A 57,671-nucleotide genomic window follows, 5' to 3' on the forward strand; every position below is an offset into this window, starting at 1 on the left:
TTTTACTAGATAGACGACATGTTTTATATTTAAATAAACTAAAAAAGGACTGATGAATCAAAATTTGATTCATCAGTCCTTTAAATTATAGAGCCGTTAAATCTAAAGGTTTAACCCTTTTTTTGTAATTTTTCACTAATTTTCATGAAAATGATAATAAAACGCTTGCAATAAAGCTTGTTATCTGATAATCTGAATTTATTAATAACAGAAGACAATTCTAAAAGAAATTAAAGGAGATAGAATCATGGAAAAACAAACAATCACGATTTACGATGTTGCGCGTGAAGCTGCTGTATCAATGGCTACAGTTTCTCGTGTAGTAAATGGTAATCCAAATGTAAAACCAGCAACTAGAAAAAAAGTATTAGAGGTAATTGATCGCTTAGATTACCGTCCAAATGCTGTGGCACGTGGTCTTGCAAGTAAAAAAACAACAACTGTTGGTGTTATTATCCCTGATGTAAGTAATTCTTACTTTGCTTCTTTAGCTCGTGGAATTGATGATGTAGCAACAATGTACAAATACAATATTATTCTTGCTAACTCAGATGGCGATGATAAAAAAGAAATTAGCGTGTTAAATACACTTTTAGCTAAACAAGTAGATGGTGTGATTTTCATGGGACATCATTTAACTGAAGAGATTCGTGGAGAGTTTTCTCGCTCAAAAACACCTGTTGTTTTAGCTGGTTCAATTGATCCAGACCAACAAGTAGGTTCTGTTAACATTGATTACAAAGAAGCAATGAAAGACGCTACTAATAAATTAATTAAATCAGGAAATGAAAAAGTTGCCTTTATTTCAGGGTCTTTATTAGATCCAATCAATGGAGTGCTTCGTTTATCCGGTTACAAAGAGGCATTAAAAGAAAACGGAATTTCATTTAATGAAGGACTTGTTTTTGAATCAGAATATAGCTACAAAGCTGGTTTAGGTCTTTATGAACGTATGACTCACAGTGGTGCAACTGCTGCTGTTGTAGCTGATGATGAGTTAGCTGTTGGTTTATTAAATAGCTTAACTGATAATGGTGTAAGTGTGCCGTCTGATTTTGAGATTATTACAAGTAATAACTCATTATTTACAGACATGGCTAGACCAAGCGTGACTAGTATCTCTCAACCATTATATGATATCGGAGCAGTAGCGATGAGATTATTAACTAAATTAATGAATAAAGAAGATATTGAAGAAAAATCAGTTATCTTACCTTACGGACTAATTGAAAAAGGCTCGACAAAATAAAAAATAAGCTAGTCCACAATCAAGTGGCTAGCCTATTTTTTTATCTTCGTTTTTTTGTTTCTTTTTTCGTATTTTTAGATGTGTCAGTCTTAGGTTTAATGTAAGAATTCCACTCACTACGATAATTTTCTTCAGTACCACCAATCCCGAATTTGAATTTAGAATCTGGAGCAGCACTTCCTTCAGAGTAAAGACTTGTTTTAGTTTTCTCATGAGTTAAGTTCATATCGTATCCATTTGTTTTAAAACTAGCTGGTTTTTCTCCAGTGAAATCGACAACTTCTTGTCTTTGAACAGTCGGATCAAGAGTGAATTTCTCATTCACACCAAAAATATCTGGATTTTGTTGATAAACATAGTTAGTTATGTAAGCCCAGTAAATCATATTTTGCTCATTCCAACTTGTAGCCATCTGGGTTTGATCATCGTAACCAATCCAACTACTCATTGTAATAGATGGCGTTGAAGCGGTGAACCAGAAATCTTTAAAGTCATTAGTTGTCCCAGTTTTTCCTACCCAGTCAGCATTTCCTAAAGTAGCACTTTGACTGTATAAAGTATCTTTTGCCAATTTACCAGTACCTTTTGTTAAAACATCTCGCATCATATCATTCATAATAGAGGCTGTAGAGGGTTTGAAAACTTGTACTGGAGCTGGCTTATGTTCATATACAACATTTCCACTGTTATCAGTAATTTTTTCGATTGAGTAACCTTCATTGTAGATACCTTTATTAGCAAGAGTTGCGAATGCCCCGGTTTCTTCAAAAACTGTAATCCCATGACGTGTGCCACCTAAAGGAATGGATTCAAAGTGATATTCATCGGCTTCCATACTAGTAATATTCATTTTGTCGAAATAATTTTTTGTATCAGTTGAGGCAATCAATTCATCATACATATTAACTACAGGAATATTAAGTGACCAAGTTAAAGCTTCACGAACAGTTTTGAAAGTATTGCTTCCTTTATCAGAATAGTTATTAATTTCAGTTCCGTCATGAAATTTTTTGGGATAATCAGAAAGACGAGATTCTGACCCAATTAATCCCACATCAATAGCTGGGGCATAAGCTAAAATCGGCTTGATAGTAGATCCAGGTGAACGTTTAGATGTAAATGCATGATTGAACTGAGATTGGTTGTAATCACGGCCCCCAATAAAACCATAAATTCTACCTGTTTGATTATCCATAAGGACACTACCAGTTTGCAAGAGGTTATTACTACCATCATCTAATACATATCCATAGTTAGCAACCGCTTCTTGCATGGAGTTATGAATATTTTTATCAATACTTGTTTCAACTGTGTATCCATTTTGACGTAATTCACGTGTGGTGATTTCATCATATTTTTTCTGAAGGTCTTCTGATGCCTCATATTCTTCCTTAGTAACACCATCTTTTTCATAATAAATTGGTATTAAAATACGAACAGCTTCTTCATATAAATAGTTATACAAGAATCCACTTTGATTGTTAACAGGGGCTTCAGGTTGTCTAAAGTCCTTTGCCAAATCATAAGCTTTTGCTTCTTCATATTCTTTCTGATTAATTTTCTTTTCGCGGTACATATTGAAAAGAACATCATCTTTTCTCTTTAACCCTAAATCAAAGTTTTCTTTGAATTCTCCTGTATTAGTATAAGGAGTGTATTCAATTGGACTTTGAGGTAAGCCGGCTAAAAAGGCAGCTTGTGGAAGAGTAACATCTTTAGCATGAACGTTAAAAACGCCCATTGCAGCTTCTTCGATACCAGCAATATTTTCTCCGCGGTTATTTCTACCAAAAGGAGAAACATTTAAATAGGCATTTAGTAACTCTTCTTTTGAAAAGAATTTTTCAGCTCTCATTGCGAGTAAAATCTCAGCTGACTTTCTTTTATAAGAAGTTTCACTTGTTAAAACTTGTTGTTTAATAATTTGCTGAGTAATGGTTGAACCACCTGAGCTACCACCAAATCCAGTTAAATCTGAAATGGTTGCTCTAATTAAAGCTTTTGGTACAATACCTGGATGATCATAAAAATACTCATCTTCAGTTGATACTAAAGCTTGTTTGATGAGTGGTGAAATATTATCAGCATCAACTGATGTACGAATTAAATCGGATTTAATAACAGAAACTAGCTCTCCATTAGAATAGACGATTTTGGATTGTTGCTCCACATCATTGATTTTTTGTGTCAATTCTTCTTTGCTTAGAACTTTAACGTCAGATACCAGTGAAGCAAAGTAGCCAACCCCAACACCTAAGCCAAGAAAACCTAAGGCTGAAATAACTAGGACACTAATTAAGAAGAAGGTTCTAAGCACTTTATAAGTTACATGAAAAGTAAAGAAAGCTTTCTTTTTGATTGTGTCTTTAGAATCCAAAGATTCTTGATTGTTACTATCAACATTAGTGGGAGGTACTTTATCAGGAAGTGTTTCTTCTGGTAAAGGCTCCTTGTTAAAATCATTAGGTTGTGTCAATGTATCACCTCAAAACTTATAATGATAAAATTATATCATTTAAAGAAAATTATTCCTAGCAAACTTGAAAAAAGGAGCAAATTGTTAGTATTTTTTAAGCTTTTTTGTTATTAAATTTCAAAAAAATAGTTAGGCACTAAACTTGTTTGTCAAAATTATAAACAGTACAATGAAATAGATAAAGTTAGAAGGAGAGATTTTTTATGTTATTAGGTTCTCACGTAAGTATGAACGGAAAAAAAATGTTACTTGGTTCAGCTGAGTTAGCAAAAGAATACAAAGCAAATACATTTATGATTTATACAGGTGCACCACAAAATACAAGAAGAAAACCCATTGAAGAATTAAATATTGAAGAAGGGTTAAAATTCATGGCTGCAAACGATATGGATATTAAAGATATTGTTGTCCACGCACCTTATATTATTAACTTAGGTAACACAATTAAGCCTCAAAATTTTGGATTTGCAATTGATTTTTTAAGAGAAGAGATTGAACGTGTTGAAGCAATTGGAGCCACTCAAATTACGATGCACCCTGGAGCTCACGTAGGTGAGGGTGTAGATAAAGGTATCAATCAAATCATTAAAGGTCTAAATGAAGTTTTAAGAGCGGATCAAACTCCTCAAATTGCTTTAGAAACAATGGCAGGAAAAGGAACTGAAATTGGTCGTACTTTTGAGGAGATTGCGCGTATTATTGATGGCGTGACACATAACGAGAAACTATCAGTTACTCTAGATACTTGTCATATTAATGATGCTGGATACAATGTTCGTGAAGACTTTGATGGAGTTCTAGAAGAATTTGATAAAATTATTGGTTTAGATCGTCTGAAAGTAATTCATGTTAATGATTCCAAAAACCCGCAAGGTTCTCATAAAGACCGTCATGCTAATATTGGCTTTGGAACTATCGGTTTTGATGCTTTAAGTTATGTGGCTCATCATCCACAATTAGAAGCTTTACCAAAAATTTTAGAGACGCCATTTGTTGGAGAAGATAAGAAAAATCAAAAAGCACCTTATTTATATGAAATTGCTATGTTAAAAGAGAAAAAATTTAATCCAGACTTGTTAGAATTAATCATGAATAATTAAAAAAAGGTAGTAAAAGACCTTTCTTTTTAGGGAATAATCTAGTAAAATGTCTTAATGTGAGATTAATTAACTGGAGTAAGGAGTGTCAAGATTATGAATACAGGATTAGTTATTTTATTTATTGCGATTGCATTAGTAGTAGGAGCAGTAGGTGGATTCTTTTTAGCTAAAAAAACATTTGAAAACCAACTAGAAAAAAATCCTCCCGTTAATGAGGATATGTTACGTATGATGATGTCTCAAATGGGTCAAAAACCATCAGAGAAGAAAATTCGTCAAATGATGCAAAATATGAAAGCTCAAAACACTAACAAGAAAAAATAGTTTTTTGATGCCTATATGTTTTACTAAAATACTGTAATAAAGCGGGTGCATTTTTGCACCTGTTTTTTTGTTTTAAAAAAGGAGTGAAGGATTTGGATATTTTTAAGAAACTCTCTTGGTTCTTTAAAGAAGAGAAGAAAAATTATTTTATCGGGGTAACAACTTTAGTGTTAGTTGCAGTGATTCAGTTAATTCCACCACGTATTATCGGGATCGTAGTGGATAATATCACGAATAAAACGCTAACAGCAGAAAAATTAACTATTTGGTTAGTTATTTTAGTAGCCTCAGCTATTTCTGTTTATGGTTTACGATATTTATGGCGTAAACACATTTGGGGCGGGGCAGCTCGGTTAGAGAAATTAATGCGAAAAAGGTTGTTTCATCATTTTACAAAAATGGATCAAGTTTTTTATCAGAAGTATCGAACAGGAGATTTAATGGCTCATGCAACAAATGACTTAAATGCTATTCAAAACGTTGCTGGTGCCGGTATTTTAACTTTTGCTGATGCCTTTATTACAGGAGTCTTAACAGTCGTTGCAATGATGATGTTTGTTGATTATCGTCTAACTTTAATTGCTTTAATTCCTTTCCCTTTACTAGCACTATTATCTAGTAAATTAGGAAATAAAATGCATGAGGCTTTTAAAGATTCTCAAGGTGCTTTTTCTAAGTTAAATGATAAAACGCAAGAGAGTATTACAGGAATTAAAGTGATTAAAACTTTTGGTCAAGAAGAAGAAGATATTGAAGATTTTCAAGAAAAGATAAATTATTCTATAAAAATGAATAATAAAGTTAATAACCTAGATGCCTTGTTTGATCCACTTATTACATTAATCATTGGCTTGTCATATATTATTTCGATTATTTTAGGTGGCTATTTAGTTAGTAATGGTGAGATTTCTATTGGACAGCTAATATCATTCTTTAACTATATTGGGATGCTTGTTTGGCCAATGTTTGCGATTGGTAGATTTTTTAATGTTATTCAAAGAGGAAATGCAAGTTACGACCGTGTTTCTGAATTAATGAATGAGAAATCAAGTATCGTTGAAATGACAACTGGTATCAAAACACCTGCAAAAGGAGATATTTCTTTTGAAATTGATGAGTTTACTTATCATGGAGATAAAGAAGCAACTTTAAAAGATATTCATTTTAATTTAAAAGAAGGTCAAACTTTAGGAATTGTTGGTAAAACAGGAGCCGGTAAGACAACGATATTAAAACTTTTAATGAGAGAATATGATAATTATCAAGGGTCAATCGCTATTAATAATAATCAGCTTCAAGCTTACACATTGGATGCCTTACTACATTCGATTGGTTACGTCCCACAAGATCATTTTTTATTCTCTATGACGGTACGAGATAATATTCGCTTCGGTGCACCTAAAGCAAGCCAAAAAGAAGTAGAAAAAATTGCTCATGAAGCTTCTGTGCATGAAGATATTTTAGGCTTTTCCGAAGGGTACGACACAATGGTTGGAGAGCGCGGGGTATCTTTATCTGGTGGTCAGAAACAACGTATTTCTATAGCAAGAGCTTTATTAGTTCAACCAGAGTTACTAATTTTAGATGATGCTTTGTCAGCAGTTGATGCCAAGACAGAAGGAAGAATTTTATCTAATTTAAAAGAGTCTCGAAATAATAAAACAACTATTATCAGTACCCATCGTTTAAGTAGTGTTAAGCACGCCAATGAAATCATTGTCGTTGATGAAGGACGTATTATTGAGCGTGGGACTCATGATGAGCTAATTGAATTAAATGGTTGGTATAAGCGTATGTTTGATTATCAGCAATTAGAAAACAAAATTGAAGGAGGTGTTAGATAATGGAAGAATCAAAATCAGCGTGGTCAAAATCATTTACCATGAAAGAGCAAAAGACAATTATCAAACGATTACTGACTTTTGCTAAACCTTTTAAAAAGGAATTTGCCATCTCTCTAATATTTGCTGTTTCTCTTGCTGTTATCAACATCATCCTACCTAAGATTTTACAAATTTTTATGGATGATCATTTAACAGCTGAAAATACAACTATGAATATTATTCTCTATTTTGCTGGCCTTTATGCCATTGGGATTTTATTTAAAGCTATTGTTTGGTTTGGTCAGTGGGTTCTCTATTTTAAAGGCTCACTAAAAACCTATCAAAGTATTCGTTTAGAGTTATTTAAAAAATTACAAACTCTAGGTATGAGATATTTTGACCAGACACCAGCAGGTTCTATAGTATCAAGAGTAACAAACGATACAGAAACCTTATTTGAATTTTGGTTAGTTTTTATTATGGTTTTATCAGCTCTTTTTGGTGTCATTGCCTCATTTGTGGCGATGTCATTAATTAACTTACAACTAACCTTAATCTGCTTAATTTTCTTTCCGATTTTAGGGATTATTATTTGGTATTATCAAAAATTCAGTTCTAAAATTTATCGTGGTATGCGAGAGAAGTTAAGTAACTTAAACACTAAACTAAATGAATCAATCTCAGGTATGTCAATTATTCAATATTTTAGACAGGAAGAACGTCTAGAAGAAGAATTTGAAGCAAGTAATGATGATTACTTGCAATCAAAATATGCCATGATTAAAACAAACTCATTACTACTAGCTCCGATTATTAACTTGCTATTTGCTTTAGCAACAGCCTTAGTCATTGGTTTCTTTGGTTATGATGCGCTAAGTTCACCAGTGGACGTTGGTTTGATTTATGCCTTTATTTCATATGTGCAACAATTTTTTAACCCAATGACCAATATGATGGATTTCTTAAGTATTTTCCAAGACGGAGTAGTTGCTGGAAGTCGAATCATTCATATTTTAGACCATGAAGAATTAACACCGCAACAAAATCCAGGAGCTAATGCAGAAATTAAAGAAGCTAAAATTGAATTTAGAAATGTTAGTTTCTCATATGATGGGAAACATAATGTGTTAAATAATATCAGTTTTGTAGCAAATCCTGGTGAAACAGTAGCTTTAGTTGGTCACACAGGAAGTGGAAAAAGTTCTATTATTAACGTGTTAATGCGTTTCTATGAATTTTATGATGGTCAAATATTAATTGATGATGTTGACATTAAAGATTATCCAATGAAAGAATTAAGAGAAAAAATGGGCTTAGTTCTTCAAGATGCTTTTATGTTTTATGGAGACATTGCTAGTAATATTCGCTTACTTAATAAAGATATTACAGACGAACAAATTATTGAAGCAGCTAAATTTGTGCAAGCAGATAAGTATATTAATACATTACCGAATAAATATCATGCAAAAGTAATTGAAGGTGGTACAAGTTTCTCAAGTGGACAACGTCAGTTAATTTCTTTTGCCAGAACAATTGTAACGGATCCTAAGATTTTAGTTTTAGATGAGGCAACAGCAAACATTGATACAGAAACTGAAAATCTGATTCAAGAAGGTTTAGAGAAAATGAGAAGTGGTCGAACAACAATTGCCATAGCTCACAGGCTCTCAACGATTAAAGATGCTAATTTAATTTTAGTTCTTGAAAAAGGAAATATTGTTGAACGTGGTAACCATGACCAGTTAATTGAGCATGAGGGATTATATTACGATATGTATCGATTACAAAATAGTCAAATATAAAACAAAAGATTGTAAGATAAGTCAGAAACTTGTTTTACAATCTTTTTTTACGTTTCGAAAAACTGGAGTTTAGGTTATGTTAAAATAAATATAGGAGGAGATTGTATGAAAAAAATAAATATTAAATCAGTTCTTTTTATTCTCTTCTTTATGATAGTTGGAGGCTTTTTAGGGATTTTTATTGGAATGATGACTGATGGTGGAAATATAACGCCGATTGATTTATTACTAGTAGCTCCATATTTTATATTAAGCATTGTTCTCCATATTATTATTCACGAAGCAGGTCATCTGGTTATGGGCCTTTTAACAGGTTATACATTTTTAAGTTTTAGAATTTTTTCGTGGGTATTAGTGAAACAACATAATAAGATTAAATTAACCAAACAAAAAGTTCCAGGAACATTAGGCCAGTGTTTACTGATACCACCAGAAAGAGAAGAGTTTATTTATAAGTTGTACCTCTTAGGTGGTGTGTTGTTTAACTTTTTAGCTAGCCTTTTGATGATTAGTTTAATATCTGTTTTTCCTGTCTTTACAATTGTTTTTTCAGGAATAGGTTGTGTTCTTGGATTAATGAACTTAATTCCCACAGGATTTAATGATGGAAATACATTAAAATTAGCTAATTCTTCTATCGAAAATCAAGAATTACTCTTTTTACAACTAGATGTGAATGCTCAAATGATGGTAGGTAAAAAATTTACAGAGTTACCTAATGATTATTTTAGTTTAATTGCAGAAAATCCTAAGCATAGTTATTTCAATGATTTTCAGGAATTCTTGATACTTGGAAAATGCATAGAAAAAAGAAATTGGGTTGAGGTTGCTACAAGTTTAGAAAAATTATGGGAAAACTTAGACAGCTTAATTTTACCTTATCAATTAGAATTAAAAAAAGAGATGTTTTACTACTTATTAATTAGAAAACAAGAAGATGAAAAATTAACTGAATTACTAAAAGACAAGCATTTACATAAGTATTTAAACATGAAAACTATTAGTAATAAACGAGTATTAGCTACAAAAGCCTATTTTTATGATCAAGACTTAGAAAAATCATTTGAATTAATTAATGAAGGTTTATTACTTAAAGAAAAGACTTCAAATCTAGGAGAATTTTTAGTGGAATCGGATAATCTAGTGTGGCTAAAAGAACAAATAGCAGATATGGAAGCTAACAAACTAGAAAAGATTAACTAGCTAATTATTTTAGATAATATATAATGACAATAGTTAGTTTGAGTTTGGAGGGAAAATCAATGACAACTTTATCTGATGTTGCTAAAAAAGCCAATGTCTCTAAAATGACAGTTTCAAGAGTTATTAATCACCCTGAAAAAGTAACAGATGAGTTAAAAGAACTTGTGTTTAAAGCAATGAAAGATTTAGACTATAAACCTAATGTGGCTGCAAAAGCATTAGCCAATAATCGCACACAAGTTGTAAAATTTTTTATTTTAGAAGAAATTGATACAACTGAACCTTATTATATGAATTTACTAATGGGAATTTCGAAAGAATTAGATAAACATCAATATTCTCTACAGTTAGTTACAGAAAATAGTTTTGACTTAGGTCAGAGTGATGGATATATCATTACTGGTATGCGTGAAGAGCATAATGACTGGGTGGAGCGTTTAGAAAAACCGTTTGTTTTATTTGGTGAAAATCGATATGGCTATGATTTTGTTGATACTGACAACACATTAGGCACAGAGATGGCGACAGAACACGCCATTAAGCAAGGTTATGAAAAAATTGTTTATGTGGGAATTGATGTAAAAGAACCTTTTGAATTTTCAAGAGAAGCTGGATATATTAATACAATGCAGCGCTATAAAAAAGTTCCTGAAATTGTTCGCTTTGAGAATCGTTCAAGGTACTCTAATCAATTTATTGACGAACAATTTGCACGATACCCTAAAAATACAGCTTTTGTCTGTAGTAGTGACCGCTTAGCGATAGGTGTGGAGCGCGGACTTCAAAAACATGAAGCTAATATTCCAAAAGATTACGGAGTCATTGGTTTTGATGGTGTCTTTTTGGATCAAATTGCTTATCCACGATTAACAACTATTAAACAATCTGTTGTGGAAATGGGAGCTTCTTGTGCGACTATGTTATTAAATAAAATTAATCAAAAAGGTGCCCCTCAAGGAAATCAATTATTCGAACCTAAATTAATTGTTAGAGGCAGTACAAAACTTAAGGAAGAGTGACTTACTTTTGTCACACTTCCTTCTTTTTTTGATGTGATAATTTTTTTGTTATCGCTAACATCGTTTTTTTAGTTGAGTTATTAATTAACTTTTCATAGACTATGAGTGAACAAACTTAAAAAGGAGGAAAAACATATGACACAAGCGTGGTGGGAAAAAACAATTGTTTACCAAGTCTATCCTAAAAGCTTTAAGGACTCTAACAATGATGGCATTGGTGATTTACAAGGCCTGATTAGTTCCTTAGATTATATTAAAGATTTAGGCGCAGAAACAATTTGGTTAAATCCTATTTTTATTTCTCCACAAATTGATAACGGTTACGATATTTCAAACTATTATGCAATAGATGATATCTTTGGAGACTTATCAGATTTAGAAGAATTAATTGAAGAAGCACACAAAAGAGAATTAAAAATTATGTTGGACTTGGTTTTAAACCACACATCAAGTAGACATCCTTGGTTTCAAGAAGCGCTTAAGGGGCCAAATAATCTGTACCGTGATTACTACTTATGGGAGGACCCTCAAGCTGATGGAAGTTTACCAAATAATTGGGAATCCTTTTTTGGTGGTTCTGTTTGGGAAAAAGATCCAAGAGGTAGTCAATATTATTTTCATTTATTCGATAAAGAAATGCCTGATTTAAACTGGAAAAATAAAGAAGTCATGCGAGCAATGGTAGATATTGCTAAGTTTTGGTTAGATAAAGGAGTAGACGGATTTAGATTAGATGCCTTTATTCATATGGTTAAAGATGATTTTTCTAAAAATGTTCCTAATATTCCAACAGGTGAGATAGCTATTGCCGAAGAGTATTATGCTAATTTACCTGAAGTAAAACTATACTTATCAGAATTCATTTCTGAAATAAAAGCGATTAAACCAGATTGTTTTATCCTCGGAGAAGCGGCTTCAGCGACGCCTGAACTTGCAGATGGTTATATTAGAGAAGATTTATGTGAAACAGTTATCTCATTTGATCATTTTAAAGAAAAAGTGATTGAGCAGGATGAAAGAATTCCTAAAGGTTTAGAGAAAAAAACAATTGACGCTAAAGAAATGAAACTAAAATTACAAAGTTGGCAAGAGAATTTAACACAAGGTAAATACCCAAGTTTATATTGGAATAACCATGATATGCCACGTATGGTATCTAGATTTGGAAATGTAGATAGTTACCGAGAAAAAAGTGCCAAAGCTTTAGCGACAGCTATGTATTTATTAAGAGGAATTCCAGTGATTCTTTACGGAGAAGAAATTGGAATGAAAAACTTAGAAGTAGATAATATCAATAAGTTTCAAAGTCCTAAAGCTAAAGACCAACACATTCAGCTTCTTGAAAACGGTTTTAACAAACAAGAGTCTCTAAGTATTATTGCTGCAGCAAATAAAGAAGCAAGCAGAGGAGTTATGCAGTGGAATAATTCAGAGTATGCAGGATTTTCAGCTGTTCCAAGTTGGATAGGAGAAAATAAAGAAGCTATTTACAATGTAGAAGAAGAATCCGTTGAACCAGATAGTATCTTGAATTTTTACCGCGAATTATTAGCCTTGAAAAAAACAGATTTATTCTCTTATGGCTCAGTTACGTTTCTTAACACAGAGGATGCTGTAATTGCTTATAAACGAAGACATAAGAATGAAGAAGCTTTAGTTTTGGTCAATTTAACCGATAAAGCAGTTAAAAGCCCTCAATTTTTAGCAGATTATAAAAAGTGGAATGTTCTAATTGATTCAGAAGATGAAACAACTGAAACATTAGCACCTTATACTTATAAAATAATGAAAAAGGATGATTAATTAATGGAAAGAGCAGCATTATTACATAGACCAGACAGCGAATACGCTTATCTTTTTGAAAAAGATGTTATGCACGTCAGATTAAGAACTAAAAAAGATGATATTAAAGAAGTGAGTGTCATTAAAGGAGATCCTTATTTAATTCATGAAGATGAGTGGTATAAATTTTCTGAGCCAATGAAAAAAATAGCTTCAACAGAAGACTATGATTATTGGCAAATAGCATTTGGAGCAGAATTTAAACGCATCCAATATGCCTTTCATGTAATTGGAAATGATGGAGAAGAAGTCTTTTACGGAGACCGTGGGATTTTTGAGATGAGTGAAGCAGTTGCTGAAAAAGCAGAAAATTATTTTAGAATGCCGTTTTTTCAAGAAATCGACCGTTTTAAAGCACCAGAATGGGTAAAAGAAACAGTTTGGTATCAAATTTTCCCTGAACGTTTTGCTAATGGAGATAAAACCAATGATCCTGAGGGAACTCTGCCTTGGGGAAGTCAGTTACCAGGAAGAGAAGATTTCTTTGGTGGAGACTTACAAGGTGTGATTGATAACTTAGATTATTTAGTTGATTTAGGGATTAATGGTTTATACTTCTGTCCAATTTTTAAAGCCTCATCAAATCATAAATATGACACAATTGATTACTTTGATATTGATCCAGACTTTGGCGATAAAAAATTATTTAAGCAGTTAGTTGATGAAGCTCATAAACGTGGTATTAAGATTATGCTTGATGCGGTCTTTAATCACATGGGTTACTACTCACCACAATTCCAAGATGTTGTTAAAAATGGAGAAAAATCAGCATACAAAGACTGGTTCCATATTCATAGCTTCCCAGTTGAAATTGGTAAAAACGGAAATGTAGAAGGAGCCAAAACACTGTCATTTGATACGTTTGCCTTCACACCAATGATGCCAAAATTAAATACGGCTAATAAAGAAGTACAAGATTATTTATTAGAAATTGCGACTTACTGGGTAAGAGAATTTAATATTGATGCTTGGAGGCTAGATGTAGCCAATGAAGTAGATCATCATTTCTGGAAAAAATTCTATGAAGCAACAACAGCAATTGATAAAGACTTCTATATCTTAGGTGAAATTTGGCATTCTTCTCAAAGTTGGTTAAATGGGGACGAGTTCCACGCTGTAATGAACTACGCCTTTACAGAAACAGTTACTAACTTTTTTGTTAAAGATGCTATTTCATCAACTAAAATGGCAAGTGGCTTATATGAGCAATTAATGCTTTACCGTGATCAAACAAATCAAGTGATGTTTAACTGTTTAGATTCTCATGATACACCAAGATTACTTCATCAAGCAGATGAAAACAAAGATGTTGCGAAGATGGCTTTAGCCTTTACGTTTATGCAACATGGTTCTCCTTGTATTTATTACGGTACAGAAGTAGGGATGACTGGTGCAGGTGATCCAGATTGCCGTCGTTGTATGGTTTGGGATGAAAAAGAGCAAGACAGAGAATTTTATTCATTTGTAAAACAACTGGTTGCACTAAGAAAAGAATATCAACCTATTTTGTCATATGGAGATTTAGTTTTCCAAGAATTAAATAATGAAGAAAAATTTGTTGTATTTAGTCGTCAAACAGAAACTGGTAAAGTTGATGGATTCTTTAATAAAGGTAAAGAAAACCAAATCATATCAGGTGATAGAACTATTTTGTTAAGTCAAAATGTTGAAATGACGGATAAAGGTTATATTGTAAAAGAAAATGGTTTCATTATTACTAAATAGATAAAAGGTGTTATCGGTAACATCATAAAAACGGTTGCAATGAAAGCATTAACATATTAATCTAAGAGAGTAAAGAAAATACATAGGAGGCTTTTTCAATGAAAAAAGGATGGAAACGCATTGGTCTAGGATTATTAGCTGCAACAGCAGTTTTATCATTAGCTGCTTGTGGAGGAAGTAAAGATAAGAAGGATGCAGGTAAAGAAGATTCAAAAACATTAGAAGTATCTGTTGATAAAGGTTATGTGGAGTATATCAATGATATTAAAGGTGATTTTGAAAAAGAAAACGGAGTCACAATTAAAGTAATCGAAAAAGATATGTTTGATCAATTAGATGCTCTTTCATTAGATGGACCTGCTGGTAAAGCACCAGACGTTATGATGTCAGCTTATGACCGCTTAGGACCTTTAGGACAACAAGGACATTTAGCTGAAGTAACACTAAATGATGGTTCTAACTATAATGATACAGATAAAAAACAAGTAACAGTAGATGGTAAATTCTACGGTGCTCCATCTGTAATTGAAACTTTAGTAATGTATTATAACAAAGATTTAATTAATGCAGCTCCAGCAACTTTTGCAGAAGTTGAAGAACTTGCAAAAGATAAAAAATATGACTTTGCTGGTGAAGCAGGAAAAAATACAGCCTTTTTAGCAAAATGGACTGATTTTTACTTTACTTACGGTTTAATTTCTGGTTACGGTGGTTATGTATTTGGTAATGATGGAACAGACCCTAAAGATGTTGGTTTAAACAACAAGGGTGCTGTTGAAGGTATTGAATATGCAACTGGTTGGTTCAAAGATGTTTGGCCAAAAGGTATGATGGATATTAAAGCAGCTGGTGATTTTGTAACGAATCAATTTGTTGATGGAAAAACAGCAGCAATCATTGATGGACCTTGGGCAGCAGCTAACTACAAAGATGCAGGTGTTAACTTTGGGGTAGCTAAAATTCCAGCACTAAAAAATGGTGAAGAATACCAAGCATTTGGTGGTGGTAAAGCATGGGTAATTAGTAACTATTCAACAAACAAAGAAGTGGCTCAAAAATTTGTTGATTATGTAACAAATGATGCTAACCAGGAGAAATATTACCAAATGACTCAAGAAGTTCCAGCAAACAACAATGCTCGTAAAAAAGCAACTGAAGAAAATAATGAATTAACAAACGCAGTTATTGCTGGTTACGAAAATGCTAAGCCAATGCCAAACATTCCAGAAATGGCTGAAGTTTGGACTGGTGGAGAAAACTTAATGTTTGACGCAGCTTCTGGTAAACAAACAGCTCAAGAAGCAGCTGATGCAGCAGTTAAAGTTATTAAAGAAAATATCGATCAAAAATACGGTGAATAAGAGTCACATCGGCAGAGCTATTTAAAGACTCTGCCGATGTCTTATTTTAGATAAGGAGACATACCATGGCTACCACTAGCAAACAAAAAGATGTTAAAAAAGCAACATTACTGTCACTTATTCCTGGTTTAGGACAATTTTATAATGAACAAAAATTTAAAGGGATTATTTTCTTAGGTGTCTTTATTGCCTTTGTAATTGAACTCTTTACATTTGGTGTTTCAGCAATAGATGGATTTATTACATTAGGTACAGTACCAATGGAAGACCACTCATTATTCTTACTTATTGAGGGAACTCTTCAAATTATTATTACTTTTGTTTTTGTTGTCTTCTATGTTTTTAATATAAAGGATGCTAAATCAGTTGCTAAAAAATGGAATAGCGGTCAAAAAGTTAATACAACAACAAAAGAAATTATCAATAATATGTTAGATGAGGGATTTCCCTACTTACTAACATTACCAGCATATATTGTTATGACAATTGCTATTATTTTTCCGGTATTAGTAACATTATTTATGGCATTTACAAATTATGATTTCAAACACATCCCACCAGCTGGCTTGATTGACTGGGTTGGCGTTAAAAACTTCTTTAGTATTTTCTTCTTAAGTTCATATCGCGCAACTTTCGGAGCTGTTTTTAGCTGGACCGTTATTTGGACAATTTGTGCCTCTACTTTACAAATTGTTTTAGGTGTTCTAACAGCAGTTGTTGCTAATCAACAGTTTATTAAAGGTAAGAGATGGTTTGGTGTTATTTTCTTATTACCTTGGGCAGTACCAGCCTTTATTACTATTATGAGTTTCTCAAATATTTTTAATGATAGTATTGGTGCGATTAACACTCAAGTTATTCCAATGTTAAATCACTTACCATTTGTTGATATTGGTGCAGTTGCTTGGAAAACTGATCCGTTTTGGACAAAAGTTGCTATTATTATGATTCAAGGATGGTTAGGCTTCCCTTATATCTATGTTATGACAACAGGTATTTTACAATCGATTCCAGAAGAATTATATGAAGCAGCTAAAATTGATGGAGCCAATGCTATCCAACGATTTAAATCTATTACGATGCCAATGATTTTATTTGTTGCAGCTCCAATTTTTGTCACTCAATATACAGGTAACTTTAATAACTTCTCAATGATTTACCTGTTTAACAATGGGGGACCAGGAAGTGTTGGTGGTGGAGCAGGGTCTACAGATATCCTGATTTCTTGGATCTATAAATTAACAACAGGAAATGCACCACAGTACTCAGTAGCTGCTGCAGTTACATTAATCATTTCATTTATTGTTATTAGTATTTCACTGATTGTCTTTAAGAAAACAAACGCATTTGATATGGAGGGAAAATAAAATGAAATCACATAACTCCGTCAAAAGAACTAAATTTTTAACTCATTTTTTCACCTATTTATTTATGATTGTGTTATCAATCATTGTTTTGTATCCAATTTTAATTACTGTAAGTACAGCTTTTAAAGCAGGTAACGTAAGTGCTTTTAGTTTAAATTTTAATAGTGAATGGACGCTGAATAACTTTAGCCGTTTGTTTAAAGAAACATTATATGGTAACTGGTACTTTAACACACTTATCATTGCCACATTTACAATGATTTGTCAGGTAACAATCATTACCTTAGCAGGTTATACATACAGTAGATACCGTTTTATTGGAAGAAATAGTAGCTTGAAACTATTTCTAATTGTTCAAATGGTACCAACTATGGCTGCCTTAACTGCCTTTTATGTTATGGCTTTATTACTAAATGCTTTAGACCAACCTTGGTTCTTAACACTAATCTATATTGGTGGAGGTATTCCAATGAACACTTGGTTAATGAAGGGTTACTTTGATACAGTGCCAATCGATTTAGATGAATCAGCGAAGTTAGACGGTGCCGGTCACTTTAGAATATTCGGTCAAATTGTGTTACCATTAGTAAAACCAATGATTGCTGTTCAAGCATTGTGGGCATTTATGGGACCGTTTGGTGATTTTATGTTAGCTAAATTCTTACTAAGATCACCTGAAAAAATTACAGTAGCAGTCGGACTACAAACCTTTATTAGTAATTCAAAAGACCAACAAGTTTCACTTTTTGCTGCAGGGGCAATATTAATTGCTCTACCAATTTCGGTGTTATTCTTCTTCTTACAAAAGAACTTTGTATCAGGATTAATTGCAGGTGGAACAAAAGGATAGGAGTTTTAACCAATGAAAGTATATCAATTTCCAGTTTCTTATTTTGCAAGTTCATTATCCGTTAAGAAAATGTTTTTAAATCGAAAAAACTTAAACGTTTGGCAAATGATGATTGTGATTATTTTTCTGATTTTTATGTTACTCAATCCAGTAGCACTAAATGCTAATAAGACTCAAGAATTTAAATTAGATGGCATTATGCCTAATTTAATGAATCAAGTTGATAAAATGGCAGTTGAAGATTTAAATACAATTGAAATAGTTCAAGGAGAATTAAAGTCAACAAACCAAAAACTTGAAAGTTCAGGGATGTATCTAAATGAGTCAGATAATAATTTTTCAGAAATAGAAACTGGTTTGAATTTTACTAAAGACCAATTAATCATGAAGGATAAAAATGGTTTGAAGTTTAATTTAAGATATACAACTGATTGGAATTCTAGTGAATGGGATTCAGTTGAATCTTTTAAAACTTGGTTAACCAAAGAATGGAACTATCAAAATACACCATATCGTATTATGAGTATGACTTTACTAGTTAGTATACTTGTATTTAGTAGTACACTATTTTTAGTGTTTGGTGCAGCATTTTTCATTTGGTTAACAAAGAAAAATCACTTATCTTCTATAAGAAGCTTTAAGGAATCAGTTAATTTAGTATTAAATGCTATGTTCTTAAGTCATTTAATCGCCATGGTTGCAGGGTTAATTTATTATGATATTACATTAATATTAACGATTCAATCATTTGGATTAGCGATTCAACTTTTAATTATTTTTGCTAAAACCAAATTTAATGACGGCTTAGCAAAAGAGGGTAAGATTGTTATTGATAAATAACTATTTCTAACATAAAAAAGCTATCAAATAAGTGGCGTTAAAACCATTTATTTGATAGCTTTTCTTGTGTCAATTTAATCATATACATTCATTTCCAAAATTAGCCCTAATGCAATGAGTGTGGCAATTAGAGAAGTTCCTCCTTGACTTAGAAAAGGTAGTGGAATACCAGTTAATGGAAGTAATCCGATTGAAGCACCGATGTTTTCAAAAGTTTGGAAAACGAGCATAAAAACAACACCTACACAAATGTAGATATTAAATTTTGAGTTGCTTTTCATACCTGTATAAAAAATTTGGAAAAATAGATAGAAGTATAAAATAATTACTAATGAAGCTCCTACAAATCCGTATGCTTCCCCAATGAAGGTAAAAATCATATCTGACTCTCTAACTGGCACATAAACATCTATTCCAGCAGAACCTTTTCCAAACATACCTCCAGAACCCATAGCTACAAAACCTTGTACTTGCTGATAAGCAATGCTGTCAGCAAAGGCATAAGGATCTCGCCAAGCGAGAACTCGGTCTAATTGATACTGCTTAAAATGAAGAAGTTTTAAAATATTATTGCCATTTTCTGTGAAAACTAGAAAGATCAGAAAACCACCTAATGCAACTAATAATGCCCCAATGGTTGTTAGTATTCGCCAATCAATTCCAGAGGCAATTAATAGTGCTCCTAAAACGCAAATGAAAACAAGTGACGTTCCAAAGTCTTTTTGCATAAACATTAAAGCAAATAAAGGAGTACTAAATAACAGCAAACGCCATAAAAGATTCATATCAGTAGAAATGTTTTTAACTTTTGTTTTGATATCATATTGAATTAATTCTTTGGAAATAAACAAAATATAAGCAATTTTTGCTAATTCCGAGGGTTGAAATTTAAATCCGAAAATATCAAGCCATCGTTTAGTTCCTGTAATATTATACATTGTCACGTCGTAGAAAAAATAAAGTGTTGACATGAGTAGTAGAGAGAAAACATAAATCCAGGGGACGAGTTTCCAAATTATTTTTTTATCAATAAATTTAATGATTAGCATGCCAGCTAATCCTAAAACAATAAATATTAATTGTTTTACTGCTTGCTTAATAGGGGAAACATCTTCGTAAGTAGCTACCCAGTATTGGAGCCAGACACTAAGGATTAACATTAAAAAAATAGGTAATAATAACCCATAGTTAATACTTGGTGTTAATTTTCGGTTATTTATTCTTGACAAGTTTATCACCTTCTTATAAAAATTCCGTCGTTTATAAAACTATCATTAAATAATATAAAAGATAACCGTAAATGACGTTTATTAATCAAATTTTAAAGAATAAAAAAACAACTTGAAATATTCAAGTTGTTAAAGTAAGTCTATTTTTTTTCGCCAAACTCCTGATTTCCAACGCTTTATCAGTAGAAGAGCCCGTAAAGCTTCGTCAATTGTATAAGCTAGCCACACACCTAGTAAACTTAAATTAAGGGGAATAGCAAGAAGATAAGAAAATGGTAGACTAATCAACCAAAGAACAATCAAACTAATCACAAGAGGGAATTTTACGTCTCCTGAGGCATTTAATGAGCCAACCATAGTCATATTAATAGCTCTAAAAATTTCTAAGAAAATATCAACTAGGAAAACAACTTTAGCAATCGCAATGACTTCTGGATTATAAGTAAAAATGTGCATGATAGGTTCAATAAAAATAAACGTTCCAAGTGAAATGATAAAGGTTACACCAACTCCTAAATAAATAGTATGTTTTCCTCTAAGATAAGCTTTATCAAAATTTCTCGCGCCAATATTTCGTCCGATAATAATTTGATTTCCTTGAGCAAGTGAAGCGGCAATAAGATAAATAAATTGAGTAATCGCTGTGACATAAGATTTAGCAATTAAAATATTTGGGCCAAGAGAAGCGACAATCATGGTAACTACTACTTGAGAAGCCATATAAGAAAGGTTCTCACCTGAAGAAGGGAGACCAAGTTTCAATATTTTTCTTAATTTTTCAGTTGAAAAGTATTTAAAAGAAAGAGATAAAATATTAAAATTAACTTCTTTCTTTAAAATAGTAAAACCATAAATTAAAGCAATTGTATTACCTAAGGCAGCGGAAATACCTAAACCAGCAACACCTAGATTTGGTAGTCCAAATGGCGAATAAAGAGCTAAATAGTTACCAATGACAGTTAATAAAAGAGCTAACATTGGAATTTTTAAAGCAGCTTTTGTTTTTCCATGACTTCTTAAAATAGCAATGATGGCAGCTGAGATAGAAGAAACAAATAAACTCGCTCCATAAATTTGTAAATATTTTATCCCAATAGTTACAATGTCACTAGGTAAATTCATTGTATATAATAATTGCTCTGGAAACATCATGAATACGGCACTAATTAAAAGTCCCATAAAAAATGAACCTAATATTCCTGTTGTTATAACATAAGGAATATCTTCTTGTTTTCTTGCACCTATTAATTGCGCGATAATAATTTGAACACCAACAGTAATGAATCCATAAATAAAAACAGATAGATTGAGTAGTTGATTGGCCGAAGCAACAGCAGCAACAGCTAATTCAGAATGTTGAGATATCATCCAAACATTGATATTACCAATAAAAACTTTTAAAAAAAGTTCAACAAAAATAGGCCAACTTAAAAATAATAATTCACTATTAGAAGCACGGTTATCTATAAAAAATGCTTTTATTTTGGAATGGATCAAGTGGCATAAACTCCTTTTTAATAAATTGATAATAAGTATTCTATCGATTATCCGAGGAAAGTCAATGGTTTTAAAGGCTCTTTTTTTGAGCATAAGGATAGACAAAAATCTATGAAAGGGTTAAAGTTAAATAGCAAAAACACGTATGGAGGTATGTATAAATGTATGATGTAATAATCATTGGAGCAGGACCTGGTGGGATGACAGCTGCTTTATATGCGTCAAGAGCTGATTTAAAGGTATTAGTAATTGAAAGAGGCGCTCCAGGCGGCCAATTAATGAACACAGCTGATGTTGAAAACTACCCAGGATTCTCTATGATTACTGGTCCAGATTTAGCAATGAAAATGTATGAGAATTCAACAAACTTTGGAGCAACTCATACATATGGAAATGTGACTAAAGTTGAAAATGAAGGTTTAGTAAAAAAAGTATATTGTGAAGATGAAGTCTATGAAGCTAAAACTGTGATTATTGCTTCTGGTAGTGATCATCGTAAAATTGGAGTCCCTGGTGAGGAAGAGTATGCAGGACGCGGTGTTTCTTACTGTGCTGTATGTGATGGAGCATTCTTTAGAGACCGTCATTTATATGTGATTGGTGGAGGCGATTCTGCAGTTGAAGAAGGTTTATACTTAACTCAATTTGCAAGTAAAGTAACGATTGTTCACAGAAGAGATACATTAAGAGCTCAAAAAGTAATTCAAGATCGTGCTTTTAAAAATGAAAAAGTAGATTTTTTATGGGACACAGTACCTGTTGAATTTAAAGGTGATGACAAACAAATCACTTCAATTGATTTTAAAAATGTTAAAACAGGCGAAGTGACCAATGCAGAAGCAGAAGGTGTTTTTGTCTATATCGGTTTAGATCCATTAACAGAACCTTTCAAAGATCTTGGAATTACAAATGAAGAAGGTTGGATTGTAACAAACGAACATATGGAGACAAATATTCCTGGTATTTATGCTATTGGTGATGTTCGTGATACTGTCCTTCGTCAAATTGCAACTGCTGTTGGTGATGGTAGTATTGCAGGACAAGAAGTTTATAAATACATCACAGAATTAGATGATTAGTTTTTCTCTTAATTTGAATGCCGTTTCAATTTAAAAATGACTAAAGTGTATTATAAGTATATTTGTTTATAAAGTTGTTTTGTTATTTATTTTTAAATGATTAACAATAAAAATATATAATAATTGTGAAAAGGAGCTGTTTTTTAGTCAGCTCCTTTTTTTTCTTCCCTTAATCTATCATCAAATGGTATAATGAAAAAGAATTTATGAGAAAGGGTGACCAAATTGACTTGGGAAAATACATATAAACAATGGATTAACTTTAATAATATTGATGAATTAGTAAAAAATGATTTAGAAAAAAATAAAGAGGATAAAGAGGCTTTAATGGATGCCTTTTACGCTCCATTAGAATTTGGTACAGCGGGAATGCGTGGCATCATTGGTGCTGGAATTAATCGTATGAACATTTATACAGTTAGACAAGCGACTGAAGGGTTAGCGTTATTTATTGATTCTTTAGATGATTCTATGAAAAAAGCAGGAGTTGCCATTGCTTTTGATTCAAGACATCAATCGCCAGAATTTGCTATGGGAGCAGCTGAAACATTAGCAGCACACGGAATTACTGCCTATGTTTTCGATAGCTTACGTTCAACACCAGAGTTATCTTTCACAGTAAGACATTTTAATTGTGTTGCAGGAATTATGATTACAGCAAGTCATAACCCAGCAGCTTATAACGGATTTAAAGTTTATGGCTCTGATGGGGCACAAATGCCTCCTCATGATGCTGATTTAGTAACTAAATACGTTCGTTCAATCAGTAATCCACTAGAAATTAAATTTACACCTCAATCAGAAGCTGGTGATTTAATTAAAATCGTGGGCGAAGATGTTGACAAGGTTTATTTAGAGAATTTAAAAACAGTTACTGTAAATAAAGATGTGATAAACGAAACAAAAGATAGTTTGAAAATTGTCTTCACACCTTTACATGGAACAGGCCAAATGATTGGTGAAAAAGCTTTAGCTCAAGCTGGCTTTAAAGATGTTTTAACAGTTCCAGAACAAAGAGAACCAGATTCTAATTTTTCAACTGTAGCTTCTCCAAACCCAGAAGAAGCTTCAGCTTTTGAATATGCCATTAAATTAGGTGAAAAAGAAAATGCAGATGTCTTGTTAGCCACAGATCCAGACGCTGACCGTTTAGGTGCGGTAGCTAAAAACCAAGCAGGCGAATATGAAATCCTTTCTGGAAACCAACTAGGAAGTATTATGGTTCATTATTTGCTACAAGCTAAAAAAGCCAATAACACGTTACCTGAAAATGCAGTAGTCATTAAATCAATCGTATCAAGTGAATTGCCAACAGCAATTTGTAAAAAATACGATGTTAAGATGATTGATGTTTTAACAGGATTTAAGTTTATTGCAGAACAAATTAAAAGCTTTGAAAAAGACTTATCTAAAACATTTGTATTTGGATTTGAAGAAAGCTATGGTTATTTAGTCCAACCATTTGTTAGAGATAAAGATGCGATTCAAAGTTTAGTGTTACTATCTGAAATCACAGCCTTTTATAAAGCTAAAAATAAAACTTTATTTGATGCTATGGAAGAAATTTATCAAGAGTTTGGTTACTTTGATGAAAAAACTATTTCATTTACAATGCCAGGAATCACAGGAGTTGAAAAAATCCAACAACTAATGGCAAGTGTTAGAAATGATATTCCAAATGAATTTGGTGGCGTTAAAGTAAATTATTACGAAGATTACGCCACACAAAAAAGACATTATTTGACGGGTGAAGAAGAAGATATTTTATTACCGACGTCAAATGTGTTAAAATTCTTTTTAGAAGATGGTAGCTGGATTGCTATTAGACCTTCTGGAACTGAGCCAAAAGTTAAATTCTATCTAGGTGTGAAAGGTAATAGTCACGCAGAAACAAAAGAGAAAATTGAAACATTTGAGCAAGATGTTCAAGGATTTATCAAATAAGAGTAGGTGGAGATGTCGCGATGGCACTCAATAATGTAACAGAAGAAAATATTTTAAAAGTAAGTAAATTTTTTAAAAGTATTAGTGACCCAACTAGATTAAGAATTTTACTGGCTTTATCTGAAAAAGAGATGAATGTTTCATCAATCACGGAATTGTTAGAGATGGAACAATCAGCAGTTTCTCATCAGTTAAAAGCTTTAAGAGAAAATCGTTTAGTTAAATCTAGAAAAGAAGGTAAGTCTGTTGTTTATTCCTTAGATGATCAGCATGTAGTGGATATTTTAACAGAAACTTTTGTTCATATGAGTCACGTAGAATGTTAGCTATTTTCATTAATTTGAAAATAGCTTTTTTTTTTACCTCAACTTAGGTATACTTGTAATTAAATTAAAAAATAATGAGTAATATTTAATGGAAGGTGAGTTACATGGTAAAAGTATTGAACGTTGGATTATTAGGTTTAGGAACTGTAGGTTCTGGAGTTCCTCTACTAATTAAAGAAAATCAAAAAAAGATTGAAGATATAACAGGAACAAGAATCAATATTAAAACAGCATTTGTTAGAAATATTGAAAGTAAACAAACAATCGCAGATAAGTTCAACTTAAATTTAACCACCTCATTCACTGATATTTTAGAAGATGAAGAAATTCAAGTCATTGTAGAAGTTATGGGTGGAACTACTTTGGCAAAAGAGTACATCATCTCTGCTTTAAAAAATAAAAAACATGTTGTGACTGCCAATAAGGATTTAATAGCAATTCATGGGCTAGAGTTAGTAGAAATTGCAAAAGAAAATAATTGTTTCCTTTATTATGAGGCAAGTGTAGCTGGTGGTATTCCTATTTTAAGAACTATTTCTAATAGTATGTCAGCTGATGAAATCACAAGTATTTCAGGTATCGTTAATGGGACAACTAACTTCATCCTAACTCAAATGTCTCAAAAAGGATTATCATATGATGAAGCTTTACAAGAGGCAACTCGTTTAGGATATGCAGAAAGTGACCCTACAAATGATGTCGAAGGAATTGATGCTGCATATAAAATGGTCATCTTAACTAGATTTTCATTTGGAATGGATATTGATCCTTTAAAAATTGAGAGAAAAGGTATTACAACAGTTTCAGCTGACGATATTAAAACAGCCGATTCATTAGGTTATAGTATTAAATTATTAGGTTTTTCAGAGAAAATTAAAGAAGGTATTCATGTGGAAGTGTCACCAGTTCTTGTACCTAAAACACATCCTCTTTCAACAGTAGAAAATGAAATGAATGCTATATTTATTAATAGTTTTGGTGTAGGAGAATCAATGTATTACGGACCTGGTGCAGGAGCTAAACCGACTGCAACAAGTGTTGTGAGTGATTTAATTACAATTGCTAAAAATGTTTCTTTAGGAATAAGTGGTTTAAGTTTTAATACGTTTAATAATAAAACAACATTTGCTAAAGAAGAGAATGTTATTTCAAAACATTATTTTTCATTACGAGTAACAGATGAACCAGGTGTTTTTAAAAGATTAGCAGAAATTATGTTAGCAGAAAATGTAAGTTTAGAGCAAATCAAACAAGAAACAGAAAAAATAGCTACAGCAAGAATTATGATTATCACTCATGAAGCTAGTTTAGATAAAATTAAACGAATTGAAACTAAGTTGGGGAATGAAACTGGATTTGAAGTATTATCCCGATTTAAAGTATTAAACTAAGAGGAGAGTAGGACATGATAATAAAAGTACCAGCAACAACTGCCAATCTTGGTCCTGGTTTTGACTCTTTTGGTTTAGCATTATCCCTGTATTTAGAAATTGAAATTCTGGAAAAAACAACTACTTGGAAAATTAGTCATGATTTAGAAAATATCCCCCATGATGAAAAAAATTTAATCATTCAAGTAGCTAAAAAAGTGTTTCCTGATATTTCAGCACATCATATAAAAATGACAACTACAATTCCAACAGCTAGAGGATTAGGAAGTAGCTCTTCAGCAATTGTTGCTGGGATTGAGCTAGCTAATCAACTGGGGGATTTAGATTTAACCAACCAAGAAAAAGTAAAAATTGCTACAGAAATAGAAGGACATCCAGACAATGTAGCTCCAGCTATTCTAGGGAAGTTTGTTGTTTCAACAATGGTAGAAGACGCAGTTTTTTATAATCAACATGATTTTCCAGCTTGTGGTTTAATAACTGTTATTCCAAAGTATGAACTTCTTACAAGTGAGAGTAGAGGAGTGCTTCCAGAAGAACTATCTTATTCAGAAGGTGTTATGGCAAGTAGTATTGCTAATATGGCTTTAAGTTTTTTAGTAGCAAATAAACTGGAACAGGCAACTGAATTGATGACAAAAGATTTATGGCATGAACCATATCGGAAAAAATTAATTAAAGAATTTGAATTAGTATCAAGTTTAAAATCTCAATTAGGTTTTTACGGAGCATTAATAAGTGGGGCTGGACCAACCATTTTGGTTTTATCTCCAACAGAAAAAACAGTCACAATTCATAAAGAATTAAAACAAAGATTTAAAGAGTGTGATGTAAAAATATTAAAGACAGATTTGACTGGTGTTCAAGTCATAAAATAAAAAACTCCTACATGATTCGCTCATGTAGGAGTTTTTGTTATTTACGTTGTTGTTTACCTGCATTACGCCCTTGAGCGTTTTTAGGTTTGCTATTTGGTGTAGACGTCGCTTTTTTAGGAGTAACATCTTTAACAGTAGGTTTCACAGCTTTAATTGGGTTTTTAGCAAAGTGTTCAGCAAGCTCTGCTTTAACTTTTGGTTTATGATATAAAGTTGTAATAAGAGATTGAATACAACTAAAAATACCACCAACAACCCAGTAAAGTGTCACACCAGCAGGAGAACTAAATGAAATCATAACAATCATTAATGGTGACATGTAGCTCATCATTTTCATTTGTTTCTTTTGTTCCTCAGCCATACCAATCATGCTAATATAACTTTGAGCAAAGTAACTAATACCTGCTAAAGCAACTAGTAAAAGACTTGGTTTTCCTAAGTCAATGCCTAAGAAAGTTGATTCACTAATACCTTGAGTGAATTTTGCAGCATAGAAAAGAGCTGTAAAAATCGGCATTTGAATCAATAATGGTAGACACCCAAGTCCACCCATTAAATTAATATCATTTTCTTTATAAAGATTTTGTAACTCAGATTGAACTTGCATTTTCTCTTCATTAGAAGTAGCAGCTTTCAATCGTTTGTTGATATCGTCTGTATAAGGCTTAACAGCTTGCATTTTCTCTTGTTGAATCATTGATTTTTTCATTTGACTTAAGCCAAGAGGCATAATTGCTAGTCGAACAATAATTGTTAGGATGATAATGGCAAGACCAAAACCTAATCCCCAGTCATCAGCTAAAAATTTAATTGCATTTCCCATAGGAGCAACTAAGAATTTATAAACAAAGCCTTCTCCTGTTGGGTTTCCGGCTTTATCATGTTGTACACAACCAGATAAAACAAAAAGTAAACCTAGTAAACCAGATGATACGATCCATCGTTTTAATTGTTTCATTTAATCCGTTCCTTTACTTTAATATACACAAGATTTACTATATCTAATTCTGGCTATTTTTTCAATCAAAATCGTTAAAAATTAATTAGTAACTGAAAACTTTGTATATTCTTTAGAAGTGTTTGCCTCATGAAAAGTAACTTGATCAACACGACCAAATGGAGCAGGAGATTTTTTGACTGCTTCAATAAAATCATTCACCTTTTTTTCTTCACCTTGTGCCTCGATATAAACATCTCCATTGTCCTCATTTCGAACAATGCCTAAAACACCAAGCTGATCAGCAACCATTTTAGTTGTATATCTAAATCCTACACCTTGAACTTTACCAGATACTGTCATTGCAACTTTCATCATAAGCACCTCTTTCTTTTTTATTATTATATCTTATCCAAATAAATATGTATTGATATTAGTATGATTTTTTAAGAATTTTGATATAATATACAAGACTGAGAGGGATACAAAATGAAAATAATAGAATCAAATAAAAATGATTGGATTAAACAAATAAAAAAATTAGAGAAGAAAAAATACCGTGACCTTGAGAATCGATACTTAATCGAAGGAGAGCATTTAGTGGAAGAGGCTTTAATAAATAATGCTCCCCTTGAATTTTTGCTAATAACAGAAAGTAGTCAAAATGATTACCAGGAATTGGTAAAACTGGTTTCAGATGAGCAATTGGTTCAAGTAACAGAAGATATTATTAAGCACTTATCTAGCCTACCAAGTCCACAGCCAATTATGGCAATAATCAAAAAAGAAACTGAAACTAAAAAAGAAACACCTACTAATCATTTACTATTGTTAGATAATGTCCAAGATCCAGGGAACGTTGGAACAATGATTAGAACAGCAGATGCTGCTGGTTTTAATGGTGTTATCTTAGGTGAAGGAACTGCTGATATTTATAGTACAAAAGTGCTTCGCTCTATGCAGGGAAGTAATTTTCATATTAATTTAAGAGAAGAAAATCTAGTTGAAACAATAAAAATACTTAAAGAACAAGGTTATAAAATTTACGCGACTGAGTTAAATGAAGAGGCTATTTCTTTTAAAGACATAGAAAAATCAGAAAGAATAGCTATTATTATGGGAAATGAAGGGCAAGGAGTTAGTAAAGAATTAATAGAGCTTGCTGATAATCCTGTTTTTATTCCGATGTTAGGCAATTCAGAGTCACTTAATGTAGCAGTAGCAGCTGGTATTGTCATGTTTTCTATTTAAATATTACAAATTTATTAAGTAGGTTTAATAAACTAGCTATTAATTCAACTTCATGCTAAACTACATTACAATGTATTAGATTGATAGAGAATACTAAACAATTTATTGAAAGAAAGTGAAGAAATTTTATGACGGTAAGATGGCAAGAGGACGCAGAGTATTTAGAGTTAGTTGCAGACTTAATTTATACAGACGAAGTACAAAATTTAGTTGAATTTAAACAACATCACTATTCAAATCGTTTAGAGCATTCAATCAATGTGTCATATCGTAGTTTCTTATTAGCTAAGAAATGGAACGGAGACTTGAGAGCAACTGCAAGAGCAGGTCTTTTACATGATTTATTTCACTATGATTGGCGAACAAATAAAAGTGATGAAGGTAGTCATGCTTATGTCCATCCAAGAGTTGCATTAGAAAATGCAAGAAAATTAACTGAAATTTCAAAATTAGAAGAAGATATTATTGTAAAACATATGTTTGGCGCAACAATTGCACCACCTAAATACAAAGAAAGCTATATTGTTACCTTAGTTGACAAATATTGTGCTTGTGAGGAAGTATTTGTACCTCTTTACCAACAAGTAAAAATCAAAGCTTACCAGTATTTTGGCTTAGCAAATGTAAATGTCTAGAATCTAAGCCGACTTGCTAGAATTAGTCGGCTTTTTGCTTTATACTTAAATGTAATACTTCTAAAGAAGAGGTGAATATAATGGAAACTTGTGAAAACCAACAATTTATACTATGTCCTAAATTCGAAAAAACTTTTGAGATTTTAGGGAAAAAATGGAATGGATTAATTATTGATGTCTTAATCGCAGAAGGCCCACAACGCTTTGTAGAGATTGCCAATAAAATTCCTGATGTAAGTGATCGTGTTTTGGTTGAGCGTTTAAAAGAATTAGAGGAAAAAGAAATTTTAGAGAGAAAAGTCAAGTGTGAGGAAAAAAATCGCATTGAATACGGACTGACAGATAAAGGTTTAGCCTTAAAACCTGTTATGGAAGAGATTCAAACTTGGGGTGAAAAATGGGTAGAGGTCAAAAATTAACCTTGACCTTTGTTCATTTCTCTTGTAGTATGTAAGGCAAATACAATATAACAATAACATTTAAGGGAAAAGAGTAGTTTAATGATTTATCCAAAGGGAGACTTGCCACCGACTGAAAGCAAGTTGTTAAAGAATTAAGTGAAGTTCACTTCCTGAGTTGTTTATCATTCAGTAATAAACCGGTGTGAATCATCGTTAACAAATAAAAGTGTGTACGTTTACGTACAAATTAGGATGGTACCGCGAGACATCGTTCCTTTATATAAGGAATGATGTCTTTTTTTGTTGCTAAAATAGAAAGGAATGTCGAAAAAGATGTCATTAAAAGAAACATTAGAACAGTTGAAAAAAGATGCATTAGCAAAAATTGAATCAACAACAAACTTAGAAAATTTAAATGAAATCAGAGTTCAAGTTTTAGGGAAAAAAGGCTCGATGACTGAAGTATTAAGAGGGATGAAAGATTTAAGTCCTGAAATGCGTCCAGTTGTTGGAGGGTTAGCCAATGAAATTCGTGACCTTTTAACTGGTGAGTTGGAAGAGAAAAAAGAAGTTTTAGAACAAGCTGCATTAAATGCAGCTTTAGAAAAAGAAACAATCGATGTGACGTTACCAGGAGATGAATTAAACATTGGTGTACCGCACATTTTAACGCAAGTTATGGAAGAAATTGAAGATGTATTCTTAGGTTTAGGTTATGAAATTATTGAAGGGTACGAAGTGGAGCAAGATCATTATAACTTTGAGCGTATGAATATACCAAAAGATCATCCGGCTCGTGATATGCAAGATTCTTTCTATATTAATGATGAAGTGCTACTAAGAACTCATACATCTCCAATTCAAGCACGTACTATGGAAAAACATGATTTTTCTAAAGGCTCATTAAGAATGATTTCTCCAGGTAAAGTATTCCGTCGTGATAGTGATGATGCAACCCATAGTCATCAGTTCCATCAAATTGAAGGACTTGTTGTAGCAGAAGATATTACAATGGGTGATTTAAAAGGAACTTTAGAAGTTTTACTTAAAAAAATGTTTGGTGAGGATCGTGAAATTCGCTTACGTCCAAGTTATTTCCCATTTACTGAGCCTTCAGTAGAAGTGGATATCAGTTGTTTTAAATGTGGTGGAGAAGGTTGTAATGTTTGTAAACAAACTGGTTGGATTGAAATTTTAGGAGCAGGAGTTATTCATCCTAGTGTACTTGAAATGTCAGGTATTGATTCAACAAAATACAGTGGATTTGCATTTGGATTAGGACCAGACCGAGTAGCAATGCTTAAATACGGTGTAAATGATATCCGTTATTTCTATCAAAATGATTTACGATTCTTAGAACAATTCAGAGTAAAGGGGTAAGACAATGTTAGTTTCATATAAATGGTTAAAACAATTAGTTGATCTTGAAGGGATTTCACCTATCGAATTATCAGATAAAATGTCTCGTTCAGGAATTGAAGTAGAAGATGTAGTTGTCCCAGAAGAAGGACTTAAAAAAATCGTTGTTGGAGATGTTAAAGAATGTGTTCCTCATCCAGATAGTGATCACTTATCAATTTGCCAAGTTGATGTTGGTGAAGAAGAAATCTATCAAATCGTTTGTGGAGCTCCTAATGTAAGAGCTGATAAAAAAGTAATAGTGGCTTTACCAAACTCACGTATTACAGGAAATGTAAAAATTAAAAAAGGAAAAATGCGCGGAGAAGTATCTCTTGGAATGATTTGTTCATTAGATGAGTTAGGATATTCAAGTAGTGTTGTTCCTAAAGAATATGCTGATGGTATTTATTTCTTACCAGATGAAGCTATACCAGGAGAACCAGTCTTTTCATATCTAGAAATGGATGATTCTATTATTGAATTATCAATTACACCAAATAGAGCTGATGCTTTAAGTTTACGTGGTGTAGCTCATGAAGTAGCTGCTATCTATGATCGTAAAATTACTTTCCCAACTAAAGAGTTAGTAGAAGATACAGCGTCAAACATTGAAGATTACATTAGTGTTTCAGTAGAAAATACGGATGACACACCGACTTATCGCATGCGTGTGATTAAAGACGTGACTATCAAAGAAAGTCCAATGTGGTTACAAACGTTACTAATGAATGAAGGCATTCGTCCAATTAATAACGTCGTCGATGTAACAAACTATACCTTGCTACTATACGGTCAACCACAACATGCTTTTGATTATGACAAATTAGGTAGTAAAGAAATTAAAGTTCGTCGTGCTACAGATAATGAATCACTTGTTACTTTAGATGAAGAAGAACGTACATTGACAACTGAAAATATTGTTATCACAAACGGTGAAAAAACAATTGCTTTAGCAGGTGTGATGGGTGGTTTTGATTCTGAAATCACAGAAACAACTACAACAGTTGCTTTAGAAACAGCTCTTTTCCATCCAACAGTAACAAGACGTACTGCTAAAAGCTTTGGTCTTTCAAGTGAATCAAGTAAACGTTTTGAGCGTGGCATTAATGTTTCTACTATAGAAGAAGCAAGTGCTTTCTCAGCTCAAATGATTGCGGAACTTGGTGGTGGAGTTGTTGTTAGTGGTGAGGCTATTAGCAATAGCTATGAAAAAGAAGATGTCGTGGTGTCAATTACATTAACAAAAATAAATCGTTCTTTAGGAACTGAATTATCAAAAGAAGATGTTACTCGTATCTTTAATAGTTTAGGTTTCAAACACGAAGTTGATAATGAAACATTTATTGTAAGTATCCCTCCAAGACGTTGGGATATTTCAATTGAGGCAGACTTAGTAGAAGAAGTAGCTCGTATTTACGGTTATGATAACTTACCTTCAACATTACCTAAAGGATCATCAGTTGCTGGTAAATTAACTCGCACACAAAGACTAACACGTAGTATTCGTAAACAATTAGAGGGTAACGGCCTTTATGAAGCAATTAGCTATATGTTAACAACACCTGAGTTAGCAACTAAATTTGTTTTAGAGCCAAAAGGAACAATTGAACTAGACTTACCAATGAGTGAAGAACGCTCTGTAGCTCGTCAAAGTTTAGTTTCAGGGTTATTGAAAAATGTAGCTTACAACCAAGCTAGAAAACAAAATCAAATTGCTTTTTATGAAGTAGGAAATATTTTTGAACTAGTTGAAGGTGACGTTTTACCAAAAGAAACAAAGCATTTGGCAATGGCTATTTCTGGAACATGGGCTAATAAAACATGGGACTCACCAGCAAAATCAGTTGATTTCTATACATTAAAAGGAATCGTTGAAAACTTGTTTAATCTTTTAGGATTAAGTGATGAACTAAGATTTACTTCAAGTAAAGCCTATAAAGAGATGCACCCAGGTCGTACAGCACAAATTACGATTGGTGAAACTGTTTTAGGATTTGTAGGACAAGTTCATCCACAAGTAGCTAAAGAAATGGAAATTAATGAAACCTATGTCTGTGAATTAGATTTAGCTTTATTATGTGAATTAGCTAAAGAAGAGCCAACTTACAAAGAAGTAGGTAAATATCCTTCAATTAAGCGAGATATAGCACTTTTAGCAGATCGTGAGATTTCAAGTCAAGAAATCATCGATGTGATTAAAGACAAAGGTGGTAAGTACCTAATTGATATTCATTTATTTGATGTCTTTGAAGGAGAAAAATTAGGAGCTAATAAAAAATCTCTAGCTTACTCTCTAATCTTTAGAAATGACGAAGCGACATTAGTTGATGAAGATGTGACAAAAGCAGTTGAAAAAGTTAGTGAAGCACTACAAACAACATTAAATATAGAAGTAAGATAATTAAAAGATTTTACTTACTTACCTTGTAGGTAGGTAAAGTCTTTTTCTTTATACATTAATATAGAAGAAAAGTGAAAAAATGGAGGTTAGGGATATGGGATTTGAAAAAATAAGTGAAGAAATTAATGCCAGTGAGTTACTAAAATCATATCAATTATCGGGAAAAGATTTGGAGTTAAAAAATAAAAGAGATGAAGAATTGCGACAGATAATATTAGGTGAAGATCAGAGATTTTTAGCTATTATTGGTCCTTGTTCAGCACATGATGAAGAGGCAGTTTTAGAGTATGCACACCGCTTAAGTAAGATTCAAAAGGAAATAGTTAACGAAGTTTTCATTATACCTAGGATATATACGAATAAACCACGTACTAATGGAGATGGTTACAAAGGCTTATTACACCAACCTTCAGCTCAAGGGAAAAGCAATTTGCTTCAAGGTATTCAAGCAGTTCGAAAAATTCATCATCGTGTGATTACTGAAACAGGTTTAACAACAGCAGATGAGATGCTTTATCCAGAAAATCTAGAATATGTAAAAGACTTGTTAAGCTATATTGCAATTGGCGCTCGCTCTGTAGAGGATCAACAACATCGTTTTGTAGCAAGTGGAATAGATCAGCCTGTGGGAATGAAAAACCCAACAAGCGGTCAATTAAACGTGATGTTTAACTCTATCTACGCTGCTCAACAGCAACAAGAGTTTATCTATAATAATCAAGAAGTAATGACGTCATCTAACCCTTATGCTCATGTTGTTTTAAGAGGAGGACTTGATGCTAATGGTAAAAACATACCGAATTATCATTACGAAGATTTAGTTACAGTGCATCAAATGTATCAAGAATCAGAACTTAAAAATCCATTTATTGTAGTTGATACAAATCATGATAATTCAGGAAAAAAACATTTAGAACAAGTTCGTATTGTTAAAGATGTGTTAAGCAGTCGTGAGTGGAATCAAGATTTGAAACCTTTTGTACGCGGCTTTATGATTGAGAGTTTCCTTGAAAATGGTCGCCAAGAAGTAGATGGTGATGTGTTTGGTAAGTCTATTACAGACCCTTGTCTTGGATGGAAAGAAACGGAAAAGTTATTATATTCATTAGCCAAAAATAAATAAGCAAGAGGAGGATTTATATGAAATCAAAAGAAACTTTAGAGGGATTACGTCCTTATATACCAGGTAGACCAATTGATGATGTGAAAAAAGAATATGGTTTAACTCGAGTAGTGAAACTAGCATCTAATGAGAATCCATACGGTTTTTCACCAAAAGTTAAAGAGTTATTAGTTAATGAAATAGAAAGTTTAGAGTATTATCCTGATGGAGGAGCAGTTGATTTAAAAGAAAAATTAGCTGAATTTCACCAAATTTCAACCAATCAATTAATAGTTGGTGCTGGACTAGATGAAGTGATTCAGATTGTTTCTCGTGCTATGTTAGTAAGTGGAGATGAAATTATCGTACCAGACCCAACTTTTCCTCAGTACGGACACCATGCCACAATTGAAGGAGCAGATGTGATTAAAGTACCTGTTCATCCAGCAACTGGTGAGATGGATTTAGAGAAAATGTTAGAAAGCATTACTTTTGATACTAAAATTATTTGGTTATGTAACCCAAATAATCCAACTGGAACTTACGTGTCACAATATAAAATAAAAGATTTTATGGAAAAAGTACCAGACCATATCTTAGTTATTAGTGATGAAGCCTATCAAGAATATGTGACAGAGGAAGAAATTGGGACAAGTTTTAATTTATTAAATGAATATGATAATTTAATGATTATGAGAACTTTTTCAAAAGCTTACGGATTAGCTGGTCTTAGAATAGGGTATGGGATAATGTCAGAAGCTCTAGGAAAAACCTTAGAAGTGGCAAGACTACCTTTTAACACAAGTACGCTGGCTCAAAAAGCTGCAATCGTAGCGTTAGAAGATCAAGAATTCATTTCAAGAGCAACTAAAAAAAATACAGCAGAATTAGAAGCATGGGAGAAATTTCTAGAAGAGCTAGCAATACCTTACTATGTGTCTCAAACAAACTTTATTTTTGTAAATGTTGGTGAGAAGTCAGATGAAATAACTCAAGGCTTACTAGAGTCAGGATTTATTATTCGAGGCGGCTTAAAACCAGGCTGGGTTAGAATTACAATGGGACAAAAGGAAGACAATGAAGTTTTAAGAAATGTTTTAAAAAACTTGTTGTAAAATAAATGAAAAAGAAAGGAAAAATAGATGATTTTCCTTTCTTTTTTATAGTTTAATTGGTACATTATTCTAGGAACTGTATAAAGGGGGAGAAATGAGTGGGTCACATTACTAAAACGTATCAACAAAATGAATTAATTAAGAAAAGTGCAATCGTTATTTTTGCAGGAGTTATTTTAGCCGTCGCCTTGAATTTGTTTTTAATTCCGGCTAATGTCTTCTCAGCAGGCGTTAATGGGCTGGCTCAGTTATTCTCAGGTATTTTACTAAATTCATTTGATATTAAGTTAGATACTGGGATATTAATTTTCCTTATGAATATTCCGATTGCTATTTTAGGTTGGATTAAGCTTGGGAAATCAGCAACTATTTTTAGTTTATTAACAGTTTTATCTGTAACGATAATGACTTTAATTATTCCTGTTGTAGAAATTACTGATAATCAATTAATGAATGGAATTGTTGGTGGTGTTTTATCAGGTGTAGCAGTTGGTTTAACAATGAAGTTTGGTTTTAGCACAGGAGGAATGGATATTGTTTCTCTAGTCTTATCTAAAACTACAGGACGAAGTGTAGGGTCATTAATGATGATTATTAATGCCTTTATTATAGCAACAGCAGGTTTTGTTTTTGATTGGGAGTCAGCACTTTACACGGTAATCTCAATCTATGTAACCACTCAAGTAGTGGATAGAATCCATACACGTCATCAAAAGGTAACAGCTTTTGTAATTACATCTAAACCAGAAGAGGTGATTCATTCTATTCAAAACGAAATTGTTCGTGGAATGACTCTCTTACCAGGAACTGGTGTTTATTCTAGAAAAGAGACTTCAGTTATTATGACTGTGGTAACTAAATATGAATTATATGCTTTAGAGCAAGCTGTTTACTTAGCAGATCAAAATTCATTTATAAATATTTTACCAACTCAAACTATTGTTGGGAATTTTTGGAATGAAGATCAACAAAATGAGATGAAAAAGATGATAAAAGAGATTTAATCTCTTTTTATCATCTTTTTTTATACTCTAAACCCTTGATTTAAAAGAGTTTTTATGAAAAATAAAAATTTTCAAGAAAAAAAAGGTTGCAATTTTCAAACTCAACCCATATACTTTGATTATCAAATCATTTGATTATCAAACTATCTCGAAAATAGTTGCTTTTAAATTTTTTTACCCATATACTTTGATTATCAAACAAATAGTGAAAGAGGCATTAGAAATGGACGATAACATGAATCTAGTCAATGCCCAACTAGTAAGAGTCTTTAATGACATTTTGACAATTGAAGAGACAGAGCTTAAAAAGAGTAGTTTCTCTGATCTATCAATCAAAGAAATGCACACCATTGAGGCCATCGGGATGGGTAAAAATAAAACAACAGGTGAGGTAGCAAAAGAGTTATCAGTAACAGTTGGAACACTAACAGTTGCTGTCAACAATTTGGTAAAGAAGGGTTATGTAGACCGTGTAAGAAGTGATACGGATCGTCGTATTGTTCGCTTAAAGCTGACAAATCGCGGCCGGTTATTTTTCAGAGCACATCAACATTTCCATAAAAAAATGGTTGAAGCAGCTTTAGAAGATATGGCAATAGATGAAAAAGAAGCTTTAGTTAAAGGACTTCAAAGTCTACACCGTTTTCTGAAGAAGTATTATTAAAAGGTAAGGAGATGTACGTAGTATGCAGTTGTATCCTCAAGTTACGAAAGTGGCAAAATATTTGCCAGATAATATAGTAACCAATGATGATTTAGCAAAAGTGATGGATACAAGCGATGAATGGATAGCATCTAGAACAGGAATTAGAGAGCGCAGAGTATCACTTAAAGAAACAACAAGTGATTTAGCAACAGGAGTCGCTAAACAATTAATTCAAGGAATAGACGCTTCTAGCATTGATTTTATCATAGTAGCAACGATGACTGCTGATTATGGCACACCATCAACTGCCTGTCTTGTCCAAAGTAATATAGAGGCAAATAATGCGTTTTGCTTAGATGTAAATGCTGCGTGTTCAGGTTTTGTATACGCCCTTTCTACCGCTGAAAAATTTCTTTCAAGTGGATCGTATAACAGAGGCTTAGTTATTGGAGCTGAAACAATGTCAACAATGATGAACTGGGAAGACCGAAGCACATCTGTCTTGTTTGGAGACGGGGCTGCCGGAGTTTTACTAGAAAACACTTCAACAGAAGTAAGATTCATTGATGAGTTGATTCAATCGGACGGTAAACGTTCAATGGCACTTTACGCAAAAGAAAATGTCGATGGAAATCCATTTAAAGAAAATGATGACAGAGTTTCATCAGGAATGGTAATGGATGGTAAGAAAATATTTGATTTTGCTTTAAGAGATGTTTCAAAAAACATGATTAACATTTTAGAAAAAAATGAAGAGTTTAGAGACTCTCTAGATTATGTATTGGCACATCAAGCTAACGTTCGAATTTTAGAAGCAATTTCTAAAAAAACGAAAATACCAATGACAAAATTTTTACACAACGTTGCCAAATACGGTAACACATCAGCAGCAAGTGTCCCCTTATTACTTGTTGAAAAAGTAGAAGATGGGACAATAACCCTTGGAAGTAACCAAAATGTCATTTTAACAGGCTATGGTGCAGGACTTACTTGGGGAAGTATATTAATAAAATTATAAAAAACATATTTATTGGAGGAATTATTATTATGTCAACATTTGCAAAAATTCAAGAAATCATCGTGGATCAATTAGGTAAAGAAGAAGAAGAAGTACAATTAACAACAAACTTCCGTGAAGAATTAGAAGCTGATAGCTTAGATTTATTCCAAATCATGAACGACATCGAAGATGCATTTGAAGATTCAGATGTAAAAATCGAAACTGACGAAGGTTTAAACACTGTTGAGGACCTAGTGAAGTTCGTTGACAAACAAATAGAAGCAAACAAATAATTAAGAGTTAACAAATATAGAAACTAAGGAAATAGCTATGAAGTCATTGACTTTATTAGCTATTTTTTTAAAGGAACTTATTGAGAGGGTGACAAGATGGGAAAATCAAAAATTTGTGACATGTTAGATATCGAATATCCAATATTTCAAGGAGCGATGGCATGGGTTGCAGAAGAAAAACTTGCCAGTGCGGTGTCAAATGCGGGAGGATTAGGTTTAATCGCTTCAGGGCATGCACCAAAGGAAATTATTAAGGAAAAAATCGATATTGCTAGACAGTTAACAGATAAAACTTTTGGTGTCAACATTATGCTAATGTCACCATTTGTAGAAGATATTGTTGATTTAGTTATCGAGGAAAAAGTTAAAGTGATTACAACAGGAGCTGGTTCTCCTGGTAAATACATGAAGCGTTTTAAAGAAGCAGGTATTATCGTTATTCCTGTTGTTGCTTCAGTAGCAGTGGCTCGTCGTATGGAAAAAGAAGGCGCAGATGCTGTTGTTGTTGAAGGTATGGAAGGCGGGGGCCATGTTGGTAAGTCAACTACCATGACTTTAGTACCACAAGTAGTGGATGCTATTAATATTCCGGTTATTGCAGCTGGAGGTATTGGAGATGGACGTGGTGTTGCCGCAGCTTTAATGCTTGGTGCAGAAGCGGTTCAACTTGGAACAAGATTTTTAGTTTCAACTGATTCTATTGCTCATGAGAACTTTAAAAATAAAGTGGTTAAAGCAAAAGATATTGATACAGTCCTTACTGGACAGTTAACTGGTCATCCTGTTCGTGGGTTAAGAAATAGCTTAACAAAAGAATACTTAAAAGTAGAACGATTCGAAGGCGGACAAGAAAATCCTGATTTTGAGAGATTAGAAAAATTAGGACAAGGCGCTTTAAAACGAGCTGTTGTTGATGGCGATGTTAAAAATAGTTCTTTAATGGCAGGACAAATCGCTGGTCTGATTAAAACAGATACTCAAAGTTGTGATGAGATTATTCAAGAACTAATGAAAGAAACTACTGAAGTGCTACAAGAACGCGCTAATATGTGGGGTGTATAAGGAGATTAATATGAAGATAGCTTTTGTCTTTAGTGGTCAAGGGGCTCAGTACTTAGGTATGGGTCAAGAATTTTACACTAATAGTTTGATATTCAAACAATATATTGATTTAGCGTCTAAAGTTTTAGACTTAGATCTTCCTAAAATAATGTTTGAAGAAGATGACAAACTAAATCAAACAGAATACACACAGCCTATTATTTTAGCGATGAGTGTAGCGATTTCTGAAATGATTAAAGAACAATTAAATATTAAACCAGAGATTTGTGCAGGACTTAGTTTAGGTGAATACACAGCTTTAGTTGAAAGTGGTGCTCTTGATTTTGAAGCAGCTTTAAAGCTTGTTAGAAAAAGAGGCAAGTTAATGCAAGAAGCTGTACCAGCTGGAGTTGGAGCGATGACTGCTGTGATGGGAATGGATAGGGAAGTCATTGAAGCTATCTGTAAAGAAGCATCTAGTGTTGCAGGTGTTTATCCTGCTAACTATAATATGCCAGGCCAGATTGTTATTGGTGGTTTTAAAGAAGGTGTAGCAAAAGCTGAAGGGTTATTAAAAGAAGCAGGAGCTAAACGCCTAATTCCCTTAAAAGTAAGTGGGCCATTCCATACCCCTCTTTTAAAAGAAGCTTCGGAAAATTTAGAAGTTGTTTTAAAACAAGTGGATTTCAAAGAAATGTCAATACCAGTTGTTACAAACGTGACGGGAAGTTTTTTCGAATCAAATGAAAAAATTATTCCCACATTAACTAAGCAAGTGATGTCACCAGTTTATTTTGAAGACTGTATTAAAACGATGATTGCTGAAGGTGTTGATACTTTTATTGAAATCGGTCCTGGTAAAACTTTAAGTAGCTTTATTAAAAAGAGCGATAAAACCGTTAATATTCAACATTGTGAAGACCAAAAAACATTTGAAAAATTAGAAAAATTAATTTCTAATTCTTAGGAGGTAAACTGATTTGTTAAAGAATAAAACAGTTGTTATTACAGGAAGTTCTCGTGGTATTGGACGAGGGTTAGCTATCCAATTTGCAAAAGAGGGTGCTAATATCGTTTTAAATGCACGTAAAGAAATTGCACCTGAATTAATAGAAGAAATTGAATCATACGGTGTTAAAACACATGTGGTTTTAGGCGACATTCAATATATGGATGATGCAAAAAAACTAATTACAGAAGCTAAAGAAACATTTGGTTCTGTTGATGTATTAATTAACAATGCTGGAATTACTCGTGACATGTTATTAATGCGTATGAAAGAAGAAGAATTTGATTCAGTTATTAATGTTAACTTAAAAGGAACATTTAATACGACTCAACAAGTTTCAAGCATTATGTTAAAACAAAAGTCAGGGACAATCATTAACATGTCAAGTGTTGTTGGTTTAACAGGAAATGCAGGACAAGCAAACTATGCAGCAAGTAAAGCAGGTGTGATTGGTTTAACAAAATCAGTTGCCAGAGAATTAGCTTCTCGCGGAATTACGTGTAATGCGATTGCACCTGGATTTATTGAAACAGATATGACGGATGTCTTAAGTGACAAAGTTAAAGAAGCAACTGTTGCTCAGATTCCTTTGAAAAAATTAGGACAAGTAGAAGACATTGCAAGAGCCGCTGTCTTTTTAGCGACTAACAAGTATATTACAGGCCAAGTCATCAATGTTGATGGCGGTATGGTCATGAATGGCTAGGAGGAAAATCAATGAGAAGAGTAGTTGTAACAGGTATTGGTGCTGTCACACCCTTAGGTAATACTGCTGAAGAATTTATGAAAAATGTCTTAGCTGGTAAAAATGGGATTGCTCCAATTAAAAGATTTGACGCATCAGAAACAGGTATTACTGTAGCTGCTGAAGTGAAGGACTTTGATCCAACACTATATATGGAGAAAAAAGAAGCAAAACGTATGGATATGTTTTCTGTATACGGAATTGCTGCTGCCACTCAAGCAATGGAAGATAGTGGCTTAGATATTGAAAAAATTAATCCTGATCGTTTAGGTGTCATTGTCAGCTCAGGTATTGGTGGAATGGAAACAATTCAAAATCAAGTTATTCGTATGCACGACAAAGGTCCAAAACGTGTGGCGCCTTTCTTTGTACCAATGGCAATTGGTAACATGGCTGCTGGAAACATTTCAATTAAGGTTGGAGCTAAAGGTATCTGTACATCAGTTGTAACAGCTTGTGCCTCAGCAACTAATGCAATTGGAGAAGCTTTCCGTAATATTAAACATGGTTACCAAGATGCGATTTTAGCTGGTGGTGCTGAAGCAACAGTCTGTGAAATCGGGATTTCTGGTTTTGCTGCACTAACAGCATTAACACCAGAAACTGATCCAAACCGTGCATCAATTCCATTTGATAAAGATCGTAGTGGTTTTGTTATGGGAGAAGGTAGTGGTGTTTTAGTTTTAGAAGAATTAGAACATGCCTTAGCACGTGGAGCTAAAATTTATGGTGAAGTAGTAGGTTATGGTTCAAACAGTGACTCATACCACATTACAAGTCCAAATCCAGATGGTTCTGGAGCTGGTAAATGTATGCTACTTGCTATGGAAGAAGCTGGAATTACAGCAAGTGATGTCAGCTATATTAATGCTCACGGAACAAGTACTCCAGCTAATGATAGTGGTGAAACAACTGCTATTAAATATGCTTTAGGTGATGAAGCTAAAAATGTTCCTGTTTCAAGTACTAAAAGTATGGTTGGGCATTTATTAGGAGCTGCTGGTGCTGTTGAAGCGTTGGCTTGTTTAGCTGCATTAGAAGCTGATTTTGTACCACCAACAATTGGATTAGAAAATCAAGCTGAAGATTGTGACTTAGATTATGTTCCACAAACGGGACGTGCCCACAATGTTGAGTATACATTAAGTAACTCGCTTGGTTTTGGCGGTCATAACGCTGTTATTTGTATGAAGAAATGGCGAGGTGAGTAACCTTGAATTTTGCAGAAATTAAAGAATTATTAGAGCTTTTTGAAGCAGGATCAATTCGTGAACTAGATTTAAACCAAGGTGACTTATCTTTATATTTAAATAAAAATGAAGATAGTCGTCCAGTAGTTCAAGAATCAGCACCACAAATGGTTGCTACACCAACTCAAATAGCACCAGTAGAAGCAACTCAAGCTCCTGTAGCTGAAAGTAAGCCTGCTGTTGAAGTAGAGGGAACTGCTGTTAAGTCACCGATTGTAGGTGTCGTATACACTTCAAGTGAACCATCAGCTCCAAGTTTTGTTTCAGTAGGAGACAAAGTTGCTGTTGGGGATACACTTTGTATCGTTGAAGCAATGAAAATTATGAATGAAATTAAAAGTGATGTAGCAGGAATTGTTACTGAAATACTAATCGAAAACGAAGATGTTGTAGAATTTGGCCAAGCCTTATTCCGCATTGCCTAGGAGGATAATTATGCAATTAAATGTACAAGAAATCATGGAAATCATTCCAAACAGATACCCAATTATGATGGTTGATAAAGTAACAGAATTAGAACCAGGAAAATACGTTAAAGCTATTAAAAACGTTACTTACAATGAAAGCTTTTTCCCAGGACACTTCCCAGGAGAGCCTGTTATGCCAGGTGTTTTAATTTTAGAAGCTTTAGCTCAAACAGGCTCAATTCCTTTACTTAAGAGTGAAGAATTCCAAGGTCAAACAGGTTACTTAGGTGGAATCGATAAAGTTAAATTCCGTCAAAAAGTTGTACCTGGTGACGTGTTAGTGATGGAAATGGAAATTATTAAACAAAAAGGAAATATCGGTGTTGGTAAAGCAACTGCTTCAGTTGAAGGTAAAAAAGTTTGTACTGCTTTAATGACATTCATTATTGGAGCTAAGTAAGCTTATGTTTAATAAAGTTTTAATTGCCAACCGAGGAGAAATTGCCGTTAGAATTATTAGAGGCTGTCGTGAGTTAGGTATTAAAACAGTAGCTATTTTTTCAGAAGCTGACCGAGATGCCCTGCATGTAGAGATGGCTGATGAGGCCATCTGTATTGGGCCAGCTAAAGCGACTGATTCTTACCTTAACATGCACTCAGTTTTAAGTGCTGCCATTGTTAGTGGAGCAGAAGCAATACACCCAGGATTTGGATTCTTAGCAGAAAACAGTATGTTTGCTGAAATGTGTGAAGAATGCCAAATTAAATTTATTGGACCAATGCCTAAAACGATTGATTCAATGGGAAACAAAATTAATGCGCGTAAATTAATGATTGAAGCCCGTGTTCCTGTCATTCCAGGAAGTGAAGGCGAAATTTCAACATTAAAAGAAGCGAAGACAATTGCTGATGAAGTAGGATACCCAATTATGTTAAAAGCTGCTGCTGGTGGTGGTGGAAAAGGAATTCGTAAAGTATTAGAAGAATCTGAACTTGAAAAACAATTCCAATCTGCTCAACAAGAAGCCTTAGCTGCTTTTGGTAATGGCCAAATGTACATTGAAAAAGTAATCTATCCAGCACGACACATTGAAGTTCAAATTTTAGGAGATCATTACGGAAATATCATTCACTTAGGTGAAAGAGATTGTTCACTTCAACGTAGTAATCAAAAAGTATTAGAGGAAGCACCAGCTTTTGGTTTATCTAATGAATTAAGAGAAATGATGGGTGAGGCAGCTTTAAAAGCAGCTCAAGCTGTTAATTATGAAAATGCTGGTACAATCGAATTCTTAGTGGATTTAGATAATAATTTCTACTTCATGGAAATGAATACGAGAATCCAAGTGGAGCATCCGGTAACTGAAATGGTTACTGGTGTGGATATTGTTAAGTGGCAATTAAAAATTGCCGCTGGTGAAAAACTAACACTCAAACAAAAAGATATTACTTTAACAGGACACGCCATAGAATGTCGAATTAATGCAGAAAACCCTGCTTTTAATTTTGCACCGTCTCCTGGAACAGTTAACAATCTATTATTACCTAGTGGTGGAATTGGTTTACGTGTTGATAGTGCTATGTATAACGGCTACTCAATACCACCATTTTACGATTCAATGATTGCTAAGGTAATCGTTCACGGGGAAAACAGAATGGAAGCTTTAGCCAAAATGCAAAGAGCTTTGTCAGAACTTGTGACAGATGGTTTAGTAACTAATCAAGATTTCCAACTAGATTTAATTACTCATCAACAAATTATTGATGGGAAATACGATACTAGTTTTTTACAAGAAACATTCCTGCCAGAATGGCTTAAGTAAAATAGGGTGGGTTAAAAGTTGTTATGAAAAGAGCAGACTTTTTATCCCCTGACTAGAAAAAATATATGATTTTCAAATAATAAGAGAAGGAGGAGAGATATGGGGTTATTTAAAAAAAGAGAATATATTCGTATCACTCCGTCCCAATCAGAGAAAAAAGAAAGTACTCAAGCTAAACCTTTCGTCCCTGATGGGGCTTGGGAAAAATGTCCAAGTTGTCATAAACCACTTCATAAAAAAGAACTTGGAGCAGAAAGAACCTGTCATAATTGTGGTTATGGTTTTAGAATTGCTGCTAGTAGACGATTAAAATTGATTGTTGATGAGGATTCATTTGAAGCGTGGGATACAGATATTGCTTTTAGAAATCCAATTGACTTTCCAGATTATGAAGATAAAGTTCAGAAAATGAAAGACAAACTAGAAATGGATGAAGCTGTCATCACTGGTCGTGGCAAAATTAATGGTCATGAGGTTGTTATTGGTGTGATGGACAGTCGATTTATTATGGGGAGTATGAGTAGTGTTGTTGGGGAAAAAATTACACGTGCTTTTGAGAAAGCTTTAGAACTAGAACTACCTGTTATTATGTTTACCGCATCAGGTGGGGCTAGAATGCAGGAAGGGATTTTATCTCTTATGCAAATGGCTAAAATTTCAGGAGCAGTCAAGAAACATAGTGAAGCAGGCTTGTTTTATATTACAGTTCTAACAGATCCAACAACAGGTGGGGTTACCGCAAGTTTTGGAATGCAAGGGGATATTATTCTAGCAGAACCTCAAACAATGATTGGATTTGCTGGAAGACGTGTAATTGAACAAACTATTCGTCAGAAATTGCCTGATGATTTCCAAAAGGCAGAATTTTTATTAGATCGCGGATTTATAGATAAAATTGTGCCAAGAAATGAATTAAGAAGCACTTTAGGTTTACTCCTTGAGATGCATCAGAAGAGAGGTTAGAAATCATGGAGAAAACGAAAACAGCTAATGAAATAGTTAAGCTAGCTCGCCAAGCTGATCGAGTAACTTCCTTAGAATTCATCGACATGATTTTTGATTCTTTTATTGAACTTCATGGAGACAGATACTACGGAGATGATGGGGCTGTTGTTGGAGGCATCGCCTATCTTGATTCACTTCCAGTAACTGTTATAGGTGTTCAAAAGGGTAGAACTTTAGAAGAAAATATTGCAACTAATTTTGGTTCGCCAAGTCCAGAAGGTTACCGAAAATCTTTACGATTAATGAAACAAGCTGAAAAATTTAATCGACCAATTATTACATTTGTTAATACGCCAGGTGCTTTTTGTGGAATTGAAGCAGAAGAACGTGGTGAAGGAGAAGCAATTGCGAATAATCTTTATGAGATGAGTCAATTAAAAGTACCAGTCATTTCAATTTTTACTGGTGAAGGTGGTAGTGGTGGTGCTATTGGACTAGCCGTTGCTAATGAAGTTTGGATGTTAGAACATAGTATTTATTCTATTCTTTCACCTGAAGGATTTGCTTCTATTCTTTGGAAAGATAGCTCAAGAGCAGAAGAAGCTGCAGAAATCATGAAATTAACATCTTATGATTTAAAAGAGTTACATGTAACAGAAAAAATCATTCCAGAAATGGATGGGGATACTAAAATTAGCCCAGAAGATTTGGCAATGACAATTAAAGATGAATTAATTGATAAACTAGCTGAGTTAAGACAATTAACAAGTGAAGAGCTAATTGAACAACGATATGAACGATTTAGAAAATTTTAAAGTCAAAAAAGAGTAAAAAGTTACTCTTTTTTTTGGCTTTTTTTATGGATTTATAGGTATAATGACTATACGTAAAAAATGAAAAGAGTGATTAAAAATGAAGCCATTGTTATTTGGAACAAGTAAAATTAATGACCAAGGGATATTAGAAATTGGAGGAGTACAAGCAACGGATCTAGCAAAAGATTTTGGGACGCCATTATTTGTCTATGATACAGCTCTTATCAAAAAACAAGCTCAAGGATTTAAACAAACCTTTGAAGAGTTAGGTGTTAAACACCGAGTGATATATGCCAGCAAAGCTTTTACCTCAAAAGCTATTTATCAGCTATTACAAAAAGAAGGCTTAGGTTTTGATGTTGTGTCTGATGGTGAGTTACATACAGCACTTGTGTCAGGTGTAAATCCAGACATGATAGAATTTCACGGGAACAATAAATCTTATTCAGAACTTTTAACAGCTGTTGAAGAAAAAGTAGGCATGATTGTTTTAGATAATTTTCATGAATTAGAGCTTTTAAAAGCTATTACAAAAGAAAAAAAACAAATACAAAAAGTCATGTTACGAGTAACACCAGGTGTGGATGCTCATACTCATGATTATATTTTAACCGGTCAGGAAGATTCAAAATTTGGTTTTGATGTGAAGAGTGGTCAAGCAGCCAATGCTTTTGAAAAAGTACAAGAAAGTCAATATTTACATCTTTCTGGTATTCATTGTCACATTGGTTCTCAAATTTTTGATACAACAGGTTTTTCATTTGCTACAGAAAAAATGCTTGAAATTTTAATGGATTGGCAAAAAAAGTATGATTATGTAGCTGAAATTCTAAACTTAGGTGGAGGATTTGGTGTTACTTATACATCTGAAGATCATCCGCTTCCTGCTAAAGACTATGTCAAACAAATGGTTGAGAAGGTTAAAGAAGAGTGTGATAGATTAGACTATCCATTGCCAGAAGTTTGGATTGAACCAGGACGTTCTATAGTTGCAGAAGCAGGGACAAGTCTTTACACAGTTGGTTCTAGAAAAGATGTAGAAGGTGTTAGAAATTTTGTAGCAGTTGATGGTGGCATGGGAGATAATATTAGACCTGCTCTTTATGGTTCTAAGTACAATGCTTTCCTAGCTAATCGTGCCCTAGATGAACTAACAGAAATTGTTACTTTAGTAGGAAAATACTGTGAAAGTGGCGACAAATTAATTGAAGATTTAAAATTACCTAAAGCAAAACCAAATGACTTAGTTGCTATGACAACAACAGGAGCTTACGGCTATTCAATGGCAAGTAATTATAATAGAAATCAAAAACCAGCTGTTGTCTTTGTTGAAAATGGTAAAACTCAATTGGTTGTCAAAAGAGAAACGATTGAAGACGTGGCAAGATTTGATTTAGATTTGAAGTAAGGAATATAGATTTACAAATTAATTCTCATCGGTTATGATGAAGACAATGTGAGAGAGGAGTGTTGCTCAATGAGTGAAAGATGGTCAGAAGAAGAATTAGAGGATATTAAAGAAGATATTGTAGCCTCTTTAGAATCAGTAATTGATCCTGAATTAGGAATTGATATTGTCAACCTAGGACTTATATATGAAGTGAATTTAGATGATGATGGTTATTGTGAAGTCAAAATGACTTTAACAACAATGGGCTGTCCACTAGCAGACGTCATCACAGAACAAATCCACCAAGCAGTCAGTGAAGTGGATGAGGTGGAAAAAGTAGAAGTAAAACTTGTTTGGTATCCGGCATGGACGACAGATAGAATGAGTCGATATGCTAGGATTTCTTTAGGGATTAAGTAGTTTAAACTTGTTTTTTGAGTTTATAGATACTTTACATATGTTTAAGAAACAGACTGAATATCACAATAATAACTCTTTTATCAATTTTTAAAATTGATGAATGAGTTTTTTTGTATGTAAAAAAGAGCTATTAATAAATTATTATGATTATTTCTCAAGTATTTAGAATAAAAATAAAAGTACCTAAACCATTTAACAGTTTAGGTACTTTTTTTATTTAATATTTTGAAATGTATCAAGATGAATTAAATGCAGTGATTCAGACATCTTAACATGATTATTAAATGAAAACTTTGCAGTTAAATTAGGTAAAGAGTTAAATAAGTAAATCTCTTCATTTTTAGGATCAAGCGAAATTTCATAACTTTCGTAATAATCAGATAAGTTATCAATCGTTTTCAAATATTGTTCTACGTTTATGGCGTCTTTAATGAGTGACATAAAGCTATCTTTGATATGGTCCACGATACTAAAATCAATAGTGCCATCTTTTAAAATATTATTATCATAAAAATAAGTATCAGCTTGTTCACTTGTATCATGGATTAGCATATTGTCGACATAATATTTATAATTCCAACAAACCATGTCATATAAGCATTCTTCATTAGATAATTTTTCATTATCTAACCAAATTGTAAATTCAATGTTTGTTCGATTTAATTGTTTTTCTTTTTCTACTTCAATTATTTCTTTTAAGTTGTTTAATTTTAATGTTAGCAAATCATATTCTTGTGAGTTTAAGCACATGTTAGGGGCCTCCGAAAATAAATTATTGTTCGATTTATTTTACAGTCTAATGAAAAATTTGATTATTTATTTTTCGTCATTTTTATACAATAAAAAATAAAATAAAAGCTTAAAATTATTGTAAAATAAGTGGATTATTATTAGACTAGGAGCATTTTATGAGGAAGATATATTTTTCAATACTATTAATTGTTTTCTCTATTTCCATGGTTCAAGATATAGGGATTGCTTCAGAATCAAAACTAAAATTAAGTGTTCCATTAAATGATTGTACAGAGATTATTAAAGGAAATTATAAATTTATGACTTTGGTAAATGATGAAGATGCCACATACAATTTTACGGACTCAAAAGAGAACCTGGAAGAATTTACTGAAAAAAATAAAGTTGTTACTAAAGTAGAAGATAAGTCGACTACTTCAGTAACTATGTTTTTAGTTTTTATCATAGTTGCTAATGTACTTGGTTTATTAATTTATTTTGTAAAAAGAAAGGGATAGGTCTAACCTATGGCTTTTACTGATTTTAATAAGGGAGATAATTCATATGCTTTTTAGAGACAACTATTTTTTTAAGCATAAACATAAACTTGTAAAGGTGAGTATTGCTTCTGATAAATGGAATCACCATTTTAATAAAACTTTGATTATTCCTAAAAAAACAACTGAAAAAGAATTGAAAGAAATTTTAGAACAATCTTTAGGTCCACTTGAAATAATATCAATTATTGAGGAGAGAGTTTTATGCTTAATTAACCCAGAAGAAGAAATGGTACGACGAAATGAAAAAAATATTATTGATGATGTCTGGAAAGATGGTATTGAATTTAGTGTTGCTGTATATTTTTCAAGAAAGAAAACAGCTTATTTTTCAATAGTTGGAGATTGGAAAACTACTGAATCTGAAATAAGAGAATTAATGTCATTCTTATGTCTTGATGTATACGAAGTACATGTGGATGAAATTGGAGATTGCTAGGTTAAAAGAGAATAGTTATTGTAAAAAATTCACTAAAACTTGTTATACTAACAATATACTATCGCAAAGGAAGAAAACCTGATGCAAAATAAATGGGAAAGATTTTTATTATCAAAAAAACAGGTGCTTAAATTAGAAATATTTTCAATGTTTGTTAAAGAAAATCATATTACTTTATTAATGGTGGAAGAAAAGTTTAATATTACGAAAAGAGTTGCAAAGAGTCTATTAAAAGAACTAAGTGAAGAAATTAATGATGTGGAAGGTAATGAAACTTTTCAGCTAATACACAGAGATCATAATTATTACATAGGTCCAATTTTTGACAGTATTATCTATTCGAATACTTACTATACTATTAGAACTAACTACTATCAAAATTCATCTTTATTTTTAGTTATGATGTATATCTTAGAAAAGAGAAAGAGTTCGGTAGCGGAAATATCTAATGAACTTGTATATAGCCAATCGTACTCTTACAAATTAGTAGATTCGATAAATGAATTTTTAGAAGACATGGAAGTCCAAGTAACCATTCAAAAAAATGATAATGGCATAGAACTAGTTGGAGTAGAAACTGAAATTCGTTTGATGCATTATTATTGCTGTATATTTGGTTATAGTACTTTTGAGTGGCCGTTTCAATCGTTTACGCAAAGTAAAATTGAAGTACTACAAAATTTTACCAATTATATGAGAGATAGAGTATTCTCTAAAAATAGCAAGATTAAACGTTCAATCATAGATTCGATTTATATGATGGCTATTGAAAAGGGAAAGAAAACAGAGCGATTTGACGATGCTTCACTTGAAATTTTTTCATTACTCAAAGATGGAATACAATTAAAATCATTAATCAATTACATGAAGAACAATACGTCATTAAATGAAAATGATATTGAGTATGAATTATGTAATTTATTATTTTTGGTTAATCATATATTACCTGAGTATTTGACGATGGAAGAAAAAATTATTTTAGGAGCAAAATTTTCTGAATTAAAAAATAATAAAGTTGTAGATTTAGCTTTGAAAGCATTAGACGTTCTACCCGAATTCAGTTTTGTTTCATTAGAAAGTAAAAATTATTTTATTTTTGAGTTGGTCGTGAGAGCCATAACATTTAAATATTTTTCAATGTGGAAATTTAGTTTAGAGTTTTCTATGAGGGAGTTTCCGTTAGAAATCCAAAGGGAATCATTTAATCAGTTATCAGAGATATACAGTGAATATTTAGAAAGTGATTCTCTTAATTATTATGTACGGAGGATAGTTGAAATTTCATCTCCTTTTGTACTATTTAAATATGGAAGCTCTATTAAGGTCTATACAGAATTTACTTATAAACCACACTTTAAATTAATTCTCGAATCAACTATCTTGTTCTCCTATAAAGAAAATGCAATTGAGATAGTACATGACATCAATGATGCAGATGTTGTCATTTCAGATAGTTACCCAAATGTGGAAGATATTGAGTATTTTTACTTTTCAGACATTTATGTAAAACAAAATTGGGAAGAGTTAAATAGTTTCCTTCAAAAGAAAATGTTACAACGAGGTTTTAAACCTGTATAAAATAATTAGTCATGGTGTTTTAAATATTATTATGTTGGATGATAATATTTAAAATACTGTGGCTTTTTTATATATTTTTAGTTATTTTAAATTAAACTTTGATATACTAATTCGATTTAGTGATACACTAAAGGAAATACCCAAAAGTAAAAAGAAGTAGACATACAGGAATAATTAATAAGAAATTAGAAAAGAGGTATTTAAAATGAAATGGTATGAAAATAGAATCTTGTCAGCAAAAAATGGAACGAATCCTATGGTCATTAAGGAACTCAAAGGCGGATATGTTGTATTCGGGGATGTTCAATTCTTACCAGGCTATTGCGTACTTCTACCTAAAAAGGAAATCAACTCATTAAATGACTTAACTTTAATCGAAAGAGAGCAATATTTGTTAGATATGTCTATTGTTGGTGATGCTCTTTTAGAAGTTTGTCAGCCTTTAAGAATTAATTATGATATTTTAGGGAATACAGATAATTATTTACATGCTCACATATTTCCTAGATATGAATGGGAACATGAATCTCAAAGAAAAATGCCTGTATGGCTATATGACAAATCAAATTGGTCAAACAAAGAGACTGCATACGATTCTAAAAAGCATGATAACTTGAGAAACAGAATATTAAAATATTTAGAAGATAACTATTAAATGTATAAGAGGTAATGAGATGAGAAATATTTATTTTGTAAGACATTCACTAAGAGATTTTACCATCAGAGATGATAGAAATGTTCCTTTAACTAGTGACGGCAAAAATCTAGCTAGGAAATTAGTACCTTTTTTCTTAGATAAAAATATAGAAAAAATTTATACAAGTCCTTATTTAAGAGCTGTTCAAACCATTGAGCCAGTAGCAAGTCAACTCAATATAGAACCTGTACTATTTGAAGATTTAAGGGAAAGAAATGTAGGAAAATGGGTAGAGAATTTTTCAGAATTTAGTAGAAACCAATGGAATGATTTTGATTCTAAATTAGAGGATGGAGAATCATTAAATGAAGTTAAAAAAAGAATGCTGGCTACTTATAATGATATATTGAGAGAACAGGATTCTAATGTGATAATTAGCGGTCATGGAACTTCCTTAGCGATATTATTTCATGAAATTACAGAAGGAAAATTCGGTTTCCGAGAATTTAATGAGATGAAAATGCCTGATATTTATTGTGTAAGCTTTAACGATAATAGAATAGTAAAGTTTGAACACAAAATGATTTAGAGGTTATGTGAATTTAAAATTGATTGGAGAATAAAATGAAAAAAATATTGAGAAGCAAAAGTATTTTATTACTAGAAATTTTATTATTGGTACTTTCAATTTGGAGCTATTTTTATCCCTGGGAGTATAAATACTCGTGGGAAATTTCGATGTCTAATCCAACAATTACTAGTATTTTTCTGTTAACTCTAATTTCAACTACTATTTTGGCAATGATCGAGAAGAATAAGTTGATCTTAATAAGTAATTTAATAGTAATTATAGTTTTTGTGGTTTCATTTGTTTCTATTAATCTCTACTTGGAATAATTTTTAATTTAATTTTTTTAAGTAATATAAAAGGAGTTTTTACATGTCAATATCTTTTGAACTATTAGATGCAAGTAATAAAGAATGGGATAATGTTGCTAATCAAATTTCTCAGGTTACTTGGAGAGCAGGAAAGTTCTTATCAGAAAAAATGCACTCTAATTATTTTACAGATTGGGAAAGAGTGATTGTTGGAAGAAGTAGTGAAGGAAAATTAACATCCTTTTGTGTTGTTAGTAAAAAAGATGGTTTAACTGACAATAGAATTTCGCCCTTTATTGCTTATGTATTTGTTTCTGAGGAATATCATGGGTATCGTTTGTCAGAAGAGCTATTAAACATAGCGGTAAACTATTTAAAGGAGCAGCAGTTTAAAGTAGCTTTTATCGTCAGTGGAGAAATTGGTTTGTATGAGAAATATGGCTATAAAAAGCTCAAAAATCGTACGACAATACATGGAGATATTGAAAATTTATTTGAAAAACATCTTAAATAAATAGGTAACACTTTCATTATTTTATTAATGAAGGTGTTTTTTATATAGGGGTTATTTATTCTAAATGAATAGAAAAAACGATTGTTACCGATAACATATTGAAGCGCTTTCTTAAGTTTGTTATACCTATAAGTAGTTATATAAAGGAGTGGTAGCTTTTGATAGGAAAAGATTTTCAAAGGAAAAAAATGTTTTTAGATGTTCGTTTATTTGTTTTGGTATTATTTTTTTTATTTGTAGGTGTGACGTCATACTCGCAAGCTGCAGAACCTGAAACTAAAGTTATTATTCATTATGAAGCTCCAGATAAGGAAAAAGACTTAGAGAGAACAATTTGGTTATGGGCTGATAATGAAGCTGGTCAAGAATTAGCATTTACAGGTCAAGATAAATTTGGTAAATACGCAGAAGTTAGTGTACCAGGGATTCATGAAAAAGTAGGGTTTTTGATTAAGTCAAAAGGGGATTGGTCATATCAGTCACCTGATCAATGGATCGATACCTCAAGTGGGAAAGTTCATGTTTGGTTAGATAAAGATGGTGAGCTATCTTATACACCTAAAAATGAAGAAACTGCTCCTAAGACAGATAAATTAAATGTTAGAGTGCATTATTATAGAAGTGCTAATGATTATGACAATTGGAATATATGGTATTGGTTAGAAGGAAAAGATGGAAAACAAGCTGCTTTCGCTGAAACAGATTCCTTTGGCCAAGTTGCGGAATTTGAATTAAGTGGTGAAGATTTTTCAAAATTTAATTTTTTAATTAGAAAAAGTTCTGCGACTAATGAATGGGAAGAAAAAGATGGTGACGATCGAGTCGTTTATGTTTCTCAAAATCAAAATGAAATGGATGTTTGGATTATGGAAGGAGATAAAATGGTTTATGGATCGTCTGATTTTATCGTAAAAGATCAAGGTGTTAAAGGAGCTACAATCGAGAAATTATCTCAAATAGATGTTACTTTCACGAAGAAGGAAGAACTAGAAAATTTGCAAAAATATTCTATTAAATTGATGTCTGAAGGTAAAGAAATTGCGATTAAAAACATGACAGGAGATAAAGAAAAACTAACCAATCGTGTTTCAATCGAAGTAAACGAAGTTATTGATTTACAGAAAGAATATTATATTGTAACTGAAAATCAAGATAAAATACCTGTTGGATTAGGTGGTGTTGTAAGAACCAGTGAATTTGATGAAACTTATGCTTATGACGGTAAATTAGGAGCTCTTTATTCAAAAGAAAAAACAGACTTTGTTCTTTGGGCACCAACAGCAAGTCAAGTTGAATTAGTTCTCTATCAGGATCAGACAGAAGCTAGTCCCGAAAAAGAGAGCATTGTTATGGAAAGAAAAGAAAAAGGAACTCATAAAGTGAGTGTTCTAGGTGATCAAGCAGGTACAGCTTATACTTATCGCTTAACATTCCCTGATGGAAAAGTAAATGAGTCAACAGATCCATATGCAACATCAGCAATTGTTAATGGAAATCATTCAGTAGTGGTTAATCCAAATGAAGTAGCTCTAGAAAATTTCAATCGAATGCCAGCTTTTACAAATCCAGTTGATGCTATTATTTATGAAGCTCATATAAGGGATTTATCTATCTCTCCAGATAGTGGTATTAAAAATAAAGGTAAGTTTTTAGGTGTTATTGAAGAAGGAACAAAAAATGAAACTGGTCAGTCAACTGGTTTAGATTATATCAAATCACTTGGTGTGACTCACGTCCAATTTTTACCAATGTATGATTACCAAACTATTGATGAGAGCAGACCAAATGACCCACAATACAACTGGGGTTATGATCCTAAAAATTATAACGTCCCTGAAGGTTCATACAGTACTGATAGTACAGATCCGACAAAGCGTGTTACAGAGATGAAACAGATGATTAAAGGACTTCATGATAATAATATTCGAGTGATTATGGATGTTGTTTACAATCATGTATATGAAGCAGGTAGTCATGCTTTTAATAAAACTGTACCAGGTTATTACTTTAGATATAATACTGATGGTAGTTATGCCAATGGAACAGGTGTTGGAAATGATGTAGCTTCAGAGCGTAAAATGGCTCAAAAATATATAGTTGATAGTGTAATATATTGGGCTGAAAATTATAATTTAGATGGTTTCCGTTTTGATTTAATGGGTATATTAGATGTGGAAACCATGAATCTGGTTCGTAGTGAATTAGATAAAATCGATCCTTCTATTATTATTTTAGGAGAGGGATGGAATATGGGAACTCCTCTAGATGATTCTCAAAAGGCTATTCAGAAAAATGCAAATATTATGCCAGGAATTGCCCACTTCAATGATTCAATTCGTGATTCAGTTAAAGGTAGTGTTTTTGATAGAACAGAACCAGGTATGATTAATGGAAAATCTGAATTAGAAAAATTAGTTGCTCAAAATATGTTAGGTGCAAGTGGTTTAGAGGGATACACGAGTCCTTCCCAAGTTATACAATATGTAGAAGCGCACGATAACTTAACTTTATACGATAAATTAAGTTTGACTAATCCAACTGATACTAATGAGCAAAGAATAAAACGCCATTCATTAGGAACAGGAATGATGTTAGTATCTCAAGGAGTACCGTTTATTCATGCAGGACAAGAATTTTTACGTACAAAAGATGGAGATGAAAATAGTTATAAATCACCAGACAGTGTGAATCAATTTGATTGGAGTCGACCAGAAATCTATCGTGATTCTGTTGAATTATTTAAATCTCTAGTATCCTATCGAAAAAATGAGCCACTTCTTCGCATAGATAATTATAATGATATTAAGGATAAGGCCAAACTTGTTAAAGCCGAAGACAATATTATTATTTATGAGTTGAAAGGTGAAGAAAAAGAATTATTAATTTCTATTAACGCAAATGAAGTAGAAAAAGAAATTGATAAACAACTAACCAAAGATTTTAAAGTAGTATTGTCTAATCAATTAGAAAATGAAACTT

The 57,671-nt window shown here is 32.6% G+C and carries 53 protein-coding genes and 1 other annotated feature (1 of these 54 running past the window's edge); of the genes, 47 read left to right on the plus strand and 6 right to left on the minus strand.

Going from position 1 to position 57,671, the window contains the following annotated elements; translation table 11 throughout:
* Nucleotides 1-247 precede the first annotated feature (247 nt).
* Nucleotides 248-1,249, plus strand: a complete 1,002-nt coding sequence (gene ccpA, locus DFR54_RS07970) for a catabolite control protein A (RefSeq protein WP_086342629.1) — start codon at nucleotides 248-250, stop codon at nucleotides 1,247-1,249.
* A 40-nt stretch (nucleotides 1,250-1,289) separates the two neighbouring features.
* Here ccpA and DFR54_RS07975 read toward each other — a convergent pair whose 3' ends face one another.
* Entirely contained in the window at nucleotides 1,290-3,725 is a 2,436-nt protein-coding gene (locus DFR54_RS07975) for a transglycosylase domain-containing protein (protein ID WP_211315048.1), read from the minus strand.
* A gap of 203 nt (nucleotides 3,726-3,928) precedes the next feature.
* Here DFR54_RS07975 and DFR54_RS07980 point away from each other — a divergent pair, with 203 nt between their 5' ends.
* From DFR54_RS07980 to DFR54_RS08035, 12 genes are all read left to right on the plus strand, one after another.
* The gene (locus DFR54_RS07980; RefSeq protein ID WP_114289771.1) at nucleotides 3,929-4,825 is read left to right on the plus strand and encodes a deoxyribonuclease IV; all 897 of its coding nucleotides are present in this window, start codon (nucleotides 3,929-3,931) and stop codon (nucleotides 4,823-4,825) included.
* A 90-nt stretch (nucleotides 4,826-4,915) separates the two neighbouring features.
* Nucleotides 4,916-5,149, plus strand: coding sequence for a YneF family protein (locus DFR54_RS07985; protein WP_206971836.1), 234 nt, complete (start codon nucleotides 4,916-4,918; stop codon nucleotides 5,147-5,149).
* 92 nt (nucleotides 5,150-5,241) lie between these two features.
* Entirely contained in the window at nucleotides 5,242-6,993 is a 1,752-nt protein-coding gene (locus tag DFR54_RS07990; RefSeq protein WP_114289772.1) for an ABC transporter ATP-binding protein, read from the plus strand.
* Nucleotides 6,993-8,774, plus strand: a complete 1,782-nt coding sequence (locus tag DFR54_RS07995; protein ID WP_114289773.1) for an ABC transporter ATP-binding protein — start codon at nucleotides 6,993-6,995, stop codon at nucleotides 8,772-8,774. Before DFR54_RS07990 ends, DFR54_RS07995 begins: the two co-directional genes overlap by 1 nt.
* Nucleotides 8,775-8,879: 105 nt before the next feature.
* The gene (locus tag DFR54_RS08000; protein ID WP_114289774.1) at nucleotides 8,880-9,977 is read left to right on the plus strand and encodes a zinc metalloprotease; all 1,098 of its coding nucleotides are present in this window, start codon (nucleotides 8,880-8,882) and stop codon (nucleotides 9,975-9,977) included.
* A 59-nt stretch (nucleotides 9,978-10,036) separates the two neighbouring features.
* Nucleotides 10,037-10,996, plus strand: a complete 960-nt coding sequence (locus DFR54_RS08005) for a LacI family DNA-binding transcriptional regulator (protein ID WP_114289775.1) — start codon at nucleotides 10,037-10,039, stop codon at nucleotides 10,994-10,996.
* Nucleotides 10,997-11,131: 135 nt separating this feature from the next.
* Entirely contained in the window at nucleotides 11,132-12,799 is a 1,668-nt protein-coding gene (locus tag DFR54_RS08010; RefSeq protein ID WP_114289776.1) for a glycoside hydrolase family 13 protein, read from the plus strand.
* A gap of 3 nt (nucleotides 12,800-12,802) precedes the next feature.
* A complete protein-coding gene (locus DFR54_RS08015) occupies nucleotides 12,803-14,563 on the plus strand; it encodes a glycoside hydrolase family 13 protein (protein WP_114289777.1) in 1,761 nt (586 codons plus the stop codon).
* 98 nt (nucleotides 14,564-14,661) lie between these two features.
* A complete protein-coding gene (locus tag DFR54_RS08020; protein ID WP_114289778.1) occupies nucleotides 14,662-15,924 on the plus strand; it encodes an extracellular solute-binding protein in 1,263 nt (420 codons plus the stop codon).
* Between the two features lie 65 nt (nucleotides 15,925-15,989).
* The gene (locus DFR54_RS08025; protein ID WP_114289779.1) at nucleotides 15,990-17,291 is read left to right on the plus strand and encodes a sugar ABC transporter permease; all 1,302 of its coding nucleotides are present in this window, start codon (nucleotides 15,990-15,992) and stop codon (nucleotides 17,289-17,291) included.
* Nucleotide 17,292: 1 nt separating this feature from the next.
* Complete coding sequence (locus DFR54_RS08030; protein WP_086342640.1) at nucleotides 17,293-18,141, plus strand: sugar ABC transporter permease; 849 nt, start codon at nucleotides 17,293-17,295, stop codon at nucleotides 18,139-18,141.
* A gap of 12 nt (nucleotides 18,142-18,153) precedes the next feature.
* Entirely contained in the window at nucleotides 18,154-18,981 is an 828-nt protein-coding gene (locus DFR54_RS08035) for a hypothetical protein (protein WP_114289780.1), read from the plus strand.
* 74 nt (nucleotides 18,982-19,055) lie between these two features.
* On the opposite strand, the gene DFR54_RS08040 is transcribed toward DFR54_RS08035, so the two are convergent.
* Together DFR54_RS08040 and DFR54_RS08045 are read right to left on the minus strand one after the other, a co-directional pair.
* Nucleotides 19,056-20,141 carry an FtsW/RodA/SpoVE family cell cycle protein gene (locus DFR54_RS08040; RefSeq protein ID WP_114289869.1) on the minus strand — a complete coding sequence of 362 codons (1,086 nt, stop codon included), beginning with the start codon at nucleotides 20,139-20,141 and terminating at the stop codon, nucleotides 19,056-19,058.
* A gap of 198 nt (nucleotides 20,142-20,339) precedes the next feature.
* Nucleotides 20,340-21,704 (minus strand): MATE family efflux transporter, encoded by a 1,365-nt coding sequence (locus DFR54_RS08045; RefSeq protein WP_399284335.1) that lies wholly within the window; start codon nucleotides 21,702-21,704, stop codon nucleotides 20,340-20,342.
* Nucleotides 21,705-21,868: 164 nt separating this feature from the next.
* Between DFR54_RS08045 and trxB the strand changes: the two genes are divergently transcribed.
* From trxB to thrB, 5 genes are all read left to right on the plus strand, one after another.
* Nucleotides 21,869-22,786: a thioredoxin-disulfide reductase gene (trxB, locus tag DFR54_RS08050; protein ID WP_086342643.1), complete on the plus strand. Its 918-nt coding sequence runs from the start codon at nucleotides 21,869-21,871 to the stop codon at nucleotides 22,784-22,786.
* A 225-nt stretch (nucleotides 22,787-23,011) separates the two neighbouring features.
* Complete coding sequence (locus DFR54_RS08055) at nucleotides 23,012-24,730, plus strand: phospho-sugar mutase (protein WP_114289782.1); 1,719 nt, start codon at nucleotides 23,012-23,014, stop codon at nucleotides 24,728-24,730.
* A gap of 20 nt (nucleotides 24,731-24,750) precedes the next feature.
* Nucleotides 24,751-25,056 (plus strand): ArsR/SmtB family transcription factor, encoded by a 306-nt coding sequence (locus DFR54_RS08060; RefSeq protein WP_086342645.1) that lies wholly within the window; start codon nucleotides 24,751-24,753, stop codon nucleotides 25,054-25,056.
* 104 nt (nucleotides 25,057-25,160) lie between these two features.
* A complete protein-coding gene (locus DFR54_RS08065) occupies nucleotides 25,161-26,447 on the plus strand; it encodes a homoserine dehydrogenase (RefSeq protein WP_114289783.1) in 1,287 nt (428 codons plus the stop codon).
* A gap of 14 nt (nucleotides 26,448-26,461) precedes the next feature.
* Nucleotides 26,462-27,325 (plus strand): homoserine kinase, encoded by an 864-nt coding sequence (gene thrB / locus DFR54_RS08070; RefSeq protein ID WP_114289784.1) that lies wholly within the window; start codon nucleotides 26,462-26,464, stop codon nucleotides 27,323-27,325.
* A 37-nt stretch (nucleotides 27,326-27,362) separates the two neighbouring features.
* On the opposite strand, the gene yidC is transcribed toward thrB, so the two are convergent.
* Both yidC and DFR54_RS08080 read right to left on the minus strand, forming a co-directional pair.
* Complete coding sequence (yidC, locus tag DFR54_RS08075) at nucleotides 27,363-28,283, minus strand: membrane protein insertase YidC (protein WP_114289785.1); 921 nt, start codon at nucleotides 28,281-28,283, stop codon at nucleotides 27,363-27,365.
* 81 nt (nucleotides 28,284-28,364) lie between these two features.
* Nucleotides 28,365-28,640 carry an acylphosphatase gene (locus tag DFR54_RS08080; protein ID WP_114289786.1) on the minus strand — a complete coding sequence of 92 codons (276 nt, stop codon included), beginning with the start codon at nucleotides 28,638-28,640 and terminating at the stop codon, nucleotides 28,365-28,367.
* Between the two features lie 111 nt (nucleotides 28,641-28,751).
* Between DFR54_RS08080 and DFR54_RS08085 the strand changes: the two genes are divergently transcribed.
* The 22 genes from DFR54_RS08085 to DFR54_RS08190 all read left to right on the plus strand — a co-directional run bounded on the left by DFR54_RS08085 (nucleotide 28,752) and on the right by DFR54_RS08190 (nucleotide 49,356).
* On the plus strand, nucleotides 28,752-29,513 hold the full coding sequence (locus DFR54_RS08085; protein WP_114289787.1) for a TrmH family RNA methyltransferase: 762 nt from the start codon (nucleotides 28,752-28,754) through the stop codon (nucleotides 29,511-29,513).
* Between the two features lie 128 nt (nucleotides 29,514-29,641).
* Nucleotides 29,642-30,148 carry an HD domain-containing protein gene (locus DFR54_RS08090; RefSeq protein ID WP_086342651.1) on the plus strand — a complete coding sequence of 169 codons (507 nt, stop codon included), beginning with the start codon at nucleotides 29,642-29,644 and terminating at the stop codon, nucleotides 30,146-30,148.
* Nucleotides 30,149-30,228: 80 nt separating this feature from the next.
* Nucleotides 30,229-30,567, plus strand: a complete 339-nt coding sequence (locus DFR54_RS08095; RefSeq protein WP_086342652.1) for a winged helix-turn-helix transcriptional regulator — start codon at nucleotides 30,229-30,231, stop codon at nucleotides 30,565-30,567.
* A 50-nt stretch (nucleotides 30,568-30,617) separates the two neighbouring features.
* Nucleotides 30,618-30,828: a binding site (T-box leader), on the plus strand.
* A gap of 54 nt (nucleotides 30,829-30,882) precedes the next feature.
* A complete protein-coding gene (gene pheS / locus DFR54_RS08100) occupies nucleotides 30,883-31,929 on the plus strand; it encodes a phenylalanine--tRNA ligase subunit alpha (protein WP_086342653.1) in 1,047 nt (348 codons plus the stop codon).
* Nucleotides 31,930-31,933: 4 nt separating this feature from the next.
* Nucleotides 31,934-34,351 carry a phenylalanine--tRNA ligase subunit beta gene (pheT, locus tag DFR54_RS08105; RefSeq protein WP_114289788.1) on the plus strand — a complete coding sequence of 806 codons (2,418 nt, stop codon included), beginning with the start codon at nucleotides 31,934-31,936 and terminating at the stop codon, nucleotides 34,349-34,351.
* A 79-nt stretch (nucleotides 34,352-34,430) separates the two neighbouring features.
* Complete coding sequence (locus tag DFR54_RS08110; protein WP_114289789.1) at nucleotides 34,431-35,474, plus strand: 3-deoxy-7-phosphoheptulonate synthase; 1,044 nt, start codon at nucleotides 34,431-34,433, stop codon at nucleotides 35,472-35,474.
* A gap of 17 nt (nucleotides 35,475-35,491) precedes the next feature.
* Nucleotides 35,492-36,568 (plus strand): histidinol-phosphate transaminase, encoded by a 1,077-nt coding sequence (hisC, locus tag DFR54_RS08115; protein WP_114289790.1) that lies wholly within the window; start codon nucleotides 35,492-35,494, stop codon nucleotides 36,566-36,568.
* Between the two features lie 98 nt (nucleotides 36,569-36,666).
* A complete protein-coding gene (locus tag DFR54_RS08120) occupies nucleotides 36,667-37,572 on the plus strand; it encodes a YitT family protein (RefSeq protein WP_114289791.1) in 906 nt (301 codons plus the stop codon).
* 223 nt (nucleotides 37,573-37,795) lie between these two features.
* Entirely contained in the window at nucleotides 37,796-38,236 is a 441-nt protein-coding gene (locus DFR54_RS08125) for a MarR family winged helix-turn-helix transcriptional regulator (RefSeq protein WP_086342658.1), read from the plus strand.
* A 22-nt stretch (nucleotides 38,237-38,258) separates the two neighbouring features.
* A complete protein-coding gene (locus DFR54_RS08130; RefSeq protein ID WP_086342659.1) occupies nucleotides 38,259-39,236 on the plus strand; it encodes a beta-ketoacyl-ACP synthase III in 978 nt (325 codons plus the stop codon).
* A 29-nt stretch (nucleotides 39,237-39,265) separates the two neighbouring features.
* On the plus strand, nucleotides 39,266-39,511 hold the full coding sequence (locus tag DFR54_RS08135) for an acyl carrier protein (RefSeq protein WP_114289792.1): 246 nt from the start codon (nucleotides 39,266-39,268) through the stop codon (nucleotides 39,509-39,511).
* 96 nt (nucleotides 39,512-39,607) lie between these two features.
* Nucleotides 39,608-40,573 carry an enoyl-[acyl-carrier-protein] reductase FabK gene (gene fabK / locus DFR54_RS08140; protein ID WP_114289793.1) on the plus strand — a complete coding sequence of 322 codons (966 nt, stop codon included), beginning with the start codon at nucleotides 39,608-39,610 and terminating at the stop codon, nucleotides 40,571-40,573.
* Nucleotides 40,574-40,583: 10 nt separating this feature from the next.
* Entirely contained in the window at nucleotides 40,584-41,519 is a 936-nt protein-coding gene (gene fabD, locus DFR54_RS08145) for an ACP S-malonyltransferase (RefSeq protein WP_114289794.1), read from the plus strand.
* A 13-nt stretch (nucleotides 41,520-41,532) separates the two neighbouring features.
* Nucleotides 41,533-42,267: a 3-oxoacyl-[acyl-carrier-protein] reductase gene (gene fabG, locus DFR54_RS08150; RefSeq protein WP_086342663.1), complete on the plus strand. Its 735-nt coding sequence runs from the start codon at nucleotides 41,533-41,535 to the stop codon at nucleotides 42,265-42,267.
* A gap of 11 nt (nucleotides 42,268-42,278) precedes the next feature.
* On the plus strand, nucleotides 42,279-43,517 hold the full coding sequence (fabF, locus tag DFR54_RS08155; RefSeq protein ID WP_114289795.1) for a beta-ketoacyl-ACP synthase II: 1,239 nt from the start codon (nucleotides 42,279-42,281) through the stop codon (nucleotides 43,515-43,517).
* A gap of 2 nt (nucleotides 43,518-43,519) precedes the next feature.
* Nucleotides 43,520-43,981 carry an acetyl-CoA carboxylase biotin carboxyl carrier protein gene (accB, locus tag DFR54_RS08160; protein WP_114289796.1) on the plus strand — a complete coding sequence of 154 codons (462 nt, stop codon included), beginning with the start codon at nucleotides 43,520-43,522 and terminating at the stop codon, nucleotides 43,979-43,981.
* Between the two features lie 10 nt (nucleotides 43,982-43,991).
* Entirely contained in the window at nucleotides 43,992-44,423 is a 432-nt protein-coding gene (gene fabZ, locus DFR54_RS08165; RefSeq protein ID WP_086342666.1) for a 3-hydroxyacyl-ACP dehydratase FabZ, read from the plus strand.
* Between the two features lie 4 nt (nucleotides 44,424-44,427).
* The gene (locus tag DFR54_RS08170; RefSeq protein WP_114289797.1) at nucleotides 44,428-45,786 is read left to right on the plus strand and encodes an acetyl-CoA carboxylase biotin carboxylase subunit; all 1,359 of its coding nucleotides are present in this window, start codon (nucleotides 44,428-44,430) and stop codon (nucleotides 45,784-45,786) included.
* Nucleotides 45,787-45,885: 99 nt separating this feature from the next.
* The gene (gene accD / locus DFR54_RS08175; protein WP_086342668.1) at nucleotides 45,886-46,749 is read left to right on the plus strand and encodes an acetyl-CoA carboxylase, carboxyltransferase subunit beta; all 864 of its coding nucleotides are present in this window, start codon (nucleotides 45,886-45,888) and stop codon (nucleotides 46,747-46,749) included.
* Between the two features lie 5 nt (nucleotides 46,750-46,754).
* On the plus strand, nucleotides 46,755-47,546 hold the full coding sequence (locus tag DFR54_RS08180) for an acetyl-CoA carboxylase carboxyltransferase subunit alpha (RefSeq protein WP_114289798.1): 792 nt from the start codon (nucleotides 46,755-46,757) through the stop codon (nucleotides 47,544-47,546).
* A gap of 97 nt (nucleotides 47,547-47,643) precedes the next feature.
* The gene (gene lysA, locus DFR54_RS08185; protein WP_114289799.1) at nucleotides 47,644-48,954 is read left to right on the plus strand and encodes a diaminopimelate decarboxylase; all 1,311 of its coding nucleotides are present in this window, start codon (nucleotides 47,644-47,646) and stop codon (nucleotides 48,952-48,954) included.
* Nucleotides 48,955-49,023: 69 nt separating this feature from the next.
* On the plus strand, nucleotides 49,024-49,356 hold the full coding sequence (locus tag DFR54_RS08190) for a metal-sulfur cluster assembly factor (RefSeq protein WP_114289800.1): 333 nt from the start codon (nucleotides 49,024-49,026) through the stop codon (nucleotides 49,354-49,356).
* A 213-nt stretch (nucleotides 49,357-49,569) separates the two neighbouring features.
* Here the strand turns inward: DFR54_RS08190 and DFR54_RS08195 are convergent, their stop codons facing one another.
* Nucleotides 49,570-50,106, minus strand: a complete 537-nt coding sequence (locus DFR54_RS08195) for a hypothetical protein (protein ID WP_114289801.1) — start codon at nucleotides 50,104-50,106, stop codon at nucleotides 49,570-49,572.
* A 158-nt stretch (nucleotides 50,107-50,264) separates the two neighbouring features.
* On the opposite strand from DFR54_RS08195, the gene DFR54_RS08200 reads away from it, so the two are divergent.
* From DFR54_RS08200 to pulA, 7 genes are all read left to right on the plus strand, one after another.
* Nucleotides 50,265-50,606 carry a hypothetical protein gene (locus tag DFR54_RS08200; protein ID WP_114289802.1) on the plus strand — a complete coding sequence of 114 codons (342 nt, stop codon included), beginning with the start codon at nucleotides 50,265-50,267 and terminating at the stop codon, nucleotides 50,604-50,606.
* Nucleotides 50,607-50,652: 46 nt separating this feature from the next.
* Entirely contained in the window at nucleotides 50,653-51,084 is a 432-nt protein-coding gene (locus DFR54_RS08205) for a hypothetical protein (protein ID WP_114289803.1), read from the plus strand.
* Nucleotides 51,085-51,165: 81 nt separating this feature from the next.
* Nucleotides 51,166-52,662, plus strand: coding sequence for a helix-turn-helix domain-containing protein (locus tag DFR54_RS08210; protein ID WP_114289804.1), 1,497 nt, complete (start codon nucleotides 51,166-51,168; stop codon nucleotides 52,660-52,662).
* Nucleotides 52,663-52,867: 205 nt separating this feature from the next.
* Complete coding sequence (locus DFR54_RS08215; protein WP_114289805.1) at nucleotides 52,868-53,317, plus strand: HIT family protein; 450 nt, start codon at nucleotides 52,868-52,870, stop codon at nucleotides 53,315-53,317.
* A gap of 19 nt (nucleotides 53,318-53,336) precedes the next feature.
* Nucleotides 53,337-53,888, plus strand: coding sequence for a histidine phosphatase family protein (locus DFR54_RS08220; RefSeq protein WP_114289806.1), 552 nt, complete (start codon nucleotides 53,337-53,339; stop codon nucleotides 53,886-53,888).
* A 351-nt stretch (nucleotides 53,889-54,239) separates the two neighbouring features.
* Nucleotides 54,240-54,692, plus strand: a complete 453-nt coding sequence (locus DFR54_RS08225; protein ID WP_114289807.1) for a GNAT family N-acetyltransferase — start codon at nucleotides 54,240-54,242, stop codon at nucleotides 54,690-54,692.
* A 158-nt stretch (nucleotides 54,693-54,850) separates the two neighbouring features.
* Nucleotides 54,851-57,671 carry the 5' portion of a type I pullulanase gene (pulA, locus tag DFR54_RS08230; RefSeq protein ID WP_114289808.1) on the plus strand. Its footprint extends 272 nt past the window's final position, so 2,821 of the gene's 3,093 nt are visible here — the first part of the coding sequence; its start codon is at nucleotides 54,851-54,853; the stop codon falls past the right edge of the window.

The sequence above is a fragment of the Vagococcus fluvialis genome, assembly GCF_003337315.1.
Classification (GTDB): domain Bacteria; phylum Bacillota; class Bacilli; order Lactobacillales; family Vagococcaceae; genus Vagococcus; species Vagococcus fluvialis.

Excerpts from the sequence above, each read along its gene's own strand:
- DFR54_RS08095 (WP_086342652.1), top strand. The coding sequence starts at position 30,229 with ATGGAAACTTGTGAAAACCAACAATTTATACTATGTCCTAAATTCGAA.
- thrB (WP_114289784.1), top strand. The coding sequence starts at position 26,462 with ATGATAATAAAAGTACCAGCAACAACTGCCAATCTTGGTCCTGGTTTT.
- DFR54_RS08210 (WP_114289804.1), top strand. The coding sequence starts at position 51,166 with ATGCAAAATAAATGGGAAAGATTTTTATTATCAAAAAAACAGGTGCTT.
- DFR54_RS08170 (WP_114289797.1), top strand. The coding sequence starts at position 44,428 with ATGTTTAATAAAGTTTTAATTGCCAACCGAGGAGAAATTGCCGTTAGA.
- DFR54_RS08135 (WP_114289792.1), top strand. The coding sequence starts at position 39,266 with ATGTCAACATTTGCAAAAATTCAAGAAATCATCGTGGATCAATTAGGT.
- pheS (WP_086342653.1), top strand. The coding sequence starts at position 30,883 with ATGTCATTAAAAGAAACATTAGAACAGTTGAAAAAAGATGCATTAGCA.
- trxB (WP_086342643.1), top strand. The coding sequence starts at position 21,869 with ATGTATGATGTAATAATCATTGGAGCAGGACCTGGTGGGATGACAGCT.
- DFR54_RS08205 (WP_114289803.1), top strand. The coding sequence starts at position 50,653 with ATGCTTTTTAGAGACAACTATTTTTTTAAGCATAAACATAAACTTGTA.
- DFR54_RS08080 (WP_114289786.1), bottom strand. The coding sequence starts at position 28,640 with ATGATGAAAGTTGCAATGACAGTATCTGGTAAAGTTCAAGGTGTAGGA.
- DFR54_RS08110 (WP_114289789.1), top strand. The coding sequence starts at position 34,431 with ATGGAGGTTAGGGATATGGGATTTGAAAAAATAAGTGAAGAAATTAAT.
- DFR54_RS08195 (WP_114289801.1), bottom strand. The coding sequence starts at position 50,106 with ATGTGCTTAAACTCACAAGAATATGATTTGCTAACATTAAAATTAAAC.
- DFR54_RS08215 (WP_114289805.1), top strand. The coding sequence starts at position 52,868 with ATGAAATGGTATGAAAATAGAATCTTGTCAGCAAAAAATGGAACGAAT.
- fabF (WP_114289795.1), top strand. The coding sequence starts at position 42,279 with ATGAGAAGAGTAGTTGTAACAGGTATTGGTGCTGTCACACCCTTAGGT.
- DFR54_RS08225 (WP_114289807.1), top strand. The coding sequence starts at position 54,240 with ATGTCAATATCTTTTGAACTATTAGATGCAAGTAATAAAGAATGGGAT.
- DFR54_RS08005 (WP_114289775.1), top strand. The coding sequence starts at position 10,037 with ATGACAACTTTATCTGATGTTGCTAAAAAAGCCAATGTCTCTAAAATG.
- hisC (WP_114289790.1), top strand. The coding sequence starts at position 35,492 with ATGAAATCAAAAGAAACTTTAGAGGGATTACGTCCTTATATACCAGGT.
- accD (WP_086342668.1), top strand. The coding sequence starts at position 45,886 with ATGGGGTTATTTAAAAAAAGAGAATATATTCGTATCACTCCGTCCCAA.
- DFR54_RS08020 (WP_114289778.1), top strand. The coding sequence starts at position 14,662 with ATGAAAAAAGGATGGAAACGCATTGGTCTAGGATTATTAGCTGCAACA.
- DFR54_RS07995 (WP_114289773.1), top strand. The coding sequence starts at position 6,993 with ATGGAAGAATCAAAATCAGCGTGGTCAAAATCATTTACCATGAAAGAG.
- DFR54_RS08010 (WP_114289776.1), top strand. The coding sequence starts at position 11,132 with ATGACACAAGCGTGGTGGGAAAAAACAATTGTTTACCAAGTCTATCCT.
- DFR54_RS08180 (WP_114289798.1), top strand. The coding sequence starts at position 46,755 with ATGGAGAAAACGAAAACAGCTAATGAAATAGTTAAGCTAGCTCGCCAA.
- DFR54_RS07980 (WP_114289771.1), top strand. The coding sequence starts at position 3,929 with ATGTTATTAGGTTCTCACGTAAGTATGAACGGAAAAAAAATGTTACTT.
- DFR54_RS08040 (WP_114289869.1), bottom strand. The coding sequence starts at position 20,141 with ATGTTAATCCTTAGTGTCTGGCTCCAATACTGGGTAGCTACTTACGAA.
- DFR54_RS08190 (WP_114289800.1), top strand. The coding sequence starts at position 49,024 with ATGAGTGAAAGATGGTCAGAAGAAGAATTAGAGGATATTAAAGAAGAT.
- DFR54_RS08035 (WP_114289780.1), top strand. The coding sequence starts at position 18,154 with ATGAAAGTATATCAATTTCCAGTTTCTTATTTTGCAAGTTCATTATCC.
- DFR54_RS08200 (WP_114289802.1), top strand. The coding sequence starts at position 50,265 with ATGAGGAAGATATATTTTTCAATACTATTAATTGTTTTCTCTATTTCC.
- DFR54_RS08130 (WP_086342659.1), top strand. The coding sequence starts at position 38,259 with ATGCAGTTGTATCCTCAAGTTACGAAAGTGGCAAAATATTTGCCAGAT.
- ccpA (WP_086342629.1), top strand. The coding sequence starts at position 248 with ATGGAAAAACAAACAATCACGATTTACGATGTTGCGCGTGAAGCTGCT.
- DFR54_RS08030 (WP_086342640.1), top strand. The coding sequence starts at position 17,293 with ATGAAATCACATAACTCCGTCAAAAGAACTAAATTTTTAACTCATTTT.
- DFR54_RS08065 (WP_114289783.1), top strand. The coding sequence starts at position 25,161 with ATGGTAAAAGTATTGAACGTTGGATTATTAGGTTTAGGAACTGTAGGT.
- DFR54_RS08060 (WP_086342645.1), top strand. The coding sequence starts at position 24,751 with ATGGCACTCAATAATGTAACAGAAGAAAATATTTTAAAAGTAAGTAAA.
- pheT (WP_114289788.1), top strand. The coding sequence starts at position 31,934 with ATGTTAGTTTCATATAAATGGTTAAAACAATTAGTTGATCTTGAAGGG.
- DFR54_RS08000 (WP_114289774.1), top strand. The coding sequence starts at position 8,880 with ATGAAAAAAATAAATATTAAATCAGTTCTTTTTATTCTCTTCTTTATG.
- fabK (WP_114289793.1), top strand. The coding sequence starts at position 39,608 with ATGGGAAAATCAAAAATTTGTGACATGTTAGATATCGAATATCCAATA.
- DFR54_RS08085 (WP_114289787.1), top strand. The coding sequence starts at position 28,752 with ATGAAAATAATAGAATCAAATAAAAATGATTGGATTAAACAAATAAAA.
- yidC (WP_114289785.1), bottom strand. The coding sequence starts at position 28,283 with ATGAAACAATTAAAACGATGGATCGTATCATCTGGTTTACTAGGTTTA.
- DFR54_RS08090 (WP_086342651.1), top strand. The coding sequence starts at position 29,642 with ATGACGGTAAGATGGCAAGAGGACGCAGAGTATTTAGAGTTAGTTGCA.
- DFR54_RS08015 (WP_114289777.1), top strand. The coding sequence starts at position 12,803 with ATGGAAAGAGCAGCATTATTACATAGACCAGACAGCGAATACGCTTAT.
- lysA (WP_114289799.1), top strand. The coding sequence starts at position 47,644 with ATGAAGCCATTGTTATTTGGAACAAGTAAAATTAATGACCAAGGGATA.
- DFR54_RS08125 (WP_086342658.1), top strand. The coding sequence starts at position 37,796 with ATGGACGATAACATGAATCTAGTCAATGCCCAACTAGTAAGAGTCTTT.
- DFR54_RS08220 (WP_114289806.1), top strand. The coding sequence starts at position 53,337 with ATGAGAAATATTTATTTTGTAAGACATTCACTAAGAGATTTTACCATC.
- DFR54_RS08025 (WP_114289779.1), top strand. The coding sequence starts at position 15,990 with ATGGCTACCACTAGCAAACAAAAAGATGTTAAAAAAGCAACATTACTG.
- fabZ (WP_086342666.1), top strand. The coding sequence starts at position 43,992 with ATGCAATTAAATGTACAAGAAATCATGGAAATCATTCCAAACAGATAC.
- fabD (WP_114289794.1), top strand. The coding sequence starts at position 40,584 with ATGAAGATAGCTTTTGTCTTTAGTGGTCAAGGGGCTCAGTACTTAGGT.